Source organism: Acinetobacter sp. Ac_5812 (assembly GCF_013072695.1).
GTDB lineage: Bacteria > Pseudomonadota > Gammaproteobacteria > Pseudomonadales > Moraxellaceae > Acinetobacter.
In genome coordinates this window covers 996299-1052673 of record NZ_LXUK01000022.1, presented here as the reverse complement: position 1 = coordinate 1052673, position 56375 = coordinate 996299, and the positions used below count along the sequence as shown (strand labels likewise).

At 40.5% G+C, this 56375-nt stretch carries 47 protein-coding genes and 1 pseudogene (1 of these 48 cut by a window edge); 30 read left to right on the top strand and 18 right to left on the bottom strand.

The genetic code is table 11. The features are described from left to right. From A7P55_RS22830 to ahpF, 14 genes are all read left to right on the top strand, one after another. A partial coding sequence (locus A7P55_RS22830) for a YadA-like family protein (RefSeq protein ID WP_171553246.1) occupies window positions 1-1947 on the top strand: 1947 nt, incomplete at its 5' end. A gap of 261 nt (window positions 1948-2208) precedes the next feature. Next, window positions 2209-3216, top strand: coding sequence for a quinone-dependent dihydroorotate dehydrogenase (locus A7P55_RS18480; RefSeq protein ID WP_171553245.1), 1008 nt, complete (start codon window positions 2209-2211; stop codon window positions 3214-3216). Window position 3217: 1 nt separating this feature from the next. Continuing rightward, entirely contained in the window at window positions 3218-3811 is a 594-nt protein-coding gene (locus tag A7P55_RS18475; RefSeq protein WP_171553244.1) for a CvpA family protein, read from the top strand. 24 nt (window positions 3812-3835) lie between these two features. Beyond that, a complete protein-coding gene (gene purF, locus A7P55_RS18470; RefSeq protein ID WP_171553243.1) occupies window positions 3836-5374 on the top strand; it encodes an amidophosphoribosyltransferase in 1539 nt (512 codons plus the stop codon). Between the two features lie 102 nt (window positions 5375-5476). Then, on the top strand, window positions 5477-7366 hold the full coding sequence (locus A7P55_RS18465) for a M48 family metalloprotease (RefSeq protein WP_171553242.1): 1890 nt from the start codon (window positions 5477-5479) through the stop codon (window positions 7364-7366). Between the two features lie 128 nt (window positions 7367-7494). Further along, window positions 7495-8295 carry an undecaprenyl-diphosphate phosphatase gene (locus tag A7P55_RS18460; RefSeq protein WP_171553241.1) on the top strand — a complete coding sequence of 267 codons (801 nt, stop codon included), beginning with the start codon at window positions 7495-7497 and terminating at the stop codon, window positions 8293-8295. Window positions 8296-8394: 99 nt separating this feature from the next. After that, a complete protein-coding gene (locus tag A7P55_RS18455; protein ID WP_171553240.1) occupies window positions 8395-9192 on the top strand; it encodes a PaaX family transcriptional regulator C-terminal domain-containing protein in 798 nt (265 codons plus the stop codon). A 119-nt stretch (window positions 9193-9311) separates the two neighbouring features. Further along, window positions 9312-10295, top strand: a complete 984-nt coding sequence (locus A7P55_RS18450) for a fatty acid desaturase family protein (protein ID WP_171553239.1) — start codon at window positions 9312-9314, stop codon at window positions 10293-10295. A gap of 64 nt (window positions 10296-10359) precedes the next feature. Beyond that, window positions 10360-10785 (top strand): PaaI family thioesterase, encoded by a 426-nt coding sequence (locus tag A7P55_RS18445; RefSeq protein ID WP_171553238.1) that lies wholly within the window; start codon window positions 10360-10362, stop codon window positions 10783-10785. A gap of 197 nt (window positions 10786-10982) precedes the next feature. After that, a complete protein-coding gene (locus A7P55_RS18440; RefSeq protein ID WP_171553237.1) occupies window positions 10983-11975 on the top strand; it encodes a putative solute-binding protein in 993 nt (330 codons plus the stop codon). Window positions 11976-12147: 172 nt separating this feature from the next. Then, window positions 12148-12924 (top strand): tellurium resistance protein, encoded by a 777-nt coding sequence (locus tag A7P55_RS18435; RefSeq protein ID WP_171553236.1) that lies wholly within the window; start codon window positions 12148-12150, stop codon window positions 12922-12924. A 12-nt stretch (window positions 12925-12936) separates the two neighbouring features. Then, window positions 12937-14061: a toxic anion resistance protein gene (locus A7P55_RS18430; protein ID WP_171553235.1), complete on the top strand. Its 1125-nt coding sequence runs from the start codon at window positions 12937-12939 to the stop codon at window positions 14059-14061. A gap of 27 nt (window positions 14062-14088) precedes the next feature. Then, complete coding sequence (locus tag A7P55_RS18425; RefSeq protein ID WP_171553234.1) at window positions 14089-15006, top strand: hypothetical protein; 918 nt, start codon at window positions 14089-14091, stop codon at window positions 15004-15006. Between the two features lie 127 nt (window positions 15007-15133). After that, window positions 15134-16699, top strand: a complete 1566-nt coding sequence (ahpF, locus tag A7P55_RS18420) for an alkyl hydroperoxide reductase subunit F (RefSeq protein WP_171553233.1) — start codon at window positions 15134-15136, stop codon at window positions 16697-16699. 48 nt (window positions 16700-16747) lie between these two features. On the opposite strand, the gene A7P55_RS18415 is transcribed toward ahpF, so the two are convergent. From A7P55_RS18415 to dnaE, 5 genes are all read right to left on the bottom strand, one after another. Then, entirely contained in the window at window positions 16748-18766 is a 2019-nt protein-coding gene (locus A7P55_RS18415; protein WP_171553232.1) for an alpha/beta fold hydrolase, read from the bottom strand. A gap of 126 nt (window positions 18767-18892) precedes the next feature. After that, window positions 18893-19792 carry an ABUW_2363 family tetratricopeptide repeat lipoprotein gene (locus tag A7P55_RS18410; RefSeq protein ID WP_216078083.1) on the bottom strand — a complete coding sequence of 300 codons (900 nt, stop codon included), beginning with the start codon at window positions 19790-19792 and terminating at the stop codon, window positions 18893-18895. Window positions 19793-19905: 113 nt separating this feature from the next. After that, entirely contained in the window at window positions 19906-20718 is an 813-nt protein-coding gene (gene cysE / locus A7P55_RS18405) for a serine O-acetyltransferase (RefSeq protein WP_171553231.1), read from the bottom strand. Continuing rightward, window positions 20711-21550: an RNA methyltransferase gene (locus A7P55_RS18400; RefSeq protein ID WP_216078082.1), complete on the bottom strand. Its 840-nt coding sequence runs from the start codon at window positions 21548-21550 to the stop codon at window positions 20711-20713. Before A7P55_RS18400 ends, cysE begins: the two co-directional genes overlap by 8 nt. Window positions 21551-21563: 13 nt before the next feature. Beyond that, window positions 21564-25127 carry a DNA polymerase III subunit alpha gene (dnaE, locus tag A7P55_RS18395; protein WP_171553230.1) on the bottom strand — a complete coding sequence of 1188 codons (3564 nt, stop codon included), beginning with the start codon at window positions 25125-25127 and terminating at the stop codon, window positions 21564-21566. A 215-nt stretch (window positions 25128-25342) separates the two neighbouring features. On the opposite strand from dnaE, the gene A7P55_RS18390 reads away from it, so the two are divergent. Further along, window positions 25343-26239 (top strand): tetratricopeptide repeat protein, encoded by an 897-nt coding sequence (locus tag A7P55_RS18390; protein WP_171553229.1) that lies wholly within the window; start codon window positions 25343-25345, stop codon window positions 26237-26239. Window positions 26240-26278: 39 nt separating this feature from the next. On the opposite strand, the gene A7P55_RS18385 is transcribed toward A7P55_RS18390, so the two are convergent. Further along, a complete protein-coding gene (locus A7P55_RS18385; RefSeq protein WP_004807863.1) occupies window positions 26279-27709 on the bottom strand; it encodes a pyridoxal phosphate-dependent aminotransferase in 1431 nt (476 codons plus the stop codon). Window positions 27710-27949: 240 nt separating this feature from the next. Between A7P55_RS18385 and msrB the strand changes: the two genes are divergently transcribed. The 4 genes from msrB to A7P55_RS18365 all read left to right on the top strand — a co-directional run bounded on the left by msrB (window position 27950) and on the right by A7P55_RS18365 (window position 30427). Continuing rightward, entirely contained in the window at window positions 27950-28369 is a 420-nt protein-coding gene (gene msrB / locus A7P55_RS18380) for a peptide-methionine (R)-S-oxide reductase MsrB (RefSeq protein ID WP_171553228.1), read from the top strand. Then, complete coding sequence (locus tag A7P55_RS18375; RefSeq protein WP_171553227.1) at window positions 28366-28854, top strand: glutathione peroxidase; 489 nt, start codon at window positions 28366-28368, stop codon at window positions 28852-28854. Before msrB ends, A7P55_RS18375 begins: the two co-directional genes overlap by 4 nt. A gap of 70 nt (window positions 28855-28924) precedes the next feature. Continuing rightward, window positions 28925-29731 (top strand): AraC family transcriptional regulator, encoded by an 807-nt coding sequence (locus A7P55_RS18370; protein WP_171553226.1) that lies wholly within the window; start codon window positions 28925-28927, stop codon window positions 29729-29731. Window positions 29732-29803: 72 nt separating this feature from the next. Next, entirely contained in the window at window positions 29804-30427 is a 624-nt protein-coding gene (locus A7P55_RS18365) for a LysE family transporter (protein ID WP_171553225.1), read from the top strand. Between the two features lie 38 nt (window positions 30428-30465). Here A7P55_RS18365 and A7P55_RS18360 read toward each other — a convergent pair whose 3' ends face one another. The 3 genes from A7P55_RS18360 to A7P55_RS18350 form a co-directional block, all read right to left on the bottom strand. After that, a complete protein-coding gene (locus A7P55_RS18360; RefSeq protein WP_171553224.1) occupies window positions 30466-33618 on the bottom strand; it encodes an efflux RND transporter permease subunit in 3153 nt (1050 codons plus the stop codon). A 1-nt stretch (window position 33619) separates the two neighbouring features. Continuing rightward, a complete protein-coding gene (locus tag A7P55_RS18355; protein WP_171553223.1) occupies window positions 33620-34810 on the bottom strand; it encodes an efflux RND transporter periplasmic adaptor subunit in 1191 nt (396 codons plus the stop codon). Window positions 34811-34992: 182 nt separating this feature from the next. Beyond that, the gene (locus tag A7P55_RS18350; protein ID WP_004653055.1) at window positions 34993-35445 is read right to left on the bottom strand and encodes an Lrp/AsnC family transcriptional regulator; all 453 of its coding nucleotides are present in this window, start codon (window positions 35443-35445) and stop codon (window positions 34993-34995) included. 152 nt (window positions 35446-35597) lie between these two features. Here A7P55_RS18350 and A7P55_RS18345 point away from each other — a divergent pair, with 152 nt between their 5' ends. Continuing rightward, entirely contained in the window at window positions 35598-36215 is a 618-nt protein-coding gene (locus tag A7P55_RS18345; protein ID WP_171553301.1) for a LysE family translocator, read from the top strand. 189 nt (window positions 36216-36404) lie between these two features. Further along, the gene (locus tag A7P55_RS18340) at window positions 36405-38435 is read left to right on the top strand and encodes a TonB-dependent siderophore receptor (protein WP_171553222.1); all 2031 of its coding nucleotides are present in this window, start codon (window positions 36405-36407) and stop codon (window positions 38433-38435) included. Window positions 38436-38505: 70 nt separating this feature from the next. Here the strand turns inward: A7P55_RS18340 and dapC are convergent, their stop codons facing one another. The 4 genes from dapC to A7P55_RS18320 all read right to left on the bottom strand — a co-directional run bounded on the left by dapC (window position 38506) and on the right by A7P55_RS18320 (window position 44165). Beyond that, window positions 38506-39675: a succinyldiaminopimelate transaminase gene (gene dapC / locus A7P55_RS18335; protein ID WP_171553221.1), complete on the bottom strand. Its 1170-nt coding sequence runs from the start codon at window positions 39673-39675 to the stop codon at window positions 38506-38508. A gap of 25 nt (window positions 39676-39700) precedes the next feature. Next, the gene (gene glnD, locus A7P55_RS18330; protein WP_171553220.1) at window positions 39701-42364 is read right to left on the bottom strand and encodes a [protein-PII] uridylyltransferase; all 2664 of its coding nucleotides are present in this window, start codon (window positions 42362-42364) and stop codon (window positions 39701-39703) included. Between the two features lie 71 nt (window positions 42365-42435). After that, complete coding sequence (gene purT / locus A7P55_RS18325; RefSeq protein WP_171553300.1) at window positions 42436-43653, bottom strand: formate-dependent phosphoribosylglycinamide formyltransferase; 1218 nt, start codon at window positions 43651-43653, stop codon at window positions 42436-42438. A 122-nt stretch (window positions 43654-43775) separates the two neighbouring features. Beyond that, the gene (locus A7P55_RS18320; RefSeq protein WP_171553219.1) at window positions 43776-44165 is read right to left on the bottom strand and encodes a tautomerase family protein; all 390 of its coding nucleotides are present in this window, start codon (window positions 44163-44165) and stop codon (window positions 43776-43778) included. 187 nt (window positions 44166-44352) lie between these two features. Here A7P55_RS18320 and A7P55_RS18315 point away from each other — a divergent pair, with 187 nt between their 5' ends. Then, window positions 44353-44817 carry a hypothetical protein gene (locus tag A7P55_RS18315; protein WP_171553218.1) on the top strand — a complete coding sequence of 155 codons (465 nt, stop codon included), beginning with the start codon at window positions 44353-44355 and terminating at the stop codon, window positions 44815-44817. Between the two features lie 64 nt (window positions 44818-44881). Here the strand turns inward: A7P55_RS18315 and A7P55_RS18310 are convergent, their stop codons facing one another. Next, window positions 44882-45199: a hypothetical protein gene (locus A7P55_RS18310; RefSeq protein WP_171553217.1), complete on the bottom strand. Its 318-nt coding sequence runs from the start codon at window positions 45197-45199 to the stop codon at window positions 44882-44884. 203 nt (window positions 45200-45402) lie between these two features. Beyond that, entirely contained in the window at window positions 45403-46107 is a 705-nt protein-coding gene (locus tag A7P55_RS18305; protein ID WP_171553216.1) for a cyclic nucleotide-binding domain-containing protein, read from the bottom strand. 106 nt (window positions 46108-46213) lie between these two features. On the opposite strand from A7P55_RS18305, the gene A7P55_RS18300 reads away from it, so the two are divergent. From A7P55_RS18300 to A7P55_RS18265, 8 genes and pseudogenes are all read left to right on the top strand, one after another. Further along, on the top strand, window positions 46214-46747 hold the full coding sequence (locus A7P55_RS18300; RefSeq protein ID WP_171553215.1) for an Mpo1-like protein: 534 nt from the start codon (window positions 46214-46216) through the stop codon (window positions 46745-46747). 274 nt (window positions 46748-47021) lie between these two features. Then, window positions 47022-49892 carry a type VI secretion system Vgr family protein gene (locus A7P55_RS18295; RefSeq protein ID WP_171553214.1) on the top strand — a complete coding sequence of 957 codons (2871 nt, stop codon included), beginning with the start codon at window positions 47022-47024 and terminating at the stop codon, window positions 49890-49892. Continuing rightward, entirely contained in the window at window positions 49889-51427 is a 1539-nt protein-coding gene (locus tag A7P55_RS18290) for an N-acetylmuramidase family protein (protein WP_171553213.1), read from the top strand. Before A7P55_RS18295 ends, A7P55_RS18290 begins: the two co-directional genes overlap by 4 nt. Window positions 51428-51441: 14 nt before the next feature. Further along, window positions 51442-52110 (top strand): hypothetical protein, encoded by a 669-nt coding sequence (locus tag A7P55_RS18285; protein ID WP_171553212.1) that lies wholly within the window; start codon window positions 51442-51444, stop codon window positions 52108-52110. Window positions 52111-52117: 7 nt separating this feature from the next. Continuing rightward, window positions 52118-52378: a hypothetical protein gene (locus A7P55_RS18280; RefSeq protein WP_171553211.1), complete on the top strand. Its 261-nt coding sequence runs from the start codon at window positions 52118-52120 to the stop codon at window positions 52376-52378. Then, window positions 52375-53085, top strand: coding sequence for a hypothetical protein (locus A7P55_RS18275; RefSeq protein WP_171553210.1), 711 nt, complete (start codon window positions 52375-52377; stop codon window positions 53083-53085). The genes A7P55_RS18280 and A7P55_RS18275 overlap by 4 nt, the downstream gene beginning before the upstream one ends. 39 nt (window positions 53086-53124) lie before the next feature. Continuing rightward, a pseudogene (locus A7P55_RS18270) lies at window positions 53125-53259 on the top strand (hypothetical protein); the annotation flags it as partial. Window positions 53260-53308: 49 nt separating this feature from the next. Further along, entirely contained in the window at window positions 53309-53833 is a 525-nt protein-coding gene (locus A7P55_RS18265; RefSeq protein WP_171553209.1) for a hypothetical protein, read from the top strand. A gap of 125 nt (window positions 53834-53958) precedes the next feature. Here A7P55_RS18265 and ychF read toward each other — a convergent pair whose 3' ends face one another. From ychF to A7P55_RS18250, 3 genes are all read right to left on the bottom strand, one after another. Next, on the bottom strand, window positions 53959-55050 hold the full coding sequence (gene ychF, locus A7P55_RS18260) for a redox-regulated ATPase YchF (RefSeq protein WP_005271118.1): 1092 nt from the start codon (window positions 55048-55050) through the stop codon (window positions 53959-53961). Window positions 55051-55149: 99 nt separating this feature from the next. After that, entirely contained in the window at window positions 55150-55809 is a 660-nt protein-coding gene (locus tag A7P55_RS18255; protein WP_005062303.1) for a methionine ABC transporter permease, read from the bottom strand. Continuing rightward, window positions 55790-56375, bottom strand: the 3' portion of a protein-coding gene (locus A7P55_RS18250) for an ATP-binding cassette domain-containing protein (protein ID WP_171553299.1). The gene runs 485 nt beyond the window's last position; 586 of the gene's 1071 nt are visible here — the last part of the coding sequence; its start codon lies beyond the right edge, outside the window; it ends in the stop codon at window positions 55790-55792. The genes A7P55_RS18255 and A7P55_RS18250 overlap by 20 nt, the downstream gene beginning before the upstream one ends.

The following is a 56375-nucleotide window of genomic DNA, read 5'->3' as shown; positions in this document are numbered from 1 at the left end:
GATACTGGTGCTACAGGAGCGCAAGGTGCTCAAGGAACCCAAGGTGTCCAAGGCGATAAGGGTGACAAAGGTGATCTAGGCGCAACAGGTGCTCAGGGCGTCAAAGGTGATACTGGTGCTACAGGAGCGCAAGGTGCTCAAGGAACCCAAGGTGTCCAAGGCGATAAGGGTGACAAAGGTGATGTCGGTGCGACAGGGGCTCAGGGCGTGAAAGGCGATACTGGTGCTACAGGAGCGCAAGGTGCTCAAGGAACCCAAGGTGTCCAAGGCGATAAGGGTGACAAAGGTGATCTAGGCGCAACAGGTGCTCAGGGCGTGAAAGGCGATACTGGTGCTACAGGAGCGCAAGGTGCTCAAGGTGTAAAAGGTGATACCGGTGCTACAGGGGCGCAAGGTGCTCAAGGAACCCAAGGTGTCCAAGGCGATAAGGGTGACAAAGGTGATGTCGGTGCTACGGGAGCACAAGGTGCTCAAGGAACTCAAGGTGTCCAAGGGGATAAGGGTGACAAAGGCGATGTCGGTGCGACAGGTGCTCAGGGCGTGAAAGGTGATACCGGTGCTACAGGGGCGCAAGGTGCTCAAGGAACCCAAGGTGTCCAAGGCGATAAGGGTGACAAAGGTGATGTCGGTGCTACGGGAGCACAAGGTGCTCAAGGAACTCAAGGTGTCCAAGGGGATAAGGGTGACAAAGGCGATGTCGGTGCAACGGGTGCTCAAGGTGTAAAAGGTGATACCGGTGCTCAAGGAACCCAAGGTGTTCAAGGCGATAAAGGTGACAAAGGCGATGTTGGTGCTACAGGTAAGAGTGCTTTTGATATCGCTGTAGATAATGGCTTTACAGGAACGGAGCAAGAATGGTTGGCAGAGCAAGGTGGGAAAAATCCGTTCCTTGATGCTAAAGCGAATAGTGCAACTTCAGGAGCCAAAGCAACGGGTAGCGGAGCAATTGCGCTTGGTGATGGTACAAATGCCAATGGTGCTGATAACACTGTGATTGGTGCTGGTGCTTCAGCTAAGGGAGAAGCAAATACTGTTATTGGTAAAGGAAATAAAGTGGAAGGCAATCGTTCAGGAGCATTTGGTGATCCAAATGTGGTTCAAGCGAATGGTAGCTATGCAATTGGTAATGACAATACCATTACAGGTGATAATACTTTTGTTGTCGGTAATAACGTTAATACCTCAGCGAAAAATTCAGTGGTCTTAGGGAATAATTCTGCATCAGACCGAGATAATACTGTTTCCGTTGGAGCAGTGAATAAAGAACGCCAGATAATAGATGTAGCGGCAGGTACGGCTGATACAGATGCTGTGAATTTAAAACAAATGAAAGATGCTGATGTTCAGACATTAGCTGAAGCGAAGACTTATGCTGACACTGGTGATAAAGCAACCTTAAATAGTGCGAAGTCCTATACTGATGAACGTGAAGTGAGTATCCGTAAAGATTATATTACCGCGGATGCCAAAGTGTTGGATGATGCCAAAGCTCACGCAGATGCAGCAGATAAAACAACTTTAAGTAATGCTAAAACTTATACCAATGAACGTGAGACCGTGATGCGTCAAGAGTATAAGACCGCCGATGCGAAAGTTTTATCTGATGCAAAAGCATATACCGATACCAAAGTAACTGATCTTGAAAATAGCTTTAGAGATGTGTCTAAACGTGTTGATCAAACCAGTCAAGATGTTCGCAAGAATCGCGAGATCGCAGCGCAGGGTATCGCAGGTATTAGTGCAATGACCAATATACCAATGCCTGCTGAACAAGGTGCTTCATCTGTTGGTGTGGGTATGGGCTATTATGATAGTCAGTCTGCAATTGCAGTTGGTGCAAGTCATTATTTTGACAATGGTGTTGCGATTAAAGGTGCATTTTCAAGTGGTTTTAGTAGTGGGAATACTGCTGCTGTAGGTGCAGGTGTTTCATATTCTTGGAAATAATTGAAGACTTAGCTTAGTTGCTAATTATGAAGTAGAAGTAGGTGTGTCTGAATAAGAGCATCTACTTTTTTTATGATCTAAGTATTATGGCCTTCAAAATTAATTCAAAAGTTGACAGTTGGTCATCAGAAATTCATAAAGTTGCCTAATCATGAATCATAAGAGCAAGCACTCTACAAAATAACCCTATGTCAGGCATAGCGTTTTGATACGGCTATGCCTATAATGTGCCTACTTGAAAATCAGTAGACTGTGATTGGTATGTTATATTCATTGGCTCGCCCTTTGTTGTTTACTTTAGCACCAGAGCGTGCACATGAACTGACTCTCGCTATGCTCGATAAAGCCCATAAAATTGGCTTTATGCATCAGAAAGTTGCAGCAAAACCTGTGACCTGTATGGGAATTGAGTTTCCAAATCCTGTGGGTCTTGCTGCTGGTCTAGATAAAAATGGTGCACATATTGACGCTTTAGCGGCACTCGGTTTTGGTTTTATCGAGATTGGAACCATTACTCCACGTCCACAAGCAGGTAATCCTCAACCACGTTTATTTCGTATCCCTCAAGCAAAAGCCATTATTAACCGCATGGGTTTTAATAATGATGGCGTGGATAAACTGATTGAAAATGTAAAAGCTTCAAAATTTAAAGGTGTTTTAGGGATCAATATCGGTAAAAATGCGGATACACCTGTTGAAGATGCAGTATCTGACTATTTGATTTGCCTAGAAAAAGTTTATAATTACGCTTCTTATATTACTGTTAATATTTCGTCGCCAAATACCAAAAATTTACGTAGTTTGCAAAGTGGTGATGCGCTCACTGAGTTGTTACAAATTTTAAAAGATCGCCAACTCGAACTGGCAAATCAATATAATCATTATGTTCCTCTCGTTCTTAAAGTTGCACCAGATTTAACTTCAGAAGATATTCAATTCATTGCAGCACAATTATTGCAATTCAAAGTTGATGGCCTAATCGTAACGAATACGACGTTAGGGCGTGAAGGTGTTGAAAACTTGCCAAATGGAAACGAGGCAGGTGGTTTGTCAGGTGCACCCGTATTTGAAAAAAGTACCGAATGTTTAGGTCAATTTGCCAAAGTATTGGCGGGTCAAATTCCATTGATTGGTGTCGGTGGTATTTTGTCTGGTGAACAAGCGGTTGCCAAACAACAAGCTGGAGCGAGCTTGGTACAAGTTTATAGCGGGTTGATTTATACCGGCCCAACACTTGTGAAAGATTGTGTTAATGCGATGACTGTGTGAAATGAACACACTTGATATCATCATTCTGGTCATTTTGCTCATTGGAGGGCTGAACGGTTTGCGTCAAGGATTTATCAAAGCCTTTGCGAACTTGATCGGATGGATATTCGCATTGATCGTTGGGGCAAAATACGCTGTGGTGTTGGCACCTGCAATGAGCAGTCTAAGCCAAGACCCTGTTGTGCAAAAAATTGCAGCCTTTGCCTTTATTGTATTGATCATTGTGGTGTGTACATGGATTGTGTCTGCATTACTCAATGGGCTCTTGAAAAGTTTGAAATTGGGCCCATTAAATCGTTTAGCAGGTGGTGCATTTGGTTCTCTCAAAGGACTGTTGATTGTACTGATCACAATGCAAGGTTTAGGGCCTTGGGTTGAGAGTTCACCGCACTGGAAACAATCTAAATTTGTACAAATTTTATTACCTTATGCACCTTTGGCAAGCGAATTGTCCAAAGATGCAGCAAATCAAGCTTTAAATCAAATGACATCAGAAGGCGCGTTATTACATCGCCCTTCGACTGAAATGGACCAATCAGAACGTGCTTCAGTGGATGAGCGTTCTGATCATTCGACGAAAAATCCTTTTTATTAATCGCTAGCTTGTCGCGAGGTTGCTATGTGTGGAGTTGTTGGGATAGCCGGTAAATCACCAGTGAACCAAATGTTATTTGATGCCTTAACGATGCTGCAACATCGAGGACAAGATGCTGCAGGGATCGTAACCTGCCATCAAGGGCGTTTATTCCTCCGCAAAGATAACGGTATGGTACGTGATGTATTCCATACGCGTCATATGCGTGCGTTGCTTGGTAACTACGGGATCGGACATGTTCGCTACCCAACGGCTGGTTCATCAAGCAGTGCTGAAGCGCAACCATTTTATGTGAACTCACCCTATGGCATTACCCTTGCGCATAATGGGAACTTGACCAACGCTGCCGAAATTCATGATGACCTGTTTAAAACAGATTTACGTCATATGAACACTGATTCTGACTCTGAAGTTTTACTCAATGTGTTTGCACATGAGTTACAGAAGATCGGAACCTTAAACCCAAGCCCAGATGATATTTTCAACACCGTATCTCGCGTGCATGAACGCTGTAAAGGTGCTTATGGTGTTGTGGCAATGATCACAGGTCATGGCTTAGTTGGTTTCCGTGATCCAAATGGGATTCGTCCTTTGGTTTATGGTTCTCGCGAAACTGAACAGGGTGTTGAATATATTATTGCCTCTGAATCAGTTGCGATTACGGCACTTGGTTTTAAAGTTGAACGTGATATTGCACCAGGCGAAGCGATTTTTATTGATTCAGAGGGGCAGTTGTTTACCAAGCAATGTGCTGTGAATCCTGAATATCGTCCATGTATTTTTGAATATGTGTATTTTGCTCGTCCAGATGCCATTATTGACGGAATTTCAGTCTATAAAGCCCGTTTAAAAATGGGTGAAAAACTGGCGTATAAAATCTTGAAAGAATGGGGTGAGCAGCATGATATTGATGTTGTGATCCCAATTCCGGATACCAGCCGTACCTCTGCATTAGAACTGGCAAATATTTTAGGTGTGAAATTCCGTGAAGGTTTTATGAAAAACCGTTATATCGGACGTACCTTCATTATGCCAGGCCAGCAACAACGTAAAAAATCAGTTCGTCAGAAATTGAACCCTGTAGAACTTGAGTTTAAAGACAAGAATGTTCTATTGGTCGATGACTCAATTGTCCGTGGTACCACCTGTAATGAAATTATCCAGATGGCACGTGATTCAGGTGCGAAGAAAGTATTCTTTGCTTCTGCCGCACCAATGGTGAAATATCCAAATGTGTATGGTATTGATATGCCAGCGAAGGCTGAGCTGATCGCGTCAGGTCGTACAGTCGAAGAAATCCTTGAAAACATTGGTGCAGACCGTTTAATTTTCCAAGATTTGGAGGATTTGAAAAATGCGGTTCGTACCAGCAAAGTACCAGATTTAACTGAATTTGATTGTTCGGTGTTTGATGGTGTCTATGTCGCGGGTGGTATTGATAAGGCATATCTGGATGCACTTGAGCAAAAACGTAGTGACGCTGCGAAAAGTAAATCAGATGGCTATATCGATGTGAATATCGATGCCGCATCAGTTGACTTAACTGGGATCAAAGAAGAGTAATCTCATCTTAATCTATAGAAAAGCGGGAATTTCCCGCTTTTTTATTTTATGATAGTGGGTACGGAAACCCTAACTGAAACAATGTAATCAGGAAAACTTACATTGAAAGAAATGAGCCATTATTTAATTGAAAATAAAAATATTGCATGGTCAGTCAGTTTCTGTCTTATCGCAATGTTATTAACCGTCTTTATTCTCAATTTAATTTTGGGTTTGGTCGTTCATTTCTTTGATTATACCCAGCCGATTTGGTGGCATGTACTTAGCCCGTATTTTATCGGCTTGCTTATTTTGGTCTTATTCTGGTCCGTGGGTGCTGAACTTTATGTGCTGAGGGAAGGTGGTCACTCGCTGGCAAAGCAGCTAAAAGCAAGACGTTTGGTGTTCGATGAAAGCACGCCAGAAGAAAGTACCGCCTTAAAAGTTGTAGAACAGGTCGCCAAGAGTTTTGATATAGATACGCCAGCGGTCTATGTACTCCCCGATGAAGTTGGGGTGAATGCTTTAACTGCAGGGTTTAGATCACAGGATATTGTGATTATTTTGACTTGGGGTGCATTACAAAATCTGGATGAACTTGAACTTTATGGCTTACTCAGTTATGAGTTTAATCAGATTCTATCGGGTGAGGCTGTTGAAAATACCAAGCTAAAAATTCTATATAGTGGTTTAACTACTTTTAGCCAATGGGGCAGTAAGCTTGCCCAAGCGGGTTATAATCCCTATGCAACGACTTATCGAAATAAGTTTGAGACCATCTTTGTTGCGATTGGTGGGGTAATTTGGCTGATCGGCAGTTTGGGTATTTTAATTACGCGTTGTATTAAATATTTAACCTTGAGTGGTCGCACCTTTCGTAATGATCTCAAGACTATGTGCTTGATGAACAATAATGCCAATATTCAAACCTTGTTACGGATTTATGTGCATCACTCGGGGTCGCAGATTCATAGTGCTTATTCTGAGTCGATTTCGCATATGTGCTTTGCGAACTCGCTGAGTCCACAGAGCTGGATGAATATTCATCCCAGTATTAAAGAACGAATTTATGAATTAAATCCAACGTTGTTGCAAGATCTACAATTAGAAAATCTACGTAAGCTTCGTAATAGACCATTGTTCAGCTTATTCCGTTCATTAGAGGAAGAAAGTGCTGAGCTCACTATGCCATGGAGTTCGCCACAGCCATTACCTTTATTGCGTTTATCACCGATTAGTTTTGCACTCAATGATGCAATAAAACCGCTCAATCCCGAAGTGCGTAAAAATAAAAAGCGACCTGAATTGATTCAGCGAGCCATGCAGACTGCAACGGGTTCGCGTGAGGTGATGGTTGCGATTCTGATGATTCGTCAGTATCGCGAATTTATTCCACAAGAAGCACCGGTCAGCCATGCGATTGTCGATGCTTTATTGAATTTGGATGGTCGTATTCATGTGCAGATTTTCCATGATGCTTGTAAAAATATTGGGCATATGCCGACCAGTATCGCACGTCAATTCTTAACCAAACTGGCTTGCATTATTCAAGAAGATGGGGAAGTGGGTTTACTCGATGCATTATTACTTGAGCGAGTAAAACAAGAACTGAATTTAATGCCAGCTCATTTGCCTACAGCATTTGAAGACGTGAAATCCCAGATTGTGCATTTGATTGATGCTTTATTACATGTACAGCAGATCAATAGTCCGAACCAGTTAGAAGTGCGTGAACGCATCTTACAAATGTTGTTAACGGAAGATGAAATGCAAATTTATGCCGATATTTCAGATGAGCCATTGGATTTGGCTGAAATCCTAAATGATGTCTCGGGTTTGTTGTTACGTGACCGCCTCAATATCTTGTCGATAGCTGAGCGATGTCTCTGGAATGATCGGATTATTACCCAAGACGAATTAGATGTTTTAGGGCTTCTGTATTGGCGTTTAGGCTTTGATACCCATGAAGTGGTTGAACAGATGCAGAAGAAAAATAGTTTGATGATTATTTAACAGAAATTCAGGCTTTTATCTGAATATTTTTTGCTAAAAGATTACGTGACAATCACATAAAATGATGACATTTCAGGTTAAGCTTGCCGTTTATTTTTATTCTGCTATTACGTTCTTTTGAGTAAGTTATGGAACATATTGAAATTTTAAAAGCCTTGTTTTTAGGTTTTATTGAGGGTCTTACCGAATTCTTGCCCATTTCAAGCACAGGTCATTTGATTTTATTTGGTCATATGATCGACTTTCATTCAGATGATGGTCGTGTTTTTGAAGTTGTTATTCAGCTTGGTGCGATTTTGGCTGTGTGCTGGTTGTATCGTCAAAAGATTTTTGACTTGGTCAAAGGTCTCTTTAGTGGAGATGCTGAAGCACGGCACTTTGCCTTTAGTGTCTTACTCGCTTTTATTCCAGCAGTCGTGATTGGTATTTTTGCGGTCGATTTCATTAAGAGTGTCTTGTTTAGCCCGCTTGTCGTTGCCGTTGCTTTAATTGTGGGCGGTTTGATTATCTTCTGGGTCGAGTCTAAGAATTTTGATCATAAAACCACAGATGCGACCAAGATCACTTATAAGCAAGCCTTCTTGGTGGGTTGTGCGCAGTGTGTTGCGATGATTCCAGGGACTTCACGTTCAGGTGCGACCATCGTCGGTGGGATGTTCTCTGGGCTGTCCCGTAAAGCAGCTACAGAGTTTTCGTTCTTCTTGGCAATGCCAACCATGTTGGGCGCTGCGGTATTTGATTTGGCACGCAATGCGGACGTATTGACGCAAGATAACATGTTGAATATTGGCGTTGGTTTTGTGGCAGCATTTTTTTCAGCGCTGTTAGTGGTTAGTGCCTTAGTGAAATTTGTGGAACGCCATACTTTACGAGTATTTGCTTGGTACCGTATTGTGCTTGGTATTATTCTGTTATTTGTCTTTTTATAAAAATAAAAACATCTCCCTTTTGGCAACTGCGAAAAGGGAGATTCTCAGTTAAAATCCCCATTCTTTATTTTAAATCCTTCTGATCTGGTTCATAGCACGATGACAATAGCAAAAATGAATGCTCGAGACTTAATTATTGATTTGCTGTTAGGACTTCAGGGTCGAGCGATTTCAATTAAACAAATCATTATTGCAGCGCGGCTTTTTGAAATCAGTGAAAACAGTATTCGGGTTGCTGTGACACGGTTATCCAGTGATAGCGTGATTGAAGCTATTGAACGTGGCGTCTATCAATTTACGGTTCAATCGCATGAATGGGCAGATGTTATGCTCAATCGTAAGCATGGACTTAAACAAACCAAAGTATGGAATCAGCAATATTTAGCCGTTTTTACAGGTGAATTAGGACGCGTTGATCGTACTGCATTAAATCGTCGTGAAAGAGCACTCAAGCATTTTGGTTTTAAAGAATTAGAGCAAGGTATTTATATCCGTCCTGATAATTTAGTGATTAGTTTTGATCAGCTGATTACAGAATTAAAAGCTTCTGGTTTAGAAAGTAGCGCAAAGTTTTGCCAAATTAACCATTTTGATAACGAAACGTTGACTACGATTGTTGAGCTTTGGTCTATACAAACGCTGAATCAAAACTACCAAAAATACAGCCAAATGATTCAACAGTGGTTGTCAACTGTTGATCAGCTCAGTTTGGAAGACGCAGCGAGAGAATCTTTATTATTGGGACGACAAACCATTTCCTTACTTATGAATGATCCATTGTTGCCAGAAGGTTTTGTTGATGTGCAGCTGCGGGAGCAATTTGCGCAAAGCGTGCAACAGCTGGATCAAACCGGTTTGGATGCTTGGCAGAAGTTTTATGAAAGCAGTATCGAGTAAATGTTCATTACAAATATTACAATAATTTAAATTTTAATTTATTGACAGAAATATTACTTAATTTAAAATAAAAATATAAATTTTGTAGTTTTAAAATAAAACAAATACAGGATAGGGATATGAATACACGTGTAGCGATTAGTGATTTATTCTCACGAGAAGAAATTACCGAGTTAACTGCAAAATCTGATGCTCATGGCAGTTGGGCTGTACTTTCGACATGGGCAGTCATTGGTGGAACTTTTGCAGCTGTGGCCAGTTCTTGGGAGTATTTACCTGCTTGGGGTAAATTACTTATGTGTATTGCTGCCTTAGTCATTTTGGCAGGTCGCCAGCTGGCACTCGCAATTATCATGCATGATGCTTCCCATCAAAGTTTATTTAAAACCAAATGGTTGAATGATACCTTGACGGATTGGTTGTGTGCGCGTCCGATTTGGAATGATCTACATAAATATCGTGCTCATCATATGCGTCATCATAGTAAAACCTCTACCGTCGATGATCCTGATTTATCGCTAGTGGCTGGTTTTCCAACCTCGAAAAAATCGTTAATGCGTAAGTTTATGCGCGACTTATCGGGTGTAACTGGATTTAAGTTTGCAGTTGGTCGGGTGTTGATGGATATTGAGAAAATGGAGTGGACGGTATCAAATGATCGTCGCTGGATTTCTCAGGAAGGCAAACACTGGAGTGATTATCCCAAAGCCTTCCTAAAAAATAGTGGCGGTGCAATTGCAACTAACGCTGCTCTATTTTCAGCTTTATGGGCAGCGGGGCATCCTAAACTTTATGTACTATGGGTTGTGGCTTATTTGACCCCATTTCCTTTATTCCTCAGAGTCCGTTCAATGGCGGAGCATGCAGGAATGGAGACTAGCAATAGCGCGTTGACCAATACTCGGACCACCAAAGCAGGTTATTTAGCGCGAGCTTTGGTTGCACCGATCAATGTCAACTATCATAAAGAACATCATTTGATGGCCGCGGTCCCTTATTTTAAACTACCAAGAATGCACCAGATGCTACGAGAACGTGGTCATGTAGCTGCGCCACCGACGTATTGGCAAGTATTGAATGAACTATCAGATAAAGCAGATTAAACAATGAATTTTGGATTTTAGTTATAAACCTGAAGAGCTATAACATAAACAATTGGAGTGATGCATGGCGGCTACGAAAGAGGAAATCATGGGATTCTTGGCGCAAGAATTTCCACAGGCGCTCAAGAAAAGTGTGATTGAAGACATTACCCCAAAAGGTGCACAGCTATTGTACCGTGTCGATGCAAGGGATTTACGTCCTGGTCAAACAGTCTCTGGTCCAACATTAATGCTGATTGCTGACTATGTGCTTTATATTGCCATCATGGGACATTTAGGTTTGGTTGCGATGGCAGTGACCACCAATATGACCATCAATTTCTTTCGTAAACCAAATGGCAATCGAGATATTCGCGCAGTATGTAAATTGATTAAAGTGGGTAAAACCTTGGTCACAGGAGAAGTCTGGCTATATTCGCTGGATGATGAAGAACCTGTTGCGCATGTGATTGGGACTTATGCGCTACCACCGCAACAGAAAGATGAATAAGAACGACTGGCGTAATTTTCACCTAGATAGGATTCATATTGTCTTTAAGTGAAAATTATCTTCTATTGAAAATCCTTTAAGTAAATGCCTTTAAAAGTTGATTGACTGCAAATACATGAAAAAAGCAAATCTCGTCATAGGATAATCACCACGAATCGGTTGTGATAAAAGGAATAAATCTTATCGGGAAGAAAGAGATGATAATTAAAAATAGTTTAATTGCTTTGGCATTATTCGGATTCGCTGTAACAACGCAGGCGAAGCAAACGGTTTGTGTATTTGATCCAGTTGGTAAATCGGGTGATGCATTTGCACTGGCAAAAGATTATGCATTAGAAGCAAAAAAGTGGGGCGCCGAGATTGATTTGCGTGCCTATGTCGATGAGCGTGTTGCAGCTGAAGATTTAAAAGTAGGGCAATGTGATGGTGCAATTATCAGTGGATTGCGTGGTCGACAATTCAATAAATATGTCGGTTCACTTGATGCTGTTGGCGCTTTAACTGATTTGAAAACGGCAATTCTTGCTTATCAATTGCTCTCTAAGCCTCAAGCGGCAAAAAGTATGATCAATGGCCCTTATGAAATTGCGGGTCTTGGAACGATTGGTCCTGCGTATTTGTTTGTTGCTGATCGTAATATAAATACTTTGGCTAAGGCTGCAGGTAAGAAAGTTGGTGTATTTGCTTATGATGAAGCTCAACCGAAATTGGTTGCACAAATTGGTGCACAAGCTGTTTCAGTTGATGTGACCAATGCAGGGGCAAAATTTAATAATCATCAAATTGATATTGTTCCTGCGCCAATTGTTGCCTATAAGCCTTTTGAGCTTTATAAGGGGCTCGGTGATAAAGGTGGAATTGTCAAATTTCCACTGACGCAAATTTCGGCAAACTTCATTATTCGAAAGGATAAATTTCCAGATGGGTTTGGGCAGAAATCGCGTGAATGGGTAGCGGGGCAACTGGGTCGTACTTTTAATATAATTTCAAAATACGAAAAAGAAATTCCAACCAAATATTGGATGATTATTCCACCTGAAGAACAAGTCAACTATATGAAGATGATGCGTGAAGCACGTATCTCACTCACTAAAGCAGGAATTTATGATCCGAAAATGATGAACTTCTTGAAAAAAGTTCGCTGCAAACAAAATCCAAATAACTTTGAATGTGCTCTCAATGATGAGTAACGCATGATTTGATTGATGAACCCTCTTTATTGATTGTAATTTAGAGGGTTTTTAGTCACTAAAGCGACACTATATTTTAAAAATCATAACAACATTTAAGTATGCGAAATAGTAAGAACATGCTAAAACTAAATCTGTTCAAATTCATTTGTTCTGACTGTTTCTTACTTTTATGACGATACCGCTCGACTTAACACCCTTATCGCAAATTGAATCAAATCAAGAGCATATTTTAGCGATCAAGCGTAATGATTTATTACCTTTATTGAACGATCCGCATCGTTTAAGTCATTATGCAGATCATTTGGTTCAAGCACAAAGTGTCTTGCTGAATGGGGGCGATCCTAAGTTGAATCAGCAGCTCAGCGAAGTGATCACTCAAATTATTCAGCAGTTGTCTTTATCCAAAAAATTTTTAGGCACACGCCGTTTTAATGCACTGCAAAGGTGGTTGGGCATTGATATTGAATATGATGCTGGGCAAGTGAAATATGTTAAAGATTTAGATCGTTTGATTAATGAAGCGAATTATTTGAGTCAACGTTTGCAGATCGAAATCCAAAAATCACAATCGCGTCTACAGCAGGTATTGGGTTTAAGAGAGCAGATGGCTGCTTATATTCAGGCAGCCGATCAATTCTTGATTGAGTATCCTCAGTTTAGTAAGCAGCAAGTGCTGGATCATTTTGTGGAGCGTTTATCTAAAAAGGTAAATACTTTACAAACCTTACAGACCAGTAATGATATTGCAATTAAACAGATGCAGCTTTCACAGCATTTATCTTTTAGCTTGCTTGATCGTTTTAAAGAGGCCCAACAGGTGTTGATTCCAGCATGGCAATATCATTTAAAGCAAAGTCGGGAATCCAATTCGACTGCGACGATTGAACGGTTGGATAAAAGCCGCGAAGATTTAATCCAAAATTTGAAAAAATCATTACAGAAATAAGAGGGAAATATGATGTCAGATTCAGAGCTGAGTAAGGTATCTCATGAGCTTGAAATTAAGCCAGAGCAGCGTTTTGAGCAGTTGAACTTAAAAGACTTAGGTCTACAGCCTCAAGATTTTGCTGAAGTGATGGATGCGCATAAAGAACTGGCTGATATCAGTACCACTGCTGTTGCAGAATATGGGAAAAATATTGCCAATAAAACCTCAACCTATACTGATGAATTATTGAATCTGGTACAGAACAAAGACCTTGATGCAACTGGACAAAAACTCAATGAAGTGGTGCAAGTTGCTCAGCAGTTAAATACGTCAAGTATTTTAAATAAGTCTAAAAGTTCTGGTTTTTTGGGGGGGTTGCTGAGCAAGTTTAAGGGTGCCAAGCAAAATTTTGATCAGCATTTTAATACCACCAAAGAGCAGATTGATGTGTTGGTGAAAGAAATTGAAAGCTCACAATCTGGCTTGAAAGCACGGGTTGGGACGTTGGATAAAATGTTTGATGCGGTTCAAGATGAATATAAGCAATTAGGGGTTTATATTGCTGGGGGTCAGTTGAAGCAGCAGGATATTCAACAGCAAATCACAGCTCTGACAAGTCAGGAACAAGATCAACAGACTACTCAACAGATTTATGATCTGAACCACTTAGCCAATAACCTTGAAAAACGAGTGAGTGATTTGCAGGTTTTACAACAATCTGCGATGCAGACTTTGCCGATGATTCGGATTATCCAGTCGAATAATTTAATGTTGGTGGATAAGTTTTATGCGATAAAAAACATCACATTACCAGCTTGGAAGAATCAAATTAGCTTGGCAATTTCGCTGCAAGAACAAAAGAATAGTGTTCAGCTTGCCAAGGCCATTGATGATACCACCAATGAATTATTACGTCGTAATGCTGAGTTGTTGCATCAAAACTCAGTTGATACAGCTAAAGCCAATCAGCGTTCCGTGATTGATGTTGAAACCCTTGAACATGTACAAAACACCCTCATTAAAACAGTAAATGATGTGATTCAGATTCAGAAAGAAGGGATGCAAAAGCGTGCCGAAGCAACAACCCGTTTACGTGCTTTGCAAGAGAGTTTGAATCATTTGGTGCTTGAGAATAGCCAACCACCTAAATCTTGATACTGCTAATTTTTGAAGGAAAGATCATTGTCACCCATAGACGATTTTAGTGTACAACCGATTGACCAGCGTTTAGATGTGTTAAAAAAACGTCAACGCAATTTAATGATCTGGTTTTTTCTGACCAGTACATTGGTCGTTGTTACAATCGCTGGTCTGTTTTTGCAAACAGAATTTATCTATCGTTTTTTTGATCTTTCTGTACATGTACAGGCTTTAGATTTGCCTTATCATGTGCAGGATCTTGTTCCTTTTAAGCAACCTGTTGATTATCTTTTTAATTTATTATCATGGTTTGGCTGGTTGTTTCTTAAACTCTTTGTCTCATTTATTGGTGCTTTTTTACTGGTCAGCTGGGCGAAGAAATTTAAACTTTTTCAGCAACGTTTTCAGGCATGGACACAACGTATTCTGGCGTGGGTGATTTCGTTTATTTTGCTTTGGTCAGGTCTGACCTACGTCCAGTATGACTGGAAAGATGAAACTAAGCAGGCTTATCAACAATGGATGAGCTATCAAAACAATATTGTTGAAAGTCAGATTGCTCAAGATTTACAGCAGGCCAATATTTCTTCGACTGAAAAAGCCTATGTCTTGGCTCAAGTGGCTTTATTGCATCAACCTCTGGATCGCAAGACTGCTAATATCTACGTGAATCAATTAATTAGTGCAGAAAAAACCAACCCAGCTCAATTTAAAGCGTATGACTTTAAACCTGAACAGCTGTGGGTCATGCAGCAACAACTATATGGTAAGAGTATCACTTCAATCACGCAGCCTTTAGATCTGCGAGCACAACAAGCCGAACGTATTTCTCAGATTGTGAATGTAATTTTATGGGGCTTGATTGTATTGGCTGTTGCTTTAAGCACAATTTTATATGTACTCGCTAAACATTTGAAAAATCGTCGTGTGCGGATTAGCCAGAAACTGGATGTCTCTTAATTTTAAGTTCGGTTTATCCGATTAAAATAATAAAAACATACTGTTTTACCTATTCTATACTTTTGAGTACGATAGCCCCATTGAATGAATTTAGCTGATTTAAAAGCCTTAGCCTTTGGAGAAATACATGTTAGATCAAAATATTAAAACTCAATTAAAAGCTTACTTAGAACGTTTAGAAAGTCCAATCGAGTTGGTTGCTGCTTTAGATGACTCGGACAAAGCAGAAAAAATTAAAGAACTCGTGACGGAAATTGCTGAACTTTCTGACCAAGTTACGGCGCGTTTTGACGGTTCAAACGCTCGCCGTCCTAGTTTTGGTGTGGCCAAAGTAGGTGAACAACCACGTGTGTTCTTTGCTGGCTTACCGATGGGACATGAGTTTACGTCTTTGATCTTGGCATTGTTACAAGTGTCTGGTTATGCGCCTAAAGTATCTGATGAAGTACTCACTCAGATCAAAGGCTTAAACTTAACAGCGAACTTTGATGTATTTGTCTCGCTCAGTTGCCATAACTGTCCAGATGTGGTTCAAGCTTTAAACTTGATTGCGATCAACAATCCAAATACCACAGCAACCATGATAGATGGTGCTTTCTTCCAAGACGAAGTCGAAGAACGCAAAATCTTGGCTGTACCGATGGTATTCCAAGACAACCAGCATATTGGTCAAGGTCGTATGACTTTGGAAGAAATTGTAGCGAAACTGGATAGTAATTCAGCTGAGAAAGATGCCGCCGCAATCAACGCCAAAGATGCATTTGATGTGTTGGTGATTGGTGGTGGTCCTGCGGGTGGTACTGCAGCAATCTATGCTGCACGTAAAGGCATCAAAACGGGTATCGTGGCTGAACGTTTTGGCGGTCAGGTAATGGATACCATGGACATTGAGAACTTTACCACGGTTCAAAAAACGGTAGGTCCTCAGTTCGCCCAAGACATGGAAGCACATGTCCGTGAGTACGGTGTGGACATCATGAACTTGCAACGTGTCAGCAAGATCACCGGTGCAGATCAAACGGCCAATGGTCTGGTTGAAGTGGTATTGGAAAATGGTGCCAAGCTTGAATCGAAAACCATTATCCTGTCTACAGGTGCTCGTTGGAGAGAAATGAATGTACCGGGCGAAGCTGAATACCGTACTCGTGGTGTTGCGTACTGCCCACACTGTGATGGTCCATTATTCAAAGGCAAACGTGTTGCCGTGATTGGTGGTGGTAACTCGGGTGTCGAAGCAGCCATTGACCTTGCAGGCATTGTTGAGCATGTGACTTTGGTTGAGTTTGATACCAAACTTCGTGCAGACCAAGTATTGCAGGACAAGTTATATAGCTTGCCAAATACCACTGTGATCTTAAATGCACTCAGTACTGAAGTGGTGGGTGATGGTTCACAAGTAACGGCATTGAAATATAAAGATCGTGCCACTGAGGTTGAACACACAGTCGAGCTTGCAGGGATCTTTGTACAAATTGGTTTATTACCAAACACGGATTTCTTGAAGAACAGTGCGGTTAAATTGAGTAACCGTGGAGAGATTGTGATTAATGATCGCAACGAAACCAATGTCAAAGGTGTATTTGCCGCAGGTGACTGTACCACAGTGCCGTACAAGCAAATCATCATTGCCACAGGTGAAGGCGCGAAAGCATCGCTGTCTGCCTTTGATTATATGATTCGTTCTGGTATGTAAGTAATCGCTTAAAAAAAGCCCCAATTATTTGGGGCTTTTTTATTGCGTTTAGTTCTTCGGTTTATATAAACCGTGATCGACAAGGTGTTCACGCAAGATACGACGTAATTCTAGAACTGCTTCTGGGGTCTCTTGAATTGAATGGCCGCCCGTGAAAATCTTCTCGGAAACAGCACCATCTAAATGCGCACTCTTATAAGGAACAATCCCGTCTGTAATGACATTTGGATCATCACTCTTGGTAATGTTGCCCATAATTGAGTGAAAAACCAGTCCATTTTCTGGTGGAATAGAGGCGGTTAATTCCATAAATTTGGATTTTTTACTCAAATCACTTGGCCCATTTTGAATTACATCATTGGTCAGGGTTTTAACGAATTCTTTTAAATCCATATCATCACTGGTGAGTGTATCTGCCAAAGTGGTCAAGAAGGTTGCAGGGAGTTTGATGATTTTACGTGCTGCCAGTGTAAACCAACGATCGGCAAAGTCAGTTCCTTTATGTGGAGCAGCTAAGAAAATGGCACGATCAAAATTAGTAATGGGCTGCATTTTGAGTCGTTCACCTATCACAGGATGCTTGCGTAAACGCGTTTGTTGACGGCTACTCATCATGGTGAGCGCCTGTTTGGAAATATCAGCATTGCTTACTAAGAGTCGACTGATAATGCCTCCCATACTATGTCCAATTAAAACCGCATCTTGGGCTGCTGCATCTTTATTATTTAAAGAGCCAAAAGCTTGTTTTAACAGTGCGTAAATCTGGAAGCGACTTTCCAGAATCGGCATATTGGTGGAGTAAAACACTTGCCAGACTTGATAATGCTCACGTAGGACCGCATCACCCATAATATCATTGGTCACTGCAATCCATGCTTCTGGACTGCTGGCAAGGCCATGAACCAATACAATCACTTTCTTATTCGGATTATACGGTTCAAGCATATAGAGATGTGGCATGGTCAAATGCTGATCACGATCAATTAAAGTTAAATAAGCCGCTGCACCTAAATTATTCTCAGCTAACCAAAGTCCATAAGGTGCAGAGAAATTGGCTGCAAGCGAATATTCTTTACCTGCAATACTGACTTTCTCTACGCTATAAGGGTCATAGACTTTTACTTCAAAGTTTGGATTATTTAAAACATCATTAATAGTTGCGGCTGCATTCTTGGGTTGCGCAATAATGGTTGCAGCTAAATAACGTGCTTTATGAATATTAGGGTTAAGTCCATTGGGATAGCTATAACTTAACGGATCAAGAATATATTTATTTTCGCCATGGGCTGCATCTGTTGAAGGAAACACTGCTACGAAATCTGAACCGAAACCATCACGGCGGTTAATGGCTCTTAAGCCTGAAAAGTTCATGTTATAGCTGGAAATAAATTTCTCCAGCTTCATATTTTGTAAGCGTTGATAGGATTGAATGTCTATTGTATAGGTGCTTTTACCAATTTGAATGGTAGGGTTAATGGTTTTAGAAGGATTTCTTAAACTATGCACATTCACCAATTTGGTTAAAGCTTGGTTGTAAAAGTCTCGAATCTGGACCTGACGGTTATCAAAAATGCGTTCTTGCGGTTGTCGTGCCGTTTTGAACAAATAGGCATAGCTATAACGGATGCTTTTATCTAAAGCTTCAAGCTCTTGATCTAAGCATTGCTCGTATGTCTTTTGTATGGCTTTCTGTTCTTCTTCAGGTTTGTGTTTTGTCAGTTTGCTGATCTTGCATTCGGATGCGTCAGAGAGACTCAGCGCTTTTGAGAGATAGAGTTCGCTTGCTGTAGATAAAAGTTGCTCATCCTGAATTTGCGGAATTTTGTGTAGATCTGCAATGCACTCATTTGGTGTTTGCATACACACTTTGGCCTCTTTACCAGACATCGACAAGACATTGAGGCTGGCTTCACTGAGTTTTTTTTGCGTAAGAATGCTATTACGTTCGTTGGCAATCGTCACATTGAGCGCTTGTTGTTTGATACTGACAACTTGGCAGCCACTCATCACGACGGTGCTTAGGAGAGAGATAAAAAATAGACGCTTATTCGGTGTAAATGCTAGCATGGTATGTCAGCAAGTTCGCTGGAAGATTGTAGCTATAATACGAAAATCGAATGTTTTTTCAATCATAGATAAAAAAATAGACTGCACACAGCAGTCTATTTTTGTAATGCGATTCTATAAGCTCAATTAATTCAGAACTTGCCACATGTTCCAACGTTTTCCAGTTTCAACTTCTTTGATTAAGCGATCAGTCACTTCCGCTTCATCAGGGTAGCTTACTTTGTAGTTTTTCAAAGTTTGAATCGCATTTTTCTTTTGCTCTAACCAGAGATAGTTGTTGGCAGCAGAAAGATAAGCTTCTTGAACACCACCTTTCATGGCTTTGTCTAAATATGGAATGGCTTCACGTTGACCGCCACCTTCAGACAAGCCAAAACCAAACCAGAAGTTAGTTTCTGGGTCATTTGGGTTAATTGCAAGAATACGTTGTGCATAAGTCAAGGATTTTGAGGTGTAAGCGGTACCTAAGTCGAGGTTACGTGCCATCACACTTGCCTTGAAAGCACGTGTCAATACATCAAGAGACGCATTTGGCTTTTCAGCTAAAGCATCCAATTGTTGAGTGGTTTCTTTTAGCTTTACTTCATAGCCTTTACGTTCTTGACGTTCTGGGAAGCGAGGTGGGTAGTGGCGTGCTTTGCCTTCAACCAATTGTAAGAAATCATCAATTTCAGTGACGTCAACTTCATTATCACCAGCAAGAACCGCATATTTCATGCTGCGTTGTTTGCTGTCAGTTGTTGGAATAATCAGTTTGTTGATATCTAGCGTTGTTGATTTTGATGGATCGTTTTGTAATGACACGACCATCTTTGTAACAGGTTGAGCCGCCGCATCTTTAATTGCAACTTCAAAACTTGGTGGTGCATCATATTTGATTGGATTTAAAGCATAGAAAGCAGGAGTTGGGTCTGGTTCCTTAAACACAAAGGGTTCAGCAACCGTTTCTTTTTTAACTGGGGCAATACCACAAGCCGTCAAAAAAGAAGTTGAAAGTACAAGTAATGCCAAAGGCTTAAAATTCATGCTTTACATCCATTAATTTTAGTTAAATGAGAAGTAGATCGTTGGTTTCAACAGTCTAGGAAAAGCAAAACCAACTTGCAATGATAAGCTTGTTACATTTCTTATATATTCGATTATGTTGCCGAAGTTTTGTTCTGTGCTTCGCACTCACGTCTAACTTCTTCAATAATTTTGAGTTCTTCTTTACTCAATGGTTGAGTTTTTGAACTTTGCGAGGTGAAGCTCGGGTCAAGTTCAGACAGACGTTGGCAAAGTACGTTCATACGTTTTTCATTTTTTTGCATACGATCGAGTAAAACCCGAATGCCTTCTAAAATAGGATCTGACTGATCTTGTGTTGTCGCATAAGGTTCGAAACCAATAGTTTCTGCATAATCACGACGATTGACTTCGTCTTGCTCAATTTGACTTTTGTCTTTGAAAATATAACGGGCAGGGTTACCTACAGCAGTTACACCGGCAGGTACTTCTTTGGTTACAACTGCATTTGAGCCGACTTTTGCACCTTTATGTACTGTAAATGGGCCTAAGATTTTTGCACCAGCACCAACAACCACACCATCTTCAAGTGTTGGATGACGTTTGCCTTTATTCCATGTAGTCCCACCTAAGGTGACACTATGATAAAGCGTTACATCATCACCGATCTCAGCTGTTTCACCAATCACCACCCCCATGCCATGATCGATAAAAAATCGCTTACCGATTTTTGCACCCGGATGAATCTCAATACCAGTTGCAAAGCGGCTAAAAGAAGAAAGAAGGCGGGCAGTGCCTTTATATTCTTTTTTCCAGAGCTCATGTGCCATGCGATGCATAATCAGTGCATGGATACCTGGATAGGTGGTGAGAACTTCTAATGTATTGCGGGCCGCAGGATCACGCGCAAATACAGCTTCGATATCTTCTTTTAGCTGTTTAATCATGATTATGATCCTCCGTATTGGTCTTTTTCCATGAACCTTGGGCTAATGCCTGTACGCGGCTAAAGATGCCCCGTAATAAATGATACTCCATACGATCTAATTGTATCCTTCCAAATAGACGACGCAAGCGTAATGGGAGTAAACGGGGATTATTTGGATCTAAAAACTCAATTTCAGTCAACATTTTTTCTAAATGAGGATAAAACTGTTCCATTTGTTGTTGTGTAACCAATGGTTCATCCCATTCCATGCTTTGTTGTTGCTTTAGTTGCATGTGGTCATCTGGCTGGTCTTGAAGCTGAGTATTTTGTTCAAGCGCAGCCATTCTTAACTCATAGCAGATCACTTGAATCGCTTGCGCGACATTGAGCACGCCATATTCAGGATTGACTGGAATGGTTAAGTGATAATTGGCTAGGGCTAATTCTTCATTGGTGAGTCCACGATCTTCACGCCCAAACACAATTGCAATATTTTGTTGTTTGGTTGCAGCATCTAATGCTTCTTTTGCAGCAGGTCGAACATCTAGCAATGGCCATGGAATCGTACGACTACGCGCACTGGTTCCAAATACCATATGGCAATCTTGAATGGCTTGCTCTAAGGTTTCAACAATTTCAATTTTTTCAATTAAATCTTGTGCACCTGCTGCCAGCGCACCAATATCTGGATGTGGATAAGTCTTAGGTGCGACCAGTACAAGTTTTGATAAACCCATGGTTTTCATTGCACGTAAGGCACTACCAATATTGGCTGGTAGGGTGGTATTGACCATAACAATACGCACATGATCCAAATGTTTGGACACGTTGTTTGAGTCAAACAGGTTCATATATTATCCAAAATTAAGAGTATTGAGAGACTTCAGCTTGATAAAGATCCAGTGCTTCATCCATAGACATATTGTCTGTTGGAGGAGCTATAGTTGCAATTTTGGGCGCTTCAGCTACTTTTGCAGCCTTCGATTTCACTTGGTATTCAATGAAAATGGTTTCTTTACCAAAATAATCGCGTAACTTTCCAAGCAATTCATCTAATGGCACAACTTTCCATTGTGCACCTAAATGTAATTCAGCAGTTGCGAAGCTTTGTTCAAGCAAGATTTGCAGACCAATATGCTGACACATATCGATATTACAATAAGGTAACAGGATTGCCTGTAGATCCTTAGCCAAAGATTTGGTCATCAAATCTTGAGGGAGGCGAATTTGAATGCTTTGTGCCCGTTTTTGGCGAATTTCATTCAAATTAAAAGCTTTACTTAATCGTGCCATCGGGCGATCAAAGCCTTCACGCTCGTAAATTTCACCCTCAATCACCACAACCTGTTCTAAACGAACAATATCTTTATAGCGTTGGAAACGCTCATGGTTACAGCTAATTTCAACACGTGCTGTACCATCATCGAGTGTGATCATGATACGGTTTGGGAAGTTGGCAATATCAACCACCAGACCTGCAAAAACCGTAGTTACGCCACGACGTGTTGGGGTGAGTTCATTCAGTTTGGCAGAAATGAATGATTTTAATTCAGGGCGATAAACATCAATTGGGTGACCTGTGAGATACAAGCCAAGCGTGTCTTTTTCACCTTTGAGACGAACTTCATCAGCCCATGGTTTTACAGGCTTGGCAGGTTTACGTTGAACTTCTTCAACTTCACCAAACAAGTCCATGATGCCTGTTTCACGATTGCTTCGGGCTTGGTCAGCTGCTTGAACCGCTTCAGGCAATTGGGCCATTAAGCTGGAACGTTCAATACCAAGACAATCCAGCGCACCTGCACGAATCAAGGCTTCTAAGGTACGTTTATTGATTTTTTTCAGATCAATACGATGACAAAAATCAAATAAATCTTTATATGGACCTTCGTTAATTCGTGAGTCGATGACCGATTGCATTGCCTGTTCACCTACACCTTTGATCGCGCCTAAACCATACACAATGGTTTGCTCATCGCTAGCATGGAAATGATACAAAGACATATTCACGGAAGGTGGCAGTACTTCAAGTTTGTTATTACGGCAGTCGTCAATCAAGAAGACGATACTGTCGGTATTCTGCATTTCCGATGATAAAACGGCCGCCATAAACTCAGCAGGGTAATGTGCTTTTAACCAAGCCGTATGATAGGCAACTAGGGCATAAGCTGCGGCATGTGATTTGTTAAAACCATAACCTGCGAATTTTTCCATATAGTCGAAAATATGGTTAGCTGTAGCTTCATCAATATCTTTTTTCGACGCACCTTCAATAAAGATCTGGCGCTGTTTGACCATTTCTTCAGGTTTCTTTTTACCCATGGCACGACGTAGTAAATCCGCACCACCAAGGGTATAACCTGCGCAGAACTGCGCAGCCTGCATCACCTGTTCTTGGTAAACCATAATCCCGTAGGTTGGTTCTAACACGCCTTCCAGCAAAGGATGTAGGTATTCAAACTCACCACCATGCATACGATGGATGAAGTCAGGAATAAGATCCATAGGACCCGGTCGATATAAGGATACGAAGGCAATAATTTCTTCAAATTTGCTTGGTCTTGCCTCCTTGAGCATTTTTTTCATGCCGACGGATTCAAACTGGAATACCGCAGTGGTATTGGCATTGGCAAAGACCAGATACGCATCTTTGTCATCTAAGGGGACATTGGCAATATTAAGCGGTATTTCAGACTTAATTCTTTTATTAATATTTTGAACCGCATCTTCAATCACGGTCAGGTTACGCAAGCCCAAGAAGTCAAACTTAACCAGACCTGCTGCTTCTACGTCATCTTTATCGTATTGTGCGACACGGTTAGTACCGTCTGCATCACACAGTACTGCAGAGTAATCAGTAATTTTTCCTGGCGCAATAACGACACCACCTGCATGTTTACCTGTATTACGGGTAATACCTTCAAGTTTGAGTGCCATTTCCCAGATTTCAGCAGCATCATCATTGTCAGGGTTGGATGGGTTGGTGACGATATCTTTAAGCTGTGGTTCCATGTCAATCGCTGTGACCAAATCGACACCCAACGGTTTTGTTGGAATCATTTTTGAAATACGGTCAGCAAGACCATAAGACTTACCTAAGACACGTGCCACATCTCGAATCGCACCTTTTGCTGCCATGGTACCGAAGGTGGCAATCTGTGATACTGCTTGGCGGCCATAGTTTTGGGCCACATATTCAATCACACGGTCACGGCCAGCAATACAGAAATCGACGTCGAAATCGGGCATCGAAACACGTTCTGGGTTTAAGAAACGTTCAAACAGCAAATCATATCGTAATGGATCAAGGTCAGTAATTTTTAAACTGTAGGCAACCAACGAACCTGCACCTGAACCACGGCCGGGTCCGACAGGCACCCCATTATTTTTGGCCCATTGAATAAAGTCCATGACGATCAGGAAGTAGCCAGGAAATCCCATTTTGAGAATGATATCAACTTCGTATTTGATCCGTTCATCATAAGGCTTTCGAATCTCAGCCCAATCCTCATCACGTTCTTCAATTGGATAAAGATGATTTAAACGCTCTTCTAAGCCTGTACGAGATAAATGCTCGAAATAAGTGTCGATGGTATAGCCATCAGGAATCGGGAAGTCAGGTAAGAAATAAGTACCCAGTTGCAATGCAACATTACAACGTCTTGCAATATGGTAGGTATTTTCAATCGCACTTGGAATATCTGAGAATAGCTCAGACATTTGCTTGCCAGTTTTGAAATACTGTTCAGTACTATAGTTTTTAGGACGTTTATCATCACCTAGTACATAGCCGTCGGCGATACAAACACGAGCTTCATGTGCTTCAAAATCATCTTGCTTAACAAAGTGCACATCATTATGTGCGACCACACCAATTTGATATTTGGCGGCAAGTTTGACTGCTTGCTGAATGAAATCCTCTTCACCAACACGTTCAGTCCGTGTTAAAGCTAAATAGACACGATTTCCAAACTTTTCAATCCATGCTTCTAATAAAGGTTCTGCTTTTTGTGGATTGGAAGAGCAGAGCATTTTACCAACATCACTGTGTTGGCCTAGTAAGATGATTAGATCTTCAGCTTGCTCAAGTACCCATTCTTTTTGTACACAAGGGAGACTGAGTTGCTGGCCTTCAATAAAACCGCGCGACACGATTTCAGTCAGATTACGCCAACCTGTACTGCTCATGGCCAATAAGGTTGCACGATGTTCAGCATCATTTAAGCGAATGACACTGCCTAGAATAGGCTTAATCCCTTTTTTTAAGCAGGATTCATAAAACTTGACTGCAGCATGTAGATTGGATAAGTCAGTCAATGCTAATGCGGGCATTTCGTTTGTTACGGCAGCCTTGACCAAATCAGGTATGCGAACAATCGATTCCGTGATCGAAAATTCTGTGTGGATACCGAGATGAACAAACCGCATAGAAGGACTATCCTTTTTTAAAGCAACGCATAGTTTAGCATGCAAACCGAAAATGACATGCTTAATATTTTGGCAAACCGTGTGTTTGCTTTGTTATTTTTATAAAATATTAAAAATTAGTTTTTGATTTTTCAGTAGATATAAATATCTATTTACACAAAGTGTTTTACCGCTAGAATGTAATCGAATAAAAATGTAGCAATGTGAGCGAAATAATGAAATTAAAAAGCATCGTATTTTCAATATTATTGACTAGTAGTTTATTTACCTTCAGTCATGCAGATGATGTGTCCTTTAGCCAAGAACTGGTACAACAAGCGAAAGCGGGTGATGCGACTGCACAGAACAATTTAGGTGATGCTTATTATTATGGAAACGAGATTGATCAAGATTTTGGTAAAGCACTAGAATGGTTTAAAAAAGCGGCAGCAAAAGGTAATGCAGATGCGATTTTTTCAGTTGGCTATATGTATGATTATGGCGAAGGCACAGAAGAAGATAATCCAACTGCTTTGAAGTGGTATACCCAAGCGGCACAAAAGGGTCAGCTCTATGCGCAATACTATTTAGGTTATTTGTATCTCTATGGTGATGATGGTGTGAGTGTAAATACCAAAAAAGGAGTGGAGTGGATGACCAAGTCAGCTGATGCTGGTTTGGATATGGCGCAAGCTGAACTCGGTCATTTATATAATGATGGTGAGGAAGGTGTAGCACAAGATATCAAAAAAGCACTGCATTATTATCAGTTAGCTGCGAAACAAGAAGAGTCCTCTGCCATTAATAACTTAGGTATTTTTTATTTAGAGGGCAAGGCCGGATTAAAACAAGACTATAAAGAAGCTTTACGTTTATTTAGTTTGGCTTCTGGCGCAGGAAATGGTTTGGGTTCTTCTAATATCGCTTATATCCATGAAGAGGCCAAAGGTGTTGCAAAGAATTATAAAAAAGCAGCAGAATTTTATGAGCTTGCGGTGGCACAAGGTGAGGACGAAGCCTTGCTGGATTTGGCTCGGTTATATGAAAAAGGTGGTTATGGCTTGACTAAAAATCTAAAAAAATCGAAAGAATATGAAGCACAGTGGGATGAGTTACAGGATTCTGATTCTTAAATAAAAAAAGCCCCCATAAGTTAAAGGGGGCTTTTTTTATTAACGCATCTTGGCTAAGAAGCGACTCAAGCGATTGATCGCTTCACGTAGTTCATTTTCAGCAGGTAAGAACACCACGCGGAAGTGATCTGGTGTTGGCCAATTAAACCCTGTGCCTTGTACTAAGAGAACTTTCTCTGCTCTTAATAAATCCAGCATTAATTTTTCATCATCTTCAATTGGATAAATTGTTGGGTCAAGTTTCGGGAAGCAGTACATCGCCCCATCAGGTTTAACGCAACTCACACCTGGGATCTCATTCAGCATTTCCCACGCAATATTACGTTGTTCGTATAAACGGCCACCTGGTCGAATGAGATCATTAATTGACTGGTAGCCACCTAAAGCAGTTTGAATGGCATATTGCGCTTGGTGGTTGGCACATAAACGCATTGAAGCCAGCATATCTAAGCCTTCAATATAGTCTGCAGCACGCGCTTTATTGCCCGTGATTGCCATCCATCCTGCACGATAACCTGCGATACGATACGCTTTTGATAAACCATTGAATGAAATACACAGTTGATCACCAGCTAGAGCAGCAACAGCCACATGCTCAATGCCGTCATAAACGATTTTGTCGTAGATTTCATCGGCAAATAAAATCAGATCATGCTTTTTCGCTAGCGCAACAATTTGCTCTAACACATGACGTGGATACACCGAACCTGTCGGGTTGTTCGGATTGATGATCACAATACCACGCGTATTCGGTGTGATTTTGCTTTCCATATCTGCAATGTCAGGATACCAGTAGTTTTCAGAATCACATTTATAGTGAACTGCAGTGCCCCCTGAAAGATTTACTGCTGCCGTCCATAAAGGGTAGTCGGGCATAGGCACCAGCATTTCATCACCGTCATCAAGCAGACCTTGCATTGCCATCACGATCAGTTCAGAAACACCATTACCGACATACACATCATTGACATGCATATCAAAGATGCCTTTCTGCTGGTAATACTGACAGATGGCTTTACGTGCAGGGAAAATCCCTTTTGAGTCGGTATAGCCAATTGCATTGGGCAGGTTTAATGCAACATCATTAATAATTTCTTGTGGTGCTTCGAAACCAAAAGGTGCAGGGTTGCCGATATTTAGCTTGATGATCTTGTGCCCTTGCTCCTCCATTTCATTGGCGGCGCGTAATACTGGTCCACGAATGTCGTAACAAACATGCTCAAGCTTAGATGATTTTTTAATTTCTCGGCTTGATTGATTAGACTGGGGAACAACAGTATTTTTTGACATAGCTGGATTCACTTTTGCATATCGGTATAAATAACTTTTAAAGGTTTCAACGCTTACCAAATTTAGATCGTGTTGATCTCTCAGCAATTCAACAATTTTTTCGTGGGTAAAACCTGATTGTTGATATTGTCTGATGGTTGGTAATAGATTTTGGAAAACCACACTTTTTTTCTGAGACATTGTTTGTCCTATACAACCGTGCGAAATTAGAATAACACCATATTTGCTTACTTAAAAGACAATATTATTAAAAATTGCTTACTTTATAAATTTAATTTGCTTTCTTTTTGCTTTTTATGGTTTTATTGCTTAAATTTCACCAAATTATACGATCTGAGACTAGAGTTTTTTTTTTGAATGGCGTAAATATAAAACCTGATCATTAAGATAGTTCTAACATCAGAATAAAAGGTGCAGGTTATGGGAAAAGTGAATAAAACAGACCGGGAATGGCAAAGAGAATTATCATCTGAAGAATACCGCATAACTCGTCAAAAGGGCACTGAACCCGCATTTACAGGACAATATTGGAACAATAAACAACATGGCACTTATGTTTGCCGTTGTTGCGGTGCGGAATTGTTCTCTTCAGAAACAAAATACGATAGTGGTTGTGGTTGGCCGAGCTTTTTTAGGCCTATTGACAGCGTTGCAATCGAAGAACATGAAGATGTGTCGCATGGTATGGTCAGAACTGAAATTGTCTGCCATGATTGCGATGCACATTTGGGCCATGTGTTTGAGGATGGTCCACAGCCGACAGGACTGCGTTATTGCGTGAATTCGGCATCATTACAACTTAAAACAGAAGAAAAGAACGACGAGGAAACGTATCCATGAGTAACATTTATCAGTTTGAAGCTGAATTGTTAGAGGGAGAAACAAAAGCGCTCGCTGATTATAAAGGCAAGGTCATGCTGATTGTAAATACTGCAAGCAAGTGTGGTTTTACTCCGCAGTTTGCGGGACTTGAGAAACTTTATGAAAAATATAACGCTCAAGGTCTAGAGGTTTTAGGATTTCCGTGCAATCAATTTGGAGGACAGGATCCGGGGACAAATAAGGAAATTGGCGCATACTGCCAGCGTAATTATGGGGTGAGTTTTCCTATGTTTGCCAAGGTGGATGTGAAAGGACCTGAAGCACATGTGATTTTTCGTTATTTGACTCGTGAGGCAAAAGGTCTTTTGGGGAGCCGAAATATCAAATGGAACTTTACTAAGTTCTTGGTAGGGCGTAATGGTGAGGTTTTAGAGCGTTATGCGCCAACCACGAAGCCAGATGCCTTAGAAGCTGATATTGAAAAAGCATTGGCGAAGAAATAAATGAGCAAAGTTTTTGGTTGAGGTTTGAATTCATTTGGACTCAACTGTCGAATTCTGGAGTGATCCAAACATGCCTTATGTTGAAACGCGTAGGGCATGTCAAAGTCGAATCTGCTATAAATCTCACAGTCATCCTACTTTTTCAATCGGTGCTGTTGACACAGGACAGAGCCGCTTTTCAAGTACTTTTGCACAAGAGCAAGTCATTCAGGCAGGGACTTTGGTGGTTATTCCTGCGCATGTAGAACACTCCTGTAATCCTTTGCCAAATCAGGCATGGAGTTACCAGATGATGCATTTGGATGCTACTTGGTTAACGACCTTGATTGAAGAGCTGCACCAAGCTATTGCTTTAGAGATTGATCGACAAACAATATATCTCCCTCAGTTAAGACCAACTATTGTTCATGGTGTAAAAGCTTACGACGCATTTACAGCTTTGAATCGGTTACTATTTAACGAGCAGATTTCAGCACTCGAAAAAGAACAGTGTTTAATTCAAACCTTAACAGAGATTCTAATACCGAGTTTTCATTGGGAAAAGATACATTCCTCTCATTATTTTCAGCAGTATCTTCCAGACTTATTGGAGTGTCTTGAAGGCAATATTGAGAATTTGTCTCTGCACGATCTTTCCGAAAAGATGAATATAAGTCGTTATGCATTAATCCGTTTATTTAAATATTACTTTGGCTTAACCCCACATGCTTATCAGTTGAACTATAAGGTAAACCAAGCTCGGCAGCGTTTAAGAGAACCTGATGGTGATTTAGCACGATTGGCATACGAACTCAATTTTACCGATCAAAGTCATTTTCATCGCGTTTTTAAGCAACACACAGGCATAACCCCCAAGCAATATTATAAAAAATCTTAGCCCACGCAATTTTATACAAGAACGAAACACCGCAATTTTCTAAGCTGACTCCGATTCATTTGGAGAGCATGTATGGAGCTTTTTCTAACCATCGCCATCACGCATTTTATTGCGTTACTGACACCCAGCGCAGATTTCTTTTTAATTTTGAAAACTTTGCTACAGAGCCAGAAAAAGGCCGCGAGATTCACCTGTGCAGGTATTGCACTGGGGAATGCAATCATATTGATTAGCATTTATTTAAGTCTATTTATCATTGGTCAGGTGAATACAGCGTTATTCATCCTTATGAAGTGGTTGGGTGTTGTTTATTTTGCTTATCTGGTTTTTCAATGTTTCCGTTTGGCTCAATCAGCACAGAGGGTTAATCAACTTGCTGAACAACGCGTTGATCAACCGCAAAAGTATGCTGAGTTGAAGGCTTTTCTATCAGGCCTACTTTCAAGTTTGTTAAACCCGAAAAATTTGATGTTCTATACGGTATTGGTAATCTTGATTTATCCTCAATATGATTTTGTTCAAAATGTTTTGGTTAGCTTTTGGATGGTGGGGTTAGTGTTGATCTGGAATCTTGCTATTGTTCAATTGATCGGTTCAAGTATTTATATGTCGTGGTTGAATCGGCATCTGCGTCATTTATATTATTTAGCAGGATTCAGTTTTTTGTTGTTTATGCTGGTACTGATCATATATTAAATAAAAAGACGGTCATTTGACCGTCTTTTTATGCAAGCTTATTGAGTGGGTTCAACAGGTTGATGTGGTGTTTTCCTAAAGCTATGGATCTTGCGATTGATATCATCGATAAAGGTGTACACCACAGGAATCACCAATAATGATAAGAAGGTACTGGTAATCAACCCACCAATAACAGAGATTGCCATTGGTGCACGGAAACTCGGATCGGTACCAATCCCGAGCGCAATTGGCAGCATTCCTGCACCCATTGCCAGCGTAGTCATGATGATCGGGCGTGCCCGTTTATGGCAGGCATCCAATAATGCATTGAATCGCGAATAATGCTTTTCATTCCTTGCGATAATCGCGTAATCGACCAGTAGAATCGAGTTCTTACTGGCAATCCCCATCAGCATAATCAGACCAATCAAGCTCGGCATTGAGAAGCTACTCTTGGCTAACAGCAGCATCACAAATGCACCGCCCAGAGACAAAGGTAAGGCCACAAGAATGGTAATTGGCTGTAAAAAGTCTTTAAATAACAATACCAATACCACGTAGATACATAAAACACCTGTGAGCATCGCTAAACCAAAACTAGAGAACAGTTCCTGCATCACCTCAGCATCACCAATATTGGTACGCTTTACCGTAGGGGGGAGATTCTTCATGGTCGGTAGTTGATCGACTTTGGCAGCAATATCCCCTAAAGGTTGATTATTTAGCTCAATATTAAAATTGATATTACGCAAGCGGTTAAAGCGGTCAATTTGTGATGGACCACTCTCGATATTAACGTCTGCAATGGTACCGAGCATCACAGGACCTCGACTACCTTTCACCATCAGGCGTTTCATGAGCTCCTGATCCTGACGGGCAGCCAATGGCAGTTTAATCACTACAGGCACTTGGCGTTGAGATAGATTGAGTTTTGCCAAGTTTTGATCGAAGTCACCCGCAGTCGCGATGCGTAAAGTCTCAGCAATATCGTAAGTTGTCACGCCTAAATCAGCCGCTTTGGCAAAATCAGGACGAATCACTAACTCAGGACGAATCAAAGCTGCGCTTGAGGTGATACTGCCTACATTCGGAATGGTACGTAATTCACGTTCAAGGCTACGTGCCGTTGCCATTAAGGCTTCTGGATCATCACCGGACAAGGCCAGTTGATATTGACTGTTGTTACCCGCTAAACCAACCTGAATGCGTGCACCCGGAACTGGGGCAAGGCGTTGGCGTAGTTGATCTTCAATGTCTTGTAGGCTAGCACTACGATCAGAACGCTCCGTAGTTTGAATGGTGAGCGTTGCCTTACGTGGCTCACTGGATGCACCACCTGCAAAAGGATCTGTTCCTGCAGCACCGCCACCAATGGTGGTATAGATGCTTTTAATTTCGGGATGGTCTTTAATCAGCGTACGTGCATATTCAGCAGTCTTAAGTGTATCTCCAAACTGTGAACCCGGGGTGAGCTCCAAACGAACTTGCGTTTGTCCTGTATCGGGTGGTGGGACAAAACCTGTAGGTAGCAATGGAATCAGCATAACTGAGCAGAGAAAGAAGGCAATTGCACCAGCTAAAGTGATCCAGCGATGATTCAGACACCATGTCACCAAACGCATATAGCCGCGCATGACTTTGCCATCTTTAGCACGGTCTTTGGCTAGACTGCTTGTGCCTTGGTCAGTGGCAGTTTGAACTGTTGTTGATTCATCCTGTTGTTCAACTTTACCGACCCATGGTTTCAGAATATAGGCGGACATCATTGGGGTGAGTAAACGCGCAACAAGCAGTGAGGCAAAGATCGCAAGAGCCGCAGTCCAACCAAACTGAACGAAAAATTTACCTGCGATACCACTCATAAAAGCAGTGGGTAGGAATACGGCGATCAATGTAAACGTGGTGGCAATCACGGCTAAACCAATTTCATCGGCTGCTTCCATGGCCGCCTCATAGGGCGTTTTTCCCATGCGTAAATGCCGGATAATATTTTCAATCTCAACAATGGCATCATCAACCAGAATACCTACTACCAATGACATGGCTAAAAGTGTCACTGTATTGAGGGTAAAACCAAAGAAATACATGCCAATTAAGGCAGGTAAAATCGATAATGGCAGGGCAGTTGCAGCAATGATGGTGGCACGCCAATCGCGTAAGAATAACCAGACCACCAAGATCGCTAATATCGCACCTTCATACAACAGTGACATTGAGCCTTCATAGTTATCCTGAACAGGCTTTACAAAATTAAAGGCTTCGTTGATTTTAATATCGGGATGTGCCGCTTTGAGTTTATCTAATGCGACGACAACACCCTTTTCTACATCGACTTCACTGGCACCTTTACTTCGCGTGATTTCGAAGCCAATCACTGGTTGGCCATTTAACAGTGCAGCGGAACGCCGTTCAGCCATACCATCACGAACAGTTGCAACCTGATCCAAACGAATATGTCGGCCATCGCTGAGGGCAATATCCATTGCACCAATTTCATCAGCTGTTTTTACTGTCGCAATGGTACGGATGGATTGTTCACTGCCACCGATTTTGGTTTGGCCGCCAGAAGCATCTTGCTGAATCAAACGTAGTTGACGGGTAATGTCGGTTGCAGTTGCATTCAGCGCCAACAGTTTTTCAGGATCGAGTTCGACTTCAACTTGACGCGTGACACCACCAACACGAGCGACCGCACCAACGCCTTTAACCTGTAACATAGCACGAGCAATATCATAGTCTACGAACCATGACAGCGCTTCTTCATCCATCTTTGGCGATTGGATGGTGTAAGTCAGGATTGGCGAACCTGAAAGATTGATCTTACTGACAATCGGGTCTCTTAGATCGGCAGGTAAATCAGAGCGAACTTGAGACACTGCATTACGTACATCATCAACCGCTTCTTGCAGTGGTTTTTCTAGTTGAAACTCTGCTGTGACAGTGACGACACCATCTTGGATATTGGTGTACTGATTTCTCAAACCTTGCAAGGTTGCAATCGAGTTTTCAATCTTACGTGCGACTTCGGTTTCAAGTTGTGGTGGTGCGGCGCCGGGTAGTGCTGCAGTTACCGTCACCATGGGGAGTTCAATGTCGGGGAACTGCTGGATCTTCATCCATTTAAAACAGAGCAATCCTGCCAAACCTAGCATAATAAATAACAGGATGCCGGGAATTGGATTGCGGATCGACCAAGCGGAGAAATTCATATTATTTCTCCTGTGTGGTCACAAGTTGTTTACTTAGTGGTGTTTCTGGAATGTCTTTGGCGATACTGACCAGATCGCCATCTGCTAAGAAACCTGTACCCGAAGAAACCACTTTTACATTCGCAGGTAAATTCAAGAGTTCGACGCGATCTCCCAAACGGCGACCAACAGTGACTTTCTGTTGAGTGACACGATTCTTATCATTGATAATAAAGACATAGGAAAAACCATCACGCAACAGTAGAGCTGTTTGTGGAACCGTCAATGCAAGTTTCAGGCCTAAATCAAATTCACCTTTAACAAACATGCCCATACGCACAGCCTGTGTGGTTGGAATATCCACATAAACCAAGCCATAGCGGGTTTGTGGATCAATCACAGGTGCAATCATTCTGACTTTACCTGTCACTGCAGGTTGCGAAGGGTCAGGTGAAACAATATGTGCGGTCATGCCTTGTTTGAGCTTATACAAATCGGATGTGGTAACTTCTGCACGCCATTCTAAACGATGATCACGAATCAAGCGGAACAGCTCTTGACCTGTTTGTGCAAGAGAACCGACCGTGGCGGTACGGGCAGAAATCACACCATTGTCAGGTGAAACCACTTGAGTCTGTGCTAAGCGTAATTGGTTGCTTTCGATTTGTGCTTTGGCAGCATCCAGACGTGCTTGGGCTGTCGCTTGTGAGGTTTGATACTGCGTAGACTCTTGCGCTGAAATCGCGCCTGTATTTTTCAGTTGCTGGATACGTTTATTGTTGGTAATTGCATCTGCCAGTACTGCTTGAGCTTCTGCATAACTGGCTTTGGCTGCTGCCAAATCGGCACGGATGGTTTCGCTATTGATTTCAGCTAAGACCTGACCACGACGCACTTCATCACCGACATTGACATTCACACGGGTGAGACGTTGGCCTGAGAGTTCGCTGCCAATCACCACTTCTTGCCATGCCGCAATGTTGCCATTAGCAGTAAAGGTTTGTTCCCAATTTTGTTGTTGGGGCTGAACAATTGTTACGGTTAAAGCGGCTTTTTGTGCGGTGGTATTTGCGTTTTTAGCTTTTTCAGGAATCACTGAATTTTTAGCAGTTCCAGTCTGCCAAACTACAACTGCAATCATTAAAAGTACAACCGCAATTGCTAAAATGAGCCAACCCTTTATCTTTATTTTCTTGGGAGTTTGTGAAGTCATCTTTCCATAGTCATCAAGTTTTGATGGCTAAGTATAGACGAAGATTTCAACAGTTGGTCAATAGCACATAGACAGATAAAAAAATTAATAAAGTCGCTTATGTTTATGACTTTTCAGCTTAAGAAAAGTGTGAATTGCTTCAATCCCGAACTTTTTATTCTACCCATAATGATAATTATTGCTTAAAGAGGCAGTAAACGATTGGAGACCACATTTTTCATGACAATGGTTGAGGTCAAACGCTGAACATTCGGTAAGGCAGACAGGCTGTCATCGTAGAGTTTTTGGAAACTGGCCAAGTCTTTAGCAACAACATGCAGTAAATAATCTGGATTTCCAAATAAACGTTGCGCCTGAATCACATTGCCAATTTCAATGACTTTTTCTTCAAAGCTAGAAAGTGCTTTTTTATCTCCATCTTTTAAGGTGACAAAGATAATCGCTGAGAAATTAAGGCCAATTTTTGAGGCTTCTAGATCAGCATGATAGCCCTTAATCACACCACTTTCTTCTAATGCTTTAACACGACGATGGCAAGGCGACAGGCTTAAACCAATTCTTTCTGCCAGTTCTGTGATAGATAATCGCCCATTTGCTTGTAGTTCAGCAATAATTTTCTTATCAATGCGATCCATTTAGAAGAATCTCCCTTCCGGCTTTGAAGATATAGAAGTATTTGGAATAACATTTTCACCATTAAAGCATATCCTTTCTCAACAATCTTCACCAAATGGTGAAAAAGAAAACGATCAAAGGTCGTATTGTCGATGTGGGAAGGGCTTTGCTTATGGAACTTAGTGTGATTTTTGCTTTTTGGTGCGTTTCGATCTTATTCGTATTAACGCCTGGCGCCGATTGGGCTTATGTCATTCTTGCAGGCATCAAAGGTAAATTTATTCTAAATGCCGTCACTGGTTTAGTGTTTGGGCATCTCATGGCGATCTTATGTGTTGCAGCCGGTGTGGGCGCTTTGGTGCAACATTATCCGATTTTACTCACTGCAATGACGATCATGGGAGCCTGTTATTTGTTATGGATGGGCATCGGTCTATTTATACATCCAGCGACCATTTCAACTGAGACCGATGCCACGCAATCGCTTGATTCAGCAGGTTCATGGTTGATTAAAGGAGTGGGGATTAGTGGCTTAAACCCAAAAGTATTGCTGTTATTTTTTGCCTTGTTGCCACCGTTTATTCATCCACAAATGGCATTTTCACCAACGGCACAAATTATTTTGCTGGGATTAATTCACCTAATCAGCTGTGCTGTGGTGTATATGTTTGTTGGGATAGCAGCCAAAAAATTGCTCAGAAGTAGACCGCGTGCAGTAAAAGCAGTCAGTCGTATTTCGGGCGGACTGATGATGCTCATCGCAGCAATCCTATTTATTGGGCAAATTTAAAATAAATGTTCCATTCTGCCTATTTATAAAGCTTTAAATTTATCATTATTGAATTCATGATCTTAATTTTAATAGGGTTCGAGTTTCAAAAATCATAAAATTGTACAGTGGCACATATAGGTAAAAAATAGTGTAAAACATATCAATTCTCATTTATTATGCGATTTTTTAAGTCGGCTGATAAAGATCATGGGTAGACAACTTAAACCATTAGTGCTGATGATGGCTTGTGCTTCAATGGGGACAACGGCTGTTTTTGCAGAAGATTCACAAGCAGAAACACAGACTTTACCAACAATTGTTATTGTTGGTTCTGCGGCTAAAGATGGCGGAGAATTACTTAAACAACCCTTATCTACAAGTATTATTGCTGAGCAACAGCTTAAAGACAGTGGCGCGGATAAATTGGACAATGCCTTATTTTATGAAGCTGGGATATTAGCGCAACCTTATGGTAAAGATAATAAATCTCAATGGTTTAAGATTCGTGGTTTTGATGCGAGCCAGACACTTGATGGGACAGCATTAGCGCCGAACGGTTTTTTTGTTTGGGAGCCTGAAATTTATGGCTTGGAGCGCTTGGAAATTGTCAAAGGTGCGAGTTCATTTAACTATGGTGCATCTGAGCCCGGTGGTAATGTAAATTTAGTATCCAAGCGTCCTAAACTAGTCCCACAAGGTGAGGTGACCTATTCGGTTGGAAGCTTAGATAAAAGTGAGATTGGCGCTGATTATAGTGGCGTAATAACCGATGATGTTCGTTATCGTTTGGTCGGTTTGTTCCGTCAGGCAGATGGTCAGCAAAAAGGTTCAGAAATGGATCATTATTATGTTGCACCAAGTTTTGCATGGGACATTACAGGTCGAACGCATTTCACATTGTTGACCAGTTTTCTGAAAAAAGATGGAGTGCCAACATCTGGCTTCTTGCCATTGTATGGGACGGTTCTAGATACGCCTTATGGTAAAATTAATCCTAAAACTAATTTAGGTGAGCCTGAAAGAGACTACTCAAAACTTGAACAAACCTCGATTGGTTATGAGTTTTCTCATGAATTTGAAAATGGTTTAGTTGCAAGCCAGAATTTTCGTTGGGGACGTCTTGATTTAAATCAACTCACCACATTTGCTTGGGGCTCTGATAATAATCGTTTGGCTAATCGTGGTTATTCTTATACCAATGGTACTTCCGATACTTATAGTGTTGATAACCGTCTTGTTAAAGACTTTGACTTTGGTTCTGTTTCGAATAAAGTCATGTTTGGTATGGATTACCAACATAACAAAATTGATGGGGTGAATAACGGGTTTGGCTTTGTTCCTCAAATCGATATGTTTAATCCGGTACATACACCTGATTTTGCAGTAACAGGATCACCGTACAATCTTAAAACAGAACAACTGGGTGTCTATCTTTCTAACCAAACTAATTTTAACGATCTTATCGATGTTAATCTTGGGGTACGCCATGATAAGGCGGAATCTACAGTTGATAATAGCAAAGCTTATGACGTTAATCATACCAGTTATAATGCAGGCCTCATGTATCACGCACCTATGGGGATTTCCCCTTATCTAAGTTATTCAACTTCATTCCGACCATCTACAGGTAAAGATGGGCAGGGTCGTTTTTATAAACCTTATGAAGGCGAACAATATGAAGTGGGTGTTAAATATGCCCCAGACTGGATCAATGGACAAATCACACTGGCATATTTTGATTTAAAAGAGAAAAATGCCTTTGTTAGTGATGCTTCCAATGTGCAATCACAGGCAGGTAAGAAAACCAATAAAGGTATTGAGCTTCAGGCCGATCTAAATTTGACGGATAACTTGTCTACTCAATTGGCTTATACACATAATGATTCAAAACAGGATCTCGGTGGTGGGAAAACCATTCGTACGCCGTTAATTCCGAATGATCAAATTGCTGCAAAATTTAGTTATTTATTCACAGAAGCAACCTTCTTAAATGGACTACGTTTAGGAGCTGGTGTGCGTTATGTGGGAAGTACCAATGATGAGCAATATTATCCAGATTATAAAGTGAAGTCTTACACGCTCATAGATGTAATGGCGAGTTACCCGTTAAACAAGCAGTTAGATGTACAGGTCAATGCAACGAACTTAAGCGATAAAAAATATGTGAGTGCTTGTTCATTCTATTGTTATTACGGTGCAGGTCGTTCAGTTGATTTACGTGTTAACTATAAGTGGTAAGCACTATACCTAAATAATAAAAAGGCTAAATCCAATCGGATTTAGCCTTTTTACTTAAAACAATAAAATCTTATAAAACCGATTTTAATCGTTTGACCACTTCTTCACACTGTGCCAAATCTGCAACCAGTGCCATTCTGACATGACCTTCACCTGGATTACCTTGTTCTGTATCGCGAGACAAATAACGACCTGGTAAAACCTTGATGTGTGCTTTTTCCATCAACATTTTGGCAAATGTCTCATCATTTTCCACTTTTAACCAGTAATAGAAGCCCGCATCTGGTTTTTGTAACGGCAATAAATGACCAAGTTCTGATTGGAATAAATCAAACTTCGCACGGTACTGCTGACGGTTTTCTTCAACATGTGCTTCGTCATTCCATGCCGCAATCGACGCCAGTTGATTTTGTACTGGCATAGCAGCGCCGTGATAGGTGCGGTATTGCAGATATGGTTTTAATAAAGCCGCATCACCTGCAACAAAACCAGAACGCATGCCCGGTAAGTTTGAACGTTTAGACAGGGAATGGAAGACGATGCAATTCTTATAATCATCACGACCCATTTCAGCACAAACTTCTAAAAGCCCAATCGGTGCTTGATCAAACCAAAGTTCTGAATAGCATTCATCCGATGCAATCACGAAACCATATTGGTCAGATAGTGCAATCAGTTTTCTAAACTGCTCTTTTGACAGAACCGTTCCTGTCGGATTGCCCGGGGTACACACAAACAGTAATGCTGTTTTTTCCCAGACTTCTGCAGGGACTGCATCAAAGTCACCGAGGTAACCATTTTCTTCGGTACAGTTAATGAAATAGGGTTTTGCACCTGCAAGCAGTGCTGCACCTTCATAGATCTGATAAAACGGATTTGGCATCACCACATAGGGTGCATCTTCACGCTTAATCAAAGCTTGTACAAAAGAGAAAATACCCTCACGCGTACCAGAAACAGGCAGAATATGATCTTCTGCACTAATATGATTCAACTTGAAGCGATTGCTGAGCCATTGTGCGATACTTTGGCGCAACTCAGGCAGACCTTTACTGTTCGGATAGGTCGATAGATGGGCAAAATTATCAATAATTGCTTGTTTAACGAACTCTGGTGCAGGGTGTTTAGGCTCACCAATTGATAAAGGAATCAATGGTAAATTGGCAGGTTGCACATCTTTAAAAAGTTGGTTTAACTTTTCAAAAGGATAGGGATGCAATAACGACAAGCTAGAGTTCATTTAAACAGTTACCAAACAATAAAATTTAAGACGGATTACAAATTTGATTCGATGCTTCATCTAAAGCGGCTTTTAAGCTTTCCGCAAAAGTTTTCACTTCTTCATCGCTGAGCAAGACACCATTTTTCTTGGTGACAAAGAAAATATCTTCCGCGCGTTCGCCTAGTGTGGCAATTCTTGCAGAATGGATATCCAGACCTTGCAACATGAACAAACCACCAATACGCGCCAATAGACCCGGATGGTCGAGGGTGGAGATTTCAACCATATGTTGCTGTAACGTCGGGTTCAGGACAATATCGACAGTATTTTGCACATCAAAATGACGCAAATGACGTGGAATACGGCGTTGCATAATCCCCGGATATTGATCCGAATGGCTTAAAGCATCAACCAAAGCGGCTTTGACTTTGCGTTCGCGATCTGGATCAGTCAGCAAGGTACCAAAACGATCCAGTACCAAGTAGGTATCTAAACTGAATGAGGTAGAAGCGGTGATAATGCGCGCATCTTGAACATCAAGATTCATACGATCCAGTACCGCAACTGTGGTGGCAAACAAGTTCGGTTGATCACGGGTATAGATAAAGATCTGAACCGCATCATCGGCCGCATTACGATGCGCACGCAATAAAACCAGAGGCTCGGGATTATCGCCGTGTTGCAAAATTGCTTGGGTATGCCAAGCAATTTCATTGGCGGATTCTTTAACAAAGTATTCATCACCGAGCTCTTGCCAGACTTTCTCAACTTCAGCGAGTGAGAAGTCATTGACCAAGAGTTCACTAGCGGCAAATTTAGTATCTTCAATCAGCATCTGATAATCAACAGGACGGCCCAAGCCTGAACGAATCACATCACGTGCATAGGTATACAACTGACGCATTAAGGATGCACGCCACGTATTCCATAGTTTCGGATTGGTTGCGTTAATATCGGCAACAGTCAGGGTGTAGAGATAATCGAGATGCTCCATATCACCAACTTTTTCGGCAAAGTCTTTGACTTCATCAGGGTCCGAAATATCTTTTTTCTGTGCTGTAAGCGACATCAAGAGGTGATTGTTAATCAGCCATGCAACCAGTTTGCACTCACGTTCGGTAAATCCATGGGTACGGCAGAATTCAATTGCATCTAGCGCCCCCAGTTCACTGTGATCACCGCCACGACCTTTGGCAATATCATGGAAAATCGCGGCCATATACACGATGTCATGGCGGGCAATACGCTGGAACACCGAACTAACCACAGGAAATTCTTTGGCAAATTCAGGTTCTTTAAAGCGACTTAAATTACGTAGTAATAACAGAGTATGTGCATCGACGGTGTAAATATGGAAGAGGTCGTATTGCATCAAACCTGTAATCTGTCCAAAAGCAGGAATGTAATTCCCCAATACACCGTAACGCTTCATTGCCACCATGGTGTCATATAAATGCGGGGAGCGGATAATCGACATAAACAGTGCTTGATGTTCTGGATTATCACGGAAGCGTTGATCAATCCGTTTTGCAGCAAGCACCAGCAGGCGTAAGGTACGGGCACGAATACCCGTAATTTCAGGTCGATTTGCCAATAAGTAGAATAATTCTAAGATGGCAATTGGCTCTTCTGAAAATACTTTGTGATGTTGAACAGCCAGTTTTCCATCGACAATTTTAAAACGTTCATTAATCTCGATAATGTGACGTTCATAATCAGGTAGACGTGGAGTAATCACCGATTCATTGAAATAGGCGAGTAGCATTTCATTCAGCGTTGAAACTTGCTGCGCGGTACGATAGTAGCGCTTCATAAACTGTTCAACGGCAAAATTAACAGGTTGGCCTTCTTCACGTACATAGCCAAATTTTGCTGCTATATCACGTTGATATTCAAATAATAAACGGTTTTCATCGCGTTTGGCTAAACGGTGTAAATGGGTGCGAATTTCCCATAAGAAACTTTCCGCTTCTTCTAATACACCTAATTCAAACTCAGTAATAAAACCCAAATGCACCAAATCATAAATACGATTAACACGGAAATGACGTTTGGCAATCCAGCCGATCTGATTGATATCACGAATACCCCCTGGGGCATTTTTGATATCCGGCTCTAAATTACTCTCAGTATTATTGTGTTGCGCATAGCGTTTGGCTTGTTCAACCATTTTGGCATCATAGAAAGTTTGATCCGTCCATGTTTGTGCAACAATACGGCGTGGCCATTTGGCTAATTGCTGATTGCCAGTAATGAGACGAGCTTCAATCAACGTGGTCGCAACAGTTAAGTCATTAATGGCTTGTTCGACACAGTTTTGAATGGTACGTACGCTGATGCCTGGTTTGAAATTACCGACATCCCATAACGAGGAAATAAAGGTCGAGATCAGTTTTTCTTGTTCTTCACTGATTTCATCCTCAGATAAAATCATGATATCGGTATCTGAATAAGGCAGCATCTCATGGCGGCCATAACCACCGACTGCAAATAAACCCAATTCAGTTTGATCTAGACCTGCGTGGTTCCAAAGGAAGATCAAAGCTTCATCAATCGAATCAGAACGCGCGCCAATCACATCGCGAATGGGCTGCCCATTTTCATAACTCTCCTGTAATTGCTTTTCTACATCCGTACGCCATTGGTTAATGGCTTGAATATCATGAAGACTGGTGACGTAGTTCAACAAAGGAGAGGTCTTGATCATAAAGCTGAGTCTTCTATCAAAGCCCCTCTAGATCAGAGGGGAAGTTGTAATGATAATCACCTAAGGTCGTCTTAAGCGTTGGTTTGTACACTCACTTGGTCTGCGGCATGCTGTGCCAATTCACGTGCAAGATCGGTTGTTTCAGCACGAGCAGTTGCAACACCCATACGGCGGCGTTTAAAGCCTTCAGGTTTACCAAATAGACGTAGATCAGTGTTTGGATTGGCTAATGCAAGATTCAAGCCAGTAAAACTCAGGTTTTTGGCATCTACGCCTGCATAAATCACGGCACTTGCAGCCACACTATGGCGAGCTGTATTCACAGGTAGACCGAGAATTGCACGTGCATGTAGTTCAAATTCGCTTTGGAATTGTGAAGCTAAAGTAACTAGACCCGTGTCATGCGGACGAGGTGAGACTTCACTAAACCAGACTTTATCGCCTTTGATAAATAGTTCCACCCCGAAGATACCACAACCGCCTAAAGCAACAGTGACTTTATTGGCAATGCGTTTGGCTTCTTGTAGCGCAACAGCTGTCATCGGTTGCGGCTGCCAGCTTTCCACATAGTCGCCCGCATCTTGACGGTGGCCAATTGGATCACAGAAATGTGTTTCAATTTCACCTGTTTCAGGGTTTTTAGCACGAACCGTGAGAAGAGTAATTTCAAAATCAAAATCAATTTGTGATTCAATAATTACCGTACCTTGATTGACACGGCCACCTTGCATTGCATAATCCCAAGCCGCATCCACTTCATCAAAGCTCTTCACACGAGATTGACCTTTACCTGATGATGACATCACAGGTTTTACAAAGTTTGGATAGCCAATGTCATCACAGGCTGCACGGAAGCTTTCCAAGGTATTAGCAAAGCGGTATGCAGAGGTGGGTAAACCAAGTTCTTCAGCGGCTAAACGGCGAATCCCTTCACGATTCATAGTGAGATTGACAGCTTTTGAAGAAGGAATCACTGTTGCAGTTTGGCTCTGTTCAATTTCAACGAGGACTTCGGTCGCGATCGCTTCAATTTCTGGAACAATTAAATGAGGTTGGATCTTTTCAATCAGTTGTTTTAATTCGGCTGGATCAGCCATATTCAGGGTATAAGCATAATGTGCGACTTGCATTGCAGGCGCATGATCATAACGATCTGCAGCATGAACTTCGACACCCAAGCGTTGTAAAGAAATCACAACTTCTTTACCAAGCTCTCCAGAACCTAACAGTAAAACCTTAAATGCAGAAGATTGAAGTGGAGTTCCTAGAGTAACGCTCATGCGAATAATCCTATCCTGAGTAATTTGTGTTTAAGCATAGCAGAACTTTCTACTGAATTAAGCTTATAGGCCACAAAAAAACATGCTTTTTGTTAGACAAAAAAATAGCACTTGGCGCGGTATTTGTCTGTTTAAACATTGACCTGATAATTGAGTTGCAACTGGTCTGCATTTTGTCCACGAATTCCCCAATTACATTTCGGTGTTTCAAAAATTGTGATTTCAATGTCTTGGGATGAAATCCCGCATTGCTGCTCAACATAAGTGAAAATGCTTTGAATCAAGCGTTTTTTTGCTTCAATGCTTCTGCCTTCAAACATCGAAATTTCAATAATCAGATAGTGCGGACTACGGTCATTGGGATAAATAAAGTCTTCTTTGGCTAGTGCAATAAAACGCTGAAATTTCTTTTCGATGGGATAGTTCAAACTTTCAACCAAGGCTTGATGGATGGCCTGTGAAAGTTGATGCCTAAACTGCTCAATCGTGGGTTGTAAGGCATAAATCTTGATTTGTGACATGCTGGTTTTCTTCCTTCTTGAAGTTTTAATTTTTTATATATGAGCAAGTCAGACTTTATGCTGAACAAGAATATAAAATCAATTGTTTAGAATAAAAGGTATGCTGCTGAGTAAATAAGTAACAAGCATTGAGAATTATTCCCAAATTGACTAGCATAATGTCCAAATGTTTCCTCGGCGATTTGCTATGTCTCATCCAAACTCTCGTATAGCTGCAATCTTGTTATGCAGTACTTTTTTATTGGCTGCTTGTGGAAACTCAAGCAATGAACCAAAAGAAAAGGTCGAAATCAAACCTGCGCCGAAACTCAATAATGATGCCACTACCTATGCCAATGCGGCATGGAAGTTGATTAATGGCATCGATCCAATTGTTTACAATAAACAGACTGCCGAGATTGAAGAAAAAGTCAGAAAACCGCTACGCCAGCTCAGTACCGATTGGCGTATCAATGTCAAAATGACCGACTCCGTGACAGAAGGGAAATATGCCTTGTGTCGTAAAGCACTCACCAGTTTAGATACTTGGGCACGTGATGTAAAAGACAATGACCATGCATCGACTCAAAAGCAGGCTGATTATGAGCGTGATAAAGCACAATGTAAGGATGCAATTGATAATCCTGCGCTAGGCAATACTTCACCTAAATAATCTTATACAAATAAAAAAGCGAGATGTTTTATCTCGCTTTTTTATGGTTAAAGTAATCAAACAGTTACGAGGTTTTTACCGTTTTTGCTGCTTCCTGTTTGGCTTGGCTTGCTGTGGTACTGGCTGCTTTTTTCGTATCTGTTGTTGCTTTCATCGCATCGTGTTTCGCAGTATCTTTCATTTTAGTCATGTCATGCTTTGCAGTATCTGTTGCTTTAGTTGCTTCTTTTTGGGTTTTTACCACAGTTGTTGCAACACATTTACCGCCTTTGTGATTTGGTCCTGTACCACCTTGGATTTGAGTTCCTTTCGGGCAGGCAAATGCGCTAGCGCTGAGTACTGTAAATAGGCCTGCTGTTAAAATCGTTGCAATTTTTCTCATGATTGTCATCTGCATCGGGTAAGCGATAGTGCTTAGCTTTAATGTATGCGTGTTGAAGACAGGAAAGCAGACTGATTTTGTGAAATATTTTAGGGCATAAGTAGTATTTTATAGTGAGAGTTTATCTTTTAATTTATGTTTAAGCTTAAAAGCATATTGCAAAAAATGCTGTGCTTATCCATTTTAAATACAAAGTATTATCCTTACTCTTTTAGGTGACTAGCGGTTGCCAATATTCTGAGGCGCTCTAAATCCAGCACTACAATTTTTTTAAAACCAAGCTGAATCACGCCTTGTTTTTCAAACTGGTTCAATTCCTGATTGACGGTCTGCCGAGATACCGTCAACATGTTGGCCAATTGGTCTTGTGAGATCTGAATACTAAAATCCTGAATAAGTGAACGATTGCCATAACCCTCTAAAATAAACAATAAGCGTTGCGCCAAACGTTGGCTGATACTCTGGGTTTGAATCGCAATTTGCTCTAAAAACACATAACGTAGTTTTTGACTGGTGAGCAAGGCAAAGTAATACCAGTAATAGGGATTTTGGAGCAAGAAATCATTGAGTGATTGTGCTGGTATTTGCAGCACCACGCTTTTCTTCAATGCAATCGCATCATGCGAGCGAGGTTGCTGGTCGATCAGAGAAATTTCACCAAACCACATGATCGGTTCAGCAATTGCAGCAATGGCTTCATTGCCATTCACATCGATATAACCCAAGCTAATAGAACCTTCCAGTACGCCGTAAACACCGTCAAAAATATCTTGAGCCTTAAACACCGCCGCATTTTTTTCAACGATATGCTTTTTGCCCTGTTGAATAATAAAGTTCTGAAAGGGTTCTGCCAGATGACTAAACCATGAATTTTGCTGCAAATGTTGAATATAAACACGATCTAACACGGCTGTTCCTTGATTAAAAATAAGTCCATTTGTCAGCTACATGACAACTTCGCTGCAATATTTCTTATAGATTAACAGTATAAACAAATGAAATGAGGAATGAGAAATGACAAATTTGGAACGTCTACTCAGCCAATATGCGGCTTATCACTTAGATCGAAATAATATTGTGACCCATTTTGTGGGTATTCCCTTAATTGTTTTTTCTATTCTATGTTTAACCGCACGTGCGGGTGTAGAAATTTCAAGTCTTTCAGTCACATTGGCATCGGTTCTGATTGTATTAAGTACAATTTATTATATTTCACTCGATAAGCTATTCGGTCTTTTGATGCTGATTTTATTGGTCTTGGCATATCCATTGGCTGTGAGTATTGCGGCTTTACCGATGTGGAGTTGGTTGGGTGCCAGCATTGGTATTTTTGTAGTGGGTTGGGTGTTTCAATTCGTGGGTCACTATTTTGAGAAGAAGAAACCAGCTTTTGTCGATGATGTGATTGGTCTAGCCATTGGACCATTATTTGTACTGGCTGAATTTGTGTTCTTACTCGGATTCCGTAAGCCCTTACATCAGCGCATTTTAAAAGAGGCACAAATGAAACGTGCTGAAATGGATATGAAGCCGCAAACGGTGTCTTAAGTTGCCAGTTTGATCTAAAAGTCCTGCATAAAAACCCTGAAAATGTGTAATTTTTAGGGTTTTTTTATGCAGTTTATTTATTTTAATCCGAATTAAATTTATAGCTTGAAAGCTAAGCTAAAAAATAAAGAAACATCAAAAATGGGATTATCTTATCTTGGATAAATAAAGGAATAAGTTGTTTTATAAAATGTCCTAAAGTAGCAAATAAAAGACAGTGAGCTGAACTACAATAAATAATTAAATGGATTTATTTTTATATAACAAGATTAATATGCGATTAAATAATATTGAATTCCTTTTGGAAAAAATAGGACTGACTGCACATAAACGTGTCATTCATATTCAGTTTGCAAATCAGAGTTTAAATCCTCAAATTTTCTTGCAGCATATTGAGGGCGTTCATGGTGTTAATCAAGGACTCAAAGCTGAACTAATCTGTCTGTCAACGGATGCCACCATTCCGCTCAAGCAATTCATTGGCAGTCAGGCTACGATTGATACAGTAACTGATCAGGGGCAGCTTAGCCGTGTCACTGGGATTATCACCCAAGCATCACAAGGCGTATCTGACGGCAGTTTAAGCCTTTATAAACTGACTTTAGAAGATCCAACCGCGCTGTGGCATAAAAGGCGAAACTCTCGCGTCTTTATGAATAAAAGCGTACCCGAGGTAGTAGAGGTTGTGTTCAGGGAATGGCAACAAAGGAGCCCATTATTTGCTTCAAGCTTGACACTGGATTTAAGTGGGTTGCGCACAGACTATGATGTACGTCCATTTATTATGCAACATAATCAGACCGATGCAGAGTTTTTAACATTTTTGATGCGGAGTGAAGGGATGAGCTGGTTGGTCGACGAAGCCCAGCTTATTGTTCCGACTAGCAATAGTCCAATCCAAGCGCAAAAACTACGTTTGATTGATGACAATAGCCACTATCAAGCCCTAGCGCGAAGAACGATTCGTTACCATCGTAGTGATGCCACCGAACAATACGACAGCATGACCAAACTGAGGGCAGAACGCAGCTTACAACCCACCGCCGTATATATCCAACGTTGGCAAGCCGATGCACTGGAACAAGAGGACGGAGCAGGCAGTGTTCAAAGCAAACATCAGCACAGTGAAGGCGATAATGCAGCCTCACTTGGACTCGAAGATGCATGGCATTTCAGTCCAGCATGGATGCAGGACCTAAAGGGTGAAGATGGTGTAACACCATCAGGACATGCGCAAATTGAAAAGCTTAATCAGCAGATTGGGCAATACCACGACTTACAAGCAAAGCAATTTGTGGCGAATAGCACCGTTCGAGACGCCCATGTCGGGTATTGGTTTGAACTGACAGGACACCCTGAAATAGATCAACATCAAGGAGATGATAAGCAATTCCTGATCACTGCCAAGCAGTTTTACAGTCAGAATAATCTCCCGAAAGACCTAAGCCAACAGATCCAAGATCTGATCAACCAGAGTCAGTGGCAACAACAGATAACTGGCACTGAACAACGTCAGGCAAACCAACTAACACTACAACGCCGTAATATCAAAATCGTACCTGAATATAATCCCTTAACTCATAGGCCAACTGCTCACCCAATGCGAGCTCGAGTTGTTAGCCTTGAAGGGGAGGAAATCCATGTGGATGAATGGGGGCGTATAAAAGTTCGTTTTTTATTTACCCGTACAGAAGACCATAGCCATGATGGTGGTGCAGGAACCAACGATGATGATACTGACTCAGCATGGGTCGATGTCCTGACCCCTTGGGCTGGCGAAGGTTTTGGTGCGCGGTTCTTGCCTCGCGTCGGTGAAACTGTGGTCATTGACTTCTTTGATGGCAACCTTGACCGTCCTTTTGTGCTGGGGAGGATTCATGAAGCGCAGCGTTCACCCACTCAGTTTGATCAAATAGGAAAACTCCCTGAGACCAAAAAACTGTCAGGTATTCGATCATGCGAATATAAAGGCGAAGGCTTTAATCAACTGCGTTTTGATGACAGCACAGGGCAGATCAGCACACAACTGCAAAGTAGCCATGCCGCCAGTCAATTGAATCTCGGTCAGCTCAGTCATCCAAAAGACAAGGCTGAAAGCGAAGACCGTGGTGAGGGCTTTGAACTGCGTACCGATTTATGGGGTGCAGTACGTGCGGGAGAAGGTTTATTGCTTTCAACCCATAAGCAAGACCAAGCACAAGGCGAACATCTGGATGCACAGTCAGCCAGACAGCAACTCGAAACGAACCAAAATAATGCCCAAGCACTGAGTGAGGTCGCCAAAAATCAGCAGACTGATGAACTTGAATCTCTAGCGCAGTTAAAAGCGTTCGCTGCGCAGATCGAAACAAAGATTGCCAAGTTCAATAAAGCATTGCTGTTACTGAGTTCACCCGAAGGTATTGGCCTGAGTAGCCATAAAGATATTCATATCTCGGCAGATAGACAGATCAATCAGATCGCAGGCGAGAGTATTCATCTGAGTACACAAAAAAATCTGATTGCCCATGCACAAAACAGGATCAGTTTGTTTGCTGCCCAAACAGGGATTAAACAGGTTGCGGCGAAGGGGAAGTTTGAAGTCCATGCACAAACGGATGGCATAGATTTATTCTCTAAACAAGGCATTCAAATTATTTCGACTGAAGATCGGATTGAAATCATTAGTGCAAAAGAAATTGTGATTACAGGCAAAGATTCTCAACTGAAACTAAATGGTTCAGGCATTGTTGCGACCACAGGTGGAAAATTTGAGGTGAAGGCAGGTCAGCATGTGTTTCAAGGGGGTGAAAATATTGTTGTACCAAAATTGAGTTTACCAACAGCCAAGACACTCTTTAGCAATCAGATTAACTATAACTGGGATATAGAATCAGAAGGGAATAAGCAGATTTTTATTATTGATCAGAAGACCAATCACTTAATAAAAACAAAAATGGATCAACTTGATGCTGAAAATCAGCTGAGTTCATTACGGTTCCATACACCGCAAGCCACAGACTTTACGGCACTCATCTTTAATTCGGATCTTCCTCGTTTAAAGCAGGATTTGCCTGATCGTGAAAACATTGATGAATTATTAGAGGAGGCACTTCTGGAAGAACAAAATGGTGAGACCTATGCGGAGGAGGATGCTGAGCAATGAGTAACTTAGTCACTATTACAGCAAAATTTTATGATAAATCTGGAACTCATTTTAATCAGTTGAATGTTCAGTCGAGATATCAGGGTTCATCTAAGGCCAATACTCAACAAACTGATTCCAACGGCTTTTTTGTATTTCAGGCATCTCCAAACAGAAGAGTAGAAATATTAGCTAAGCCCCCGAATCAAAAAGATTATATTGTTTTTAAAACTATAGATTCTTCTATTCTTTCTTCAAAAGACAATCCTGTTAAGGTTCAACTGCCTAAAACCATAGATGAATATAAACAGGTTAAACAGCCTACACCTGCTAAAGGAATTGTAAGTACCTTTTTTAAGGTGGTGGATCGTAATGGGAAAGTGATGAAGAATTTTCCTGTTCAGTCTAGACCGAAAGGTAAAGGAAACTCACCCGATAAATTCACTGATGATCAGGGGATTGTAGAAGTGAAGTCTTCTCCGAATCGGGATATCGAAGTCTTAGTACTGACTTCAAATGATCAATTTGTTTTAAAAAGTTCAGTCAATTCAGCTAGCGGAAGTTCACAACCGATTCTGATTAAATTAGATGAGCCTTATGCAAACTTTTTAAGTCGATCAATGATCAAAATCTTAGATCGGGATGGGAAGGCGTATGTTGTAGAAAAAACTAATGTAGAAATGTTAATTGTAGAGAGTGGCAAGAAGCAGTTGTATAGCATATCCAACGGGAAGTTAGCTCTAGAGAGTATGGTCGGGCAGAAACTGGAATTTACAGTGTATAAGCCTGACGGTAAGCCATTGAAACCTCAGCCTTATATGGCGACACGAATAAAAAACAATCCTGCTGAGTTACATCTGGATGTGGATGTAACCAAAGGAACAACAGCACCAAATGATCCAGAGATTAATAAAGTAATTAATGATTCTGAAATACCAAAGTTCTTAGCAGAATGTATTCCTTTGTATGACGGGTATATGTTAGCTGAATCAGATTATGAAGCAGCAGCTAAAGTTCTCGGTTGTGAAGTTCCTGCGATAAAAGCTGTGGCACAAGTTGAGAGCCCTAGAGGAGCTTTTGATAATTTTAAAAAACATATAGTTCCATCTATTTTGTATGAACGACATAAATTTCGAACATTTACAAATAATAAGTTTTCAAAGGAATATCCAGATTTATCTGGAAATCGTGGTAATTATGGAAAATATAGTGCTCAATATCCAAAATTAGTTAGAGCAATGGAATTAGATGAAATTGCAGCTCTGAAGTCATGTTCCTGGGGGAAATTTCAAATTATGGGATTTAACTACAAAGCAGCTGGTTTTCCAGATGTTAGAACTATGGTAAAAGCAATGTTTAAAAATGAAAAAGAGCAACTCAAAGCTTTTGTTAATTTTATTAAAGATAGTGAAACACGAATATCAGCCATAAAAAATAAAAAATGGGCAAATTTCGCATTGAACTATAATGGTACAAGTTATAAGGACTATAATTATGATACAAAAATGCTTGATCAATATAATTATTATAAAAGCAATCCTAGTAAATTGCCTTAGGCTGGAGGTTGGATGTGAAGAAATATTTTTTTATACTCATAATCATTCTTAGTTTTTTAAATTATATTGTATATGCAAATAATATTGTTGATTTTTCTAAAGAAAATAGCATTGTTTTAACAAAGGTTGATTCTAATAGTTGCTATATTTATGACAATAATAAATTAGATTATATTCTTTTGGCAGGACCTAGTGATAAAAGTTACTTTTATTTTCCATGTGGAGGGGTGAGTTTTAGTAAAAGAGTAAGTGTAAATAATATTAATTATTATGTTGTAAATTTGAAAGTTAGAACGTCACCACAGGAAAGCACTGATTTTATTAGAGTGGTTAAATTAGATGGACATAATTTAATTGATGAAAAAGAGTTGTCTTATAGTGTTAATAGTTGTTTTTCATTAGAAGGGGGTTATAAGGTTTTTGATATTCCATATCTCTCATATCTTATTTTTAATAAAGATAAATTAAATAGCGTCTGTGATGAGAGTTCAGGTGAAATAGTCATTGGAAGAAAAACAAACCTATACAATTTTCTAAATAAAAAATTTTCTAAGAAAGGATATTTGATTAAAGATGATAAAGTAGTATTTTCTAGATATATGTCTGTAGATGGTGAATTTTGGCTATATGTTTCTTATGGTGAGAAAGTTAAAAGGTGGGTAAGGATGAATGATATATTTTAAATTTAACATGAATAAAAATTCTATTGTTTATATAAGATATTTACCTGTTATTTTCTTTATGATTTTTTCAGCCTGTTCATATGGCAATAAAGATCGTCTTGGTGGTGAAAATTGTGTGCTGGATGGAAAAGTTTGTTTAATTGCAAAGGATGGTGATAAATTTCTTATAGTAGGAAATAAGGAATATCCTTCAGTTTTTTATTATGATGAAGTAGAGATAAGGAGGCTAAATAATAAATTTATAAGTAAATATGGAGAATATAATTGAAATATTTATTGTATTTATTATTTTTTATTTCAATGTTTTCATTCGCAGAGAGTAAACATTGTATAAGTTTTGAGAAAAATTTTAGTGATTATAAAAATAGCAATATGTATGATTTAGATATGTACATTAGTAATTGTCAAGGTGAGAGAAAGAAAGTTGATACATTTGGATACTTTGGTGATACTCCTAAAATAAACTTTTATTTTTTTGAAAAAATAAATTCAATCAATAGGCTTTTTGTGTCTACATATGTTTATACAAATATATATGAAGAAAATCCGAAATATATCTATCAAAATGGCAAATATAACTTTATTTATGCATATGATTGTAAAGAATTAAATTGCAGTGAGAATAAAAATATTAGCAATTTTTTTGGAAATGGAGCTAACTTGGTAGATGTGAAAAACTACAAAGTAGTTAGTAAGTATCCTTATGATTCAATGGTAAAGCTCAAAGAAGAAGTTAATTCTGATTTATTTAAAAAATGGCTTTCTAGTCAGTTGAAAATAGGTCGTATTTTAAAAAAAACAAATATTTATCAAGAAAATGGAATTAATTCTAAAAAAATAGGTTATCTTATTCACGATGATGAGTTTTTTATTAAAGATATTAGTTCAAGATGGATTCATATTATTTACCAAAGAAAAAATGGTAAGAAAATAGAAGGCTGGATAGATTGTCAAGACACTAACTTATGTTTATAAAGTTTTTTAAAAGAGAAAAGATAATAAAGAGCATCTCAAAGAAACTGGATTAAGAAGAAAGAAATGTTATGTATTGCAAATGAAGACAAGTTTGGACGAGAAAGTCATTTTGAAGTGATAGCTTGCCAAACTGAAATGACAAAAGAGCGCATTTCATTCCTAAGGAAATATTGAGTTTTCTATGAAATTTAATATTAATATTTGAATGATGTAGGATTGTTAAATGAAAAAATACCTTTTACATTTCTTTTTTATTGTTTTACCTTTATTTTGTTATCAAAATGCACTTGCAAAAGACCAATGCCATATGCAAGAAGTCATAGATTTGAGTGTTTTTAAGAAAAATGACTATAAATTATTTAATTATACCTGCTCATCGGAGCAAGGTGAGACTTTGAAAAATTATATTGGAAATTCCAAAAACAAGGTTCTTGTAAATGAATACTTTGATTCTGCTGCTAGAGAAAACCCTAAACTTTTAGCCGTTAGTGTTCATAGACCAAAAATGGAAAAATTGCCTTTAATTATAACTCTTCACACATCATATTATTGTTGTACCCCTCAAATAGAAGGTAATTCTTATGAAGTTAATCTTTATCAGATAGATAAAAATATGAAGTTAACAGAATTAACAAGTCTACTAGGTGATGATTCAGAAGGTTTTGAAGGACAGGTAGAGGGGCGGGTTTATTATAAATTCAAAGATATTGCTTCGATTAAAAAATGGCTGGATAAAAATTATAAATGAGCGTCTTTGTTGGATTGTTATCTATACGCATCGGCATTCATAAAGTTTTTATTTTCGATGAATATTTTAAATAAAAAAACCGCCAATAAGATCCTTATTGGCGGTTTGGAAATCAAAAAACTGATTTATACATTAAAACGGAAGTGTAATACATCACCGTCTTGAACAATATAGGTTTTACCTTCTAAACGCCATTTACCAGCTTCTTTGGCACCGCTTTCACCGTTATATTGAATGAAGTCATCATATGCCACACATTCAGCACGGATAAAGCCTTTTTCGAAGTCGGTATGAATTACACCAGCCGCTTGTGGCGCAGTCGCACCGACTTTAACTGTCCAAGCACGAACTTCTTGTACGCCAGCAGTGAAGTAAGTTTGTAAGCCAAGTAAGCTATAACCTGCACGAATCACCACGTTTAAGCCTGGTTCTTCCATGCCCATCGCTTCCAAGAATTCAGCACGGTCTTCATCTTCTAACAATGAAATCTCAGCTTCGATCTGGTTGCAAAGTGGTACAACAATCGCATTTTCTTCAGCAGCAAGTTTTTTAACTGCTTCAAGATGCGGGTTATTTTCAAAACCATCTTCTGCAACGTTTGCAATATACATGGTTGGTTTAAGTGTCATTAAACCAAAACCGCGAACTGCTTTACGTTCGTCATCCGAAAGGTCAGCCGCACGTGCTGGTTTACCTTCATCAAGTAAAGGTTGGATTTTTTCTAATACAGCTTTAGTTGCAAGTGCTTCTTTGTCACCGCCTTTCGCCGCTTTAGTCAAACGTAACAATGCTTTGGCAACGGTATCAAGGTCAGCAAGTGCAAGTTCAGTGTTGATGGTCGCGATATCATCTAAAGGGTCAATTTTACCATTTACGTGAATCACGTTTTCATCTTCGAAGCAACGAACCACGTGGGCAATTGCATCTGTTTCACGGATATTGGCAAGGAATTGGTTACCCAAGCCTTCACCTTTAGATGCACCAGCAACCAAACCTGCGATATCAACAAATTCCATCGTAGTTGGAATAACACGTTGCGGTTTAACAATTGCTGTAAGTTTATCTAGGCGTGGATCTGGAACAGGGACAATGCCTGTGTTTGGTTCAATGGTACAGAACGGAAAGTTTTCAGCCGCAATCGCTGCCTTTGTTAATGCATTAAATAATGTAGATTTACCTACGTTTGGCAGACCAACAATACCGCAATTAAAACCCATGAAACCACTCACAAATGTGTTATTTAAAAATTGCTGCTGATTTTACATGAAAGCCATGACAAAGTCAGGTCATGGCGCGTGCGGATTTTTATTTCGGACTTAAACTTTGCGTTTATCCAGTTGTTTGGCAATATTATCGCCTGTGACTTGTACCAACATCACCAAGACAATCAGCACTAAAATTACCGCCAGCATCACTTGCATATCAAAACGTTGATAGCCGTAGCGATAGGCGATATCGCCCAAACCACCTGCACCAATCGCACCTGCGATGGCAGAGGAACTGATCATGGTCACAATGGTCACGGTAAAACCTGCGACAATACCCGGCAAGGCTTCAGGGAGTAACACATGCCAAAGAATCTGTTTACGATTACAGCCCATTGCTTGCGCTGCTTCAATCAACCCTTGATCGACTTCACGTAGGCTGACTTCGGCAATACGGGCAAAGAACGGAATCGCGGCGATGGTTAAGGGCACAATCGCAGCCAACACACCATAGCTGGTGCCAACGATCCAACGGGTAAATGGAATTAATGCCACCATTAAAATCAGGAAGGGCACGGATCGAGTGATGTTAATGACCCAGCCCAAAGGCTGATTAATTTTCTTTGAAGGATAAATCCCAAAATCAGCGGTACTGACCAGAATCAAGGCAATCGGCAGACCAATCAAAAAGGCCAGAATCGCAGAGACACCGACCATGATTAAAGTATCGGTCGTACCTGTGAGTAACAGATCAATGAGTTGATTGTACATATCCGATCGCCTCAAGTTGTGTTATTGCAGGATGTTTTTCAAAGTGGGTGTGAGTTAAATCAAATTCCGAAGAGGGAACCCCGATAATCAATGAGCCAATCGTACGTTGCTGAATGCTATTAATTTGGCTGTGGTAGATTTGAACGGGGCGATTAAAGCCATCCAATAGTTCATATAAATCAGGAATGGCTTGCGATTCACTGACATATTTTAGCTTTAAAATCTGATGGGTACTCTCAGGCAGAATGGTTGGGCTCAGTTCAAAAGGTAAATTTATCTGCTCAAAATTGAGTAATTCCTGAGTGATCTGTTGTTGAGGATCGGAAAATACCGACCAGACTTGCCCAGACTCGATAATCTCACCATGATCAATCACGATCACCTGATCACAAATTTCTTGAATGACTTGCATCTCATGGGTGATCAAGACAATGGTTAAACCGAGGTCTTGGTTGATCTGTTTTAATAAGGCCAAAATATTGGCCGTGCTTTCAGGGTCGAGAGCTGAGGTCGCCTCATCACAGAGCAGAATTTCAGGCTGAGAAACCAAGGCACGGGCAATGCCC

Excerpts from the sequence above, each read along its gene's own strand:
- A7P55_RS18480 (WP_171553245.1), top strand. The coding sequence starts at position 2,209 with ATGTTATATTCATTGGCTCGCCCTTTGTTGTTTACTTTAGCACCAGAG.
- A7P55_RS18475 (WP_171553244.1), top strand. The coding sequence starts at position 3,218 with ATGAACACACTTGATATCATCATTCTGGTCATTTTGCTCATTGGAGGG.
- purF (WP_171553243.1), top strand. The coding sequence starts at position 3,836 with ATGTGTGGAGTTGTTGGGATAGCCGGTAAATCACCAGTGAACCAAATG.
- A7P55_RS18460 (WP_171553241.1), top strand. The coding sequence starts at position 7,495 with ATGGAACATATTGAAATTTTAAAAGCCTTGTTTTTAGGTTTTATTGAG.
- A7P55_RS18455 (WP_171553240.1), top strand. The coding sequence starts at position 8,395 with ATGACAATAGCAAAAATGAATGCTCGAGACTTAATTATTGATTTGCTG.
- A7P55_RS18450 (WP_171553239.1), top strand. The coding sequence starts at position 9,312 with ATGAATACACGTGTAGCGATTAGTGATTTATTCTCACGAGAAGAAATT.
- A7P55_RS18445 (WP_171553238.1), top strand. The coding sequence starts at position 10,360 with ATGGCGGCTACGAAAGAGGAAATCATGGGATTCTTGGCGCAAGAATTT.
- A7P55_RS18440 (WP_171553237.1), top strand. The coding sequence starts at position 10,983 with ATGATAATTAAAAATAGTTTAATTGCTTTGGCATTATTCGGATTCGCT.
- A7P55_RS18435 (WP_171553236.1), top strand. The coding sequence starts at position 12,148 with ATGACGATACCGCTCGACTTAACACCCTTATCGCAAATTGAATCAAAT.
- A7P55_RS18430 (WP_171553235.1), top strand. The coding sequence starts at position 12,937 with ATGTCAGATTCAGAGCTGAGTAAGGTATCTCATGAGCTTGAAATTAAG.
- ahpF (WP_171553233.1), top strand. The coding sequence starts at position 15,134 with ATGTTAGATCAAAATATTAAAACTCAATTAAAAGCTTACTTAGAACGT.
- A7P55_RS18415 (WP_171553232.1), bottom strand. The coding sequence starts at position 18,766 with ATGCTAGCATTTACACCGAATAAGCGTCTATTTTTTATCTCTCTCCTA.
- A7P55_RS18410 (WP_216078083.1), bottom strand. The coding sequence starts at position 19,792 with ATGAATTTTAAGCCTTTGGCATTACTTGTACTTTCAACTTCTTTTTTG.
- cysE (WP_171553231.1), bottom strand. The coding sequence starts at position 20,718 with ATGATTAAACAGCTAAAAGAAGATATCGAAGCTGTATTTGCGCGTGAT.
- A7P55_RS18400 (WP_216078082.1), bottom strand. The coding sequence starts at position 21,550 with ATGAACCTGTTTGACTCAAACAACGTGTCCAAACATTTGGATCATGTG.
- dnaE (WP_171553230.1), bottom strand. The coding sequence starts at position 25,127 with ATGCGGTTTGTTCATCTCGGTATCCACACAGAATTTTCGATCACGGAA.
- A7P55_RS18390 (WP_171553229.1), top strand. The coding sequence starts at position 25,343 with ATGAAATTAAAAAGCATCGTATTTTCAATATTATTGACTAGTAGTTTA.
- A7P55_RS18385 (WP_004807863.1), bottom strand. The coding sequence starts at position 27,709 with ATGTCTCAGAAAAAAAGTGTGGTTTTCCAAAATCTATTACCAACCATC.
- msrB (WP_171553228.1), top strand. The coding sequence starts at position 27,950 with ATGGGAAAAGTGAATAAAACAGACCGGGAATGGCAAAGAGAATTATCA.
- A7P55_RS18375 (WP_171553227.1), top strand. The coding sequence starts at position 28,366 with ATGAGTAACATTTATCAGTTTGAAGCTGAATTGTTAGAGGGAGAAACA.
- A7P55_RS18370 (WP_171553226.1), top strand. The coding sequence starts at position 28,925 with ATGCCTTATGTTGAAACGCGTAGGGCATGTCAAAGTCGAATCTGCTAT.
- A7P55_RS18365 (WP_171553225.1), top strand. The coding sequence starts at position 29,804 with ATGGAGCTTTTTCTAACCATCGCCATCACGCATTTTATTGCGTTACTG.
- A7P55_RS18360 (WP_171553224.1), bottom strand. The coding sequence starts at position 33,618 with ATGAATTTCTCCGCTTGGTCGATCCGCAATCCAATTCCCGGCATCCTG.
- A7P55_RS18355 (WP_171553223.1), bottom strand. The coding sequence starts at position 34,810 with ATGACTTCACAAACTCCCAAGAAAATAAAGATAAAGGGTTGGCTCATT.
- A7P55_RS18350 (WP_004653055.1), bottom strand. The coding sequence starts at position 35,445 with ATGGATCGCATTGATAAGAAAATTATTGCTGAACTACAAGCAAATGGG.
- A7P55_RS18345 (WP_171553301.1), top strand. The coding sequence starts at position 35,598 with ATGGAACTTAGTGTGATTTTTGCTTTTTGGTGCGTTTCGATCTTATTC.
- A7P55_RS18340 (WP_171553222.1), top strand. The coding sequence starts at position 36,405 with ATGGGTAGACAACTTAAACCATTAGTGCTGATGATGGCTTGTGCTTCA.
- dapC (WP_171553221.1), bottom strand. The coding sequence starts at position 39,675 with ATGAACTCTAGCTTGTCGTTATTGCATCCCTATCCTTTTGAAAAGTTA.
- glnD (WP_171553220.1), bottom strand. The coding sequence starts at position 42,364 with ATGATCAAGACCTCTCCTTTGTTGAACTACGTCACCAGTCTTCATGAT.
- A7P55_RS18320 (WP_171553219.1), bottom strand. The coding sequence starts at position 44,165 with ATGTCACAAATCAAGATTTATGCCTTACAACCCACGATTGAGCAGTTT.
- A7P55_RS18315 (WP_171553218.1), top strand. The coding sequence starts at position 44,353 with ATGTCTCATCCAAACTCTCGTATAGCTGCAATCTTGTTATGCAGTACT.
- A7P55_RS18310 (WP_171553217.1), bottom strand. The coding sequence starts at position 45,199 with ATGAGAAAAATTGCAACGATTTTAACAGCAGGCCTATTTACAGTACTC.
- A7P55_RS18300 (WP_171553215.1), top strand. The coding sequence starts at position 46,214 with ATGACAAATTTGGAACGTCTACTCAGCCAATATGCGGCTTATCACTTA.
- A7P55_RS18295 (WP_171553214.1), top strand. The coding sequence starts at position 47,022 with ATGCGATTAAATAATATTGAATTCCTTTTGGAAAAAATAGGACTGACT.
- A7P55_RS18290 (WP_171553213.1), top strand. The coding sequence starts at position 49,889 with ATGAGTAACTTAGTCACTATTACAGCAAAATTTTATGATAAATCTGGA.
- A7P55_RS18280 (WP_171553211.1), top strand. The coding sequence starts at position 52,118 with ATGAATAAAAATTCTATTGTTTATATAAGATATTTACCTGTTATTTTC.
- A7P55_RS18265 (WP_171553209.1), top strand. The coding sequence starts at position 53,309 with ATGAAAAAATACCTTTTACATTTCTTTTTTATTGTTTTACCTTTATTT.
- ychF (WP_005271118.1), bottom strand. The coding sequence starts at position 55,050 with ATGGGTTTTAATTGCGGTATTGTTGGTCTGCCAAACGTAGGTAAATCT.
- A7P55_RS18255 (WP_005062303.1), bottom strand. The coding sequence starts at position 55,809 with ATGTACAATCAACTCATTGATCTGTTACTCACAGGTACGACCGATACT.